Source organism: Pseudomonas sp. NPDC087615 (assembly GCF_044743445.1).
Taxonomy (GTDB): domain Bacteria; phylum Pseudomonadota; class Gammaproteobacteria; order Pseudomonadales; family Pseudomonadaceae; genus Aquipseudomonas; species Aquipseudomonas baetica_A.
Map to the genome: position 1 here is coordinate 1 of NZ_JBIUWM010000055.1, position 41,179 is coordinate 41,179.

General features: G+C 57.8%; 39 protein-coding genes and 2 pseudogenes. 16 read left to right on the forward strand and 25 right to left on the reverse strand.

The features are described 5' to 3' along the window. Positions 1 to 148: 148 nt before the first annotated feature. Entirely contained in the window at positions 149 to 466 is a 318-nt protein-coding gene (locus tag ACIOU6_RS22495) for a YqjD family protein (RefSeq protein WP_221731637.1), read from the reverse strand. A gap of 154 nt (positions 467 to 620) precedes the next feature. Here ACIOU6_RS22495 and ACIOU6_RS22500 point away from each other — a divergent pair, with 154 nt between their 5' ends. Next, complete coding sequence (locus ACIOU6_RS22500; protein WP_038363082.1) at positions 621 to 875, forward strand: hypothetical protein; 255 nt, start codon at positions 621 to 623, stop codon at positions 873 to 875. A 6-nt stretch (positions 876 to 881) separates the two neighbouring features. Here the strand turns inward: ACIOU6_RS22500 and ACIOU6_RS22505 are convergent, their stop codons facing one another. Continuing rightward, positions 882 to 1,790, reverse strand: coding sequence for a LysR family transcriptional regulator (locus ACIOU6_RS22505; RefSeq protein ID WP_401138941.1), 909 nt, complete (start codon positions 1,788 to 1,790; stop codon positions 882 to 884). Between the two features lie 84 nt (positions 1,791 to 1,874). Here ACIOU6_RS22505 and ACIOU6_RS22510 point away from each other — a divergent pair, with 84 nt between their 5' ends. Next, positions 1,875 to 2,798, forward strand: a complete 924-nt coding sequence (locus ACIOU6_RS22510; protein ID WP_401138942.1) for a carbon-nitrogen hydrolase family protein — start codon at positions 1,875 to 1,877, stop codon at positions 2,796 to 2,798. Positions 2,799 to 3,037: 239 nt separating this feature from the next. Here ACIOU6_RS22510 and ACIOU6_RS22515 read toward each other — a convergent pair whose 3' ends face one another. From ACIOU6_RS22515 to ACIOU6_RS22525, 3 genes are all read right to left on the reverse strand, one after another. Then, positions 3,038 to 3,511, reverse strand: coding sequence for an LEA type 2 family protein (locus tag ACIOU6_RS22515; RefSeq protein WP_221731641.1), 474 nt, complete (start codon positions 3,509 to 3,511; stop codon positions 3,038 to 3,040). A 67-nt stretch (positions 3,512 to 3,578) separates the two neighbouring features. Beyond that, positions 3,579 to 5,045, reverse strand: coding sequence for a nucleobase:cation symporter-2 family protein (locus ACIOU6_RS22520; RefSeq protein ID WP_221731642.1), 1,467 nt, complete (start codon positions 5,043 to 5,045; stop codon positions 3,579 to 3,581). Between the two features lie 132 nt (positions 5,046 to 5,177). Next, entirely contained in the window at positions 5,178 to 6,071 is an 894-nt protein-coding gene (locus ACIOU6_RS22525; RefSeq protein WP_221731643.1) for a LysR family transcriptional regulator, read from the reverse strand. 99 nt (positions 6,072 to 6,170) lie between these two features. On the opposite strand from ACIOU6_RS22525, the gene ACIOU6_RS22530 reads away from it, so the two are divergent. The 5 genes and pseudogenes from ACIOU6_RS22530 (at position 6,171) to ACIOU6_RS22550 (ending at position 10,194) form a co-directional block, all read left to right on the forward strand. Beyond that, positions 6,171 to 7,262, forward strand: coding sequence for a polyamine ABC transporter substrate-binding protein (locus ACIOU6_RS22530; RefSeq protein WP_401138943.1), 1,092 nt, complete (start codon positions 6,171 to 6,173; stop codon positions 7,260 to 7,262). A 29-nt stretch (positions 7,263 to 7,291) separates the two neighbouring features. Then, positions 7,292 to 8,251, forward strand: coding sequence for an agmatinase (speB, locus tag ACIOU6_RS22535; RefSeq protein WP_401138944.1), 960 nt, complete (start codon positions 7,292 to 7,294; stop codon positions 8,249 to 8,251). A gap of 87 nt (positions 8,252 to 8,338) precedes the next feature. Further along, entirely contained in the window at positions 8,339 to 9,457 is a 1,119-nt protein-coding gene (gene zapE, locus ACIOU6_RS22540) for a cell division protein ZapE (RefSeq protein ID WP_401138945.1), read from the forward strand. A gap of 43 nt (positions 9,458 to 9,500) precedes the next feature. Next, a pseudogene (locus ACIOU6_RS22545) lies at positions 9,501 to 9,590 on the forward strand (damage-inducible protein DinB); the annotation flags it as partial. Between the two features lie 112 nt (positions 9,591 to 9,702). Then, positions 9,703 to 10,194, forward strand: a complete 492-nt coding sequence (locus ACIOU6_RS22550; protein ID WP_401138946.1) for a GNAT family N-acetyltransferase — start codon at positions 9,703 to 9,705, stop codon at positions 10,192 to 10,194. A 135-nt stretch (positions 10,195 to 10,329) separates the two neighbouring features. Here the strand turns inward: ACIOU6_RS22550 and ACIOU6_RS22555 are convergent, their stop codons facing one another. The 3 genes from ACIOU6_RS22555 to ACIOU6_RS22565 form a co-directional block, all read right to left on the reverse strand. Beyond that, positions 10,330 to 12,573 (reverse strand): TonB-dependent siderophore receptor, encoded by a 2,244-nt coding sequence (locus ACIOU6_RS22555; protein ID WP_401138947.1) that lies wholly within the window; start codon positions 12,571 to 12,573, stop codon positions 10,330 to 10,332. 144 nt (positions 12,574 to 12,717) lie between these two features. After that, the gene (locus tag ACIOU6_RS22560; protein ID WP_401138948.1) at positions 12,718 to 14,466 is read right to left on the reverse strand and encodes a phosphoethanolamine transferase CptA; all 1,749 of its coding nucleotides are present in this window, start codon (positions 14,464 to 14,466) and stop codon (positions 12,718 to 12,720) included. A 203-nt stretch (positions 14,467 to 14,669) separates the two neighbouring features. Next, the gene (locus ACIOU6_RS22565) at positions 14,670 to 14,852 is read right to left on the reverse strand and encodes a DUF6026 family protein (protein WP_221731650.1); all 183 of its coding nucleotides are present in this window, start codon (positions 14,850 to 14,852) and stop codon (positions 14,670 to 14,672) included. 273 nt (positions 14,853 to 15,125) lie between these two features. Here ACIOU6_RS22565 and gnd point away from each other — a divergent pair, with 273 nt between their 5' ends. Genes gnd through ACIOU6_RS22580 form a run of 3 tightly spaced genes read left to right on the forward strand, consistent with a single transcriptional unit; the run spans position 15,126 to position 18,444 of the window. After that, positions 15,126 to 16,106: a phosphogluconate dehydrogenase (NAD(+)-dependent, decarboxylating) gene (gnd, locus tag ACIOU6_RS22570; RefSeq protein ID WP_401138949.1), complete on the forward strand. Its 981-nt coding sequence runs from the start codon at positions 15,126 to 15,128 to the stop codon at positions 16,104 to 16,106. After that, complete coding sequence (gene zwf / locus ACIOU6_RS22575) at positions 16,103 to 17,626, forward strand: glucose-6-phosphate dehydrogenase (RefSeq protein WP_401138950.1); 1,524 nt, start codon at positions 16,103 to 16,105, stop codon at positions 17,624 to 17,626. The genes gnd and zwf overlap by 4 nt, the downstream gene beginning before the upstream one ends. Beyond that, on the forward strand, positions 17,623 to 18,444 hold the full coding sequence (locus tag ACIOU6_RS22580) for an HAD family hydrolase (RefSeq protein WP_401138951.1): 822 nt from the start codon (positions 17,623 to 17,625) through the stop codon (positions 18,442 to 18,444). The genes zwf and ACIOU6_RS22580 overlap by 4 nt, the downstream gene beginning before the upstream one ends. A gap of 116 nt (positions 18,445 to 18,560) precedes the next feature. On the opposite strand, the gene nhaB is transcribed toward ACIOU6_RS22580, so the two are convergent. The 3 genes from nhaB to ACIOU6_RS22595 all read right to left on the reverse strand — a co-directional run bounded on the left by nhaB (position 18,561) and on the right by ACIOU6_RS22595 (position 21,963). Next, entirely contained in the window at positions 18,561 to 20,063 is a 1,503-nt protein-coding gene (gene nhaB / locus ACIOU6_RS22585) for a sodium/proton antiporter NhaB (protein ID WP_401138952.1), read from the reverse strand. A gap of 61 nt (positions 20,064 to 20,124) precedes the next feature. After that, positions 20,125 to 21,414, reverse strand: a complete 1,290-nt coding sequence (locus ACIOU6_RS22590) for a hypothetical protein (protein ID WP_221731655.1) — start codon at positions 21,412 to 21,414, stop codon at positions 20,125 to 20,127. Positions 21,415 to 21,696: 282 nt separating this feature from the next. Then, positions 21,697 to 21,963 (reverse strand): hypothetical protein, encoded by a 267-nt coding sequence (locus ACIOU6_RS22595; protein WP_221731656.1) that lies wholly within the window; start codon positions 21,961 to 21,963, stop codon positions 21,697 to 21,699. A gap of 345 nt (positions 21,964 to 22,308) precedes the next feature. Here ACIOU6_RS22595 and ACIOU6_RS22600 point away from each other — a divergent pair, with 345 nt between their 5' ends. Next, positions 22,309 to 23,634: a sigma-54 dependent transcriptional regulator gene (locus ACIOU6_RS22600; protein ID WP_221731657.1), complete on the forward strand. Its 1,326-nt coding sequence runs from the start codon at positions 22,309 to 22,311 to the stop codon at positions 23,632 to 23,634. Between the two features lie 65 nt (positions 23,635 to 23,699). Here the strand turns inward: ACIOU6_RS22600 and ACIOU6_RS22605 are convergent, their stop codons facing one another. The 10 genes and pseudogenes from ACIOU6_RS22605 to ACIOU6_RS22650 all read right to left on the reverse strand — a co-directional run. Further along, positions 23,700 to 24,998, reverse strand: a complete 1,299-nt coding sequence (locus ACIOU6_RS22605) for a hypothetical protein (RefSeq protein ID WP_221731658.1) — start codon at positions 24,996 to 24,998, stop codon at positions 23,700 to 23,702. A gap of 45 nt (positions 24,999 to 25,043) precedes the next feature. Beyond that, on the reverse strand, positions 25,044 to 25,790 hold the full coding sequence (locus ACIOU6_RS22610) for a hypothetical protein (RefSeq protein WP_401138953.1): 747 nt from the start codon (positions 25,788 to 25,790) through the stop codon (positions 25,044 to 25,046). A 42-nt stretch (positions 25,791 to 25,832) separates the two neighbouring features. Continuing rightward, positions 25,833 to 26,513, reverse strand: coding sequence for a C39 family peptidase (locus ACIOU6_RS22615; protein ID WP_221731660.1), 681 nt, complete (start codon positions 26,511 to 26,513; stop codon positions 25,833 to 25,835). Positions 26,514 to 26,576: 63 nt separating this feature from the next. Further along, a complete protein-coding gene (locus ACIOU6_RS22620) occupies positions 26,577 to 27,566 on the reverse strand; it encodes a heme utilization protein (protein ID WP_401138954.1) in 990 nt (329 codons plus the stop codon). Between the two features lie 71 nt (positions 27,567 to 27,637). Next, positions 27,638 to 28,213, reverse strand: a complete 576-nt coding sequence (locus ACIOU6_RS22625) for an adhesin (RefSeq protein WP_221731662.1) — start codon at positions 28,211 to 28,213, stop codon at positions 27,638 to 27,640. Between the two features lies 1 nt (position 28,214). Continuing rightward, a complete protein-coding gene (locus tag ACIOU6_RS22630) occupies positions 28,215 to 28,664 on the reverse strand; it encodes a hypothetical protein (protein ID WP_221731663.1) in 450 nt (149 codons plus the stop codon). Between the two features lie 343 nt (positions 28,665 to 29,007). Next, positions 29,008 to 29,544 carry an AAA family ATPase gene (locus ACIOU6_RS22635; protein WP_401138955.1) on the reverse strand — a complete coding sequence of 179 codons (537 nt, stop codon included), beginning with the start codon at positions 29,542 to 29,544 and terminating at the stop codon, positions 29,008 to 29,010. Further along, a complete protein-coding gene (gene pnuC / locus ACIOU6_RS22640; protein WP_221731665.1) occupies positions 29,541 to 30,104 on the reverse strand; it encodes a nicotinamide riboside transporter PnuC in 564 nt (187 codons plus the stop codon). Before pnuC ends, ACIOU6_RS22635 begins: the two co-directional genes overlap by 4 nt. A gap of 117 nt (positions 30,105 to 30,221) precedes the next feature. Then, the gene (locus tag ACIOU6_RS22645; protein ID WP_401138962.1) at positions 30,222 to 30,956 is read right to left on the reverse strand and encodes a methyl-accepting chemotaxis protein; all 735 of its coding nucleotides are present in this window, start codon (positions 30,954 to 30,956) and stop codon (positions 30,222 to 30,224) included. A 123-nt stretch (positions 30,957 to 31,079) separates the two neighbouring features. Beyond that, a pseudogene (locus ACIOU6_RS22650) lies at positions 31,080 to 31,931 on the reverse strand (cache domain-containing protein); the annotation flags it as partial. Positions 31,932 to 32,160: 229 nt separating this feature from the next. On the opposite strand from ACIOU6_RS22650, the gene ACIOU6_RS22655 reads away from it, so the two are divergent. Together ACIOU6_RS22655 and ACIOU6_RS22660 are read left to right on the forward strand one after the other, a co-directional pair. Further along, positions 32,161 to 32,991, forward strand: coding sequence for an undecaprenyl-diphosphate phosphatase (locus tag ACIOU6_RS22655; protein ID WP_221731667.1), 831 nt, complete (start codon positions 32,161 to 32,163; stop codon positions 32,989 to 32,991). Next, a complete protein-coding gene (locus tag ACIOU6_RS22660; RefSeq protein WP_401138956.1) occupies positions 32,988 to 33,416 on the forward strand; it encodes a DUF1294 domain-containing protein in 429 nt (142 codons plus the stop codon). The genes ACIOU6_RS22655 and ACIOU6_RS22660 overlap by 4 nt, the downstream gene beginning before the upstream one ends. A gap of 75 nt (positions 33,417 to 33,491) precedes the next feature. Here the strand turns inward: ACIOU6_RS22660 and ACIOU6_RS22665 are convergent, their stop codons facing one another. Both ACIOU6_RS22665 and ACIOU6_RS22670 read right to left on the reverse strand, forming a co-directional pair. Then, entirely contained in the window at positions 33,492 to 33,851 is a 360-nt protein-coding gene (locus ACIOU6_RS22665; protein ID WP_401138957.1) for an MmcQ/YjbR family DNA-binding protein, read from the reverse strand. Further along, complete coding sequence (locus ACIOU6_RS22670; RefSeq protein WP_221731670.1) at positions 33,848 to 34,756, reverse strand: LysR substrate-binding domain-containing protein; 909 nt, start codon at positions 34,754 to 34,756, stop codon at positions 33,848 to 33,850. Before ACIOU6_RS22670 ends, ACIOU6_RS22665 begins: the two co-directional genes overlap by 4 nt. A gap of 128 nt (positions 34,757 to 34,884) precedes the next feature. On the opposite strand from ACIOU6_RS22670, the gene ACIOU6_RS22675 reads away from it, so the two are divergent. Together ACIOU6_RS22675 and ACIOU6_RS22680 are read left to right on the forward strand one after the other, a co-directional pair. Beyond that, complete coding sequence (locus tag ACIOU6_RS22675; RefSeq protein WP_401138958.1) at positions 34,885 to 35,496, forward strand: FMN-dependent NADH-azoreductase; 612 nt, start codon at positions 34,885 to 34,887, stop codon at positions 35,494 to 35,496. Between the two features lie 236 nt (positions 35,497 to 35,732). Further along, positions 35,733 to 36,770, forward strand: coding sequence for a dienelactone hydrolase (locus ACIOU6_RS22680; protein WP_221731672.1), 1,038 nt, complete (start codon positions 35,733 to 35,735; stop codon positions 36,768 to 36,770). A 30-nt stretch (positions 36,771 to 36,800) separates the two neighbouring features. On the opposite strand, the gene ACIOU6_RS22685 is transcribed toward ACIOU6_RS22680, so the two are convergent. Further along, positions 36,801 to 37,994 (reverse strand): MFS transporter, encoded by a 1,194-nt coding sequence (locus tag ACIOU6_RS22685; protein ID WP_401138959.1) that lies wholly within the window; start codon positions 37,992 to 37,994, stop codon positions 36,801 to 36,803. A gap of 1,267 nt (positions 37,995 to 39,261) precedes the next feature. Between ACIOU6_RS22685 and ACIOU6_RS22690 the strand changes: the two genes are divergently transcribed. Beyond that, entirely contained in the window at positions 39,262 to 40,089 is an 828-nt protein-coding gene (locus tag ACIOU6_RS22690) for a winged helix-turn-helix transcriptional regulator (protein WP_401138960.1), read from the forward strand. A 38-nt stretch (positions 40,090 to 40,127) separates the two neighbouring features. Here ACIOU6_RS22690 and ACIOU6_RS22695 read toward each other — a convergent pair whose 3' ends face one another. Continuing rightward, positions 40,128 to 40,958 (reverse strand): ATP-binding domain-containing protein, encoded by an 831-nt coding sequence (locus ACIOU6_RS22695; protein WP_401138961.1) that lies wholly within the window; start codon positions 40,956 to 40,958, stop codon positions 40,128 to 40,130. Positions 40,959 to 41,179 lie beyond the last annotated feature (221 nt).

Below are 41,179 nucleotides of genomic sequence, written 5' to 3' on the forward strand. Positions count from 1 at the left end.
AGCGTGTAATCGCGCTGACTACGTTTTGCGCCCGTATCCATTGCACCCTCCTGATAAGAAGCCAGAAGGTGTAAACCTTATTCAGGACTAGACAGGCCACATGAAAAAGGCGAGTCATCAGACTCGCCTTTTTCATGTAGCACGGGGCTTAACGGCGACCGAGCAACAAACCGACCACCAGACCGAAACCGGCCGAGATCGCCACGGTCTGCCACGGATGGCCGCCGATGTAGTTCTCGGTGGCATCGATGGCCGGTTTGGTGCGATCGCGCACGCTTGATACGGAATCCAGCGCTTGCTGCAGTTTGAGAGTGATTTGTCCGCGCAGGTTCTCTGCTTCCTCGCCAACCAGTGAAGCACTGCTCTTGAGCAGTTTGTCGGACTCTTCGATCAGAGCCTGAAGTTCGCTGAAGGCTTGATCCTTGATTTGATCTTCGGCGGCTTGAGCGGCGGATTTGCGGGCCATTGGGTGACTCCTTGCAGTTGAATGGACAGTGATGAATGGAGTCCGGCGTCAGCTAAAAAGTTGCACTGAATTTAGCTCAGGAATAAAAACCTGCGCCGGAGATTTCCGCCGAGCGTGTAAGATGTCGCCATTTTACGCAGCAGGATAATTCCCCATGAGTTTCAATCTGGCCGACAAATCCCTCGCAGAGCGCGCCGCGCTGGAAGACGAGAAATCCCGTCTGTTCGAACTCTGGCAGAACAATCTGGGCAAAGCCAAAGGCGAAGCCGCGCGTTTGTTCGGCGAACGCGCCAAGCGCAAGGGCAAATGGGCCGAGTGGGTCCGAGCTGAACTGGACGGCATGTCGCCGCCGGAGTTTGCCAATATGGTGCGCAGTGAAGTCAACCGCTTGATGGCCGCCAACAAGTAACACGTTTTACCTGAAGCTGGCTGCAATCGCCTCGCGGACCTTGACCACCACCGGATCGATCTGCGTGCTGGTGCGCCAGCCCAGTTCAATCGGATAACGCGGCAAGGCCAGCGGGCAGGCCAGCAGCGCCAGACCACTGAGTGCGGCGATGCGCTCGGCGGCATGTGCCGGAATCGTCGCCACCGCCTGACTGCCCTTGAGCAGGTACGGCAGCGCCGCGAAATGCGTTGTCGAGGCACACACCCGGCGACTCAAGCCCAGCGCTGCGAGCCCTTCATCGGTGATCCCGATAAAACCGCCGGACGACACCAGAATGTGCTCGCGGGCGACAAACTCTTGCAGAGCGATCTGTTGCTGGCCGGGCGCAAGGCTCGCCTGATCGACCAAGCACGCATAACCCCCTTCACCCAACACCTGACGGCTGAGCAAGCGTTCGGCAAAACCGCCAGCGGTGATCGCCAGGTCGATGCTGCGCTCCATCAGGGCGCTGGCGACGATCTGGCTGTGGGTCTGACGGAAGATCAGTCGCAGTTTCGGTGCGCTTCGGGCGATCTCTTCGATCAAGCGCCGGCCGTAGGCGATCTCGAAATCATCCGACAGGCCCACTGTGACGGAACGACCGTCGTATTGATTGGCCGCTGGGTCGACCATCGCCAGGCTTTGCCGGCATTTGTTCAGCGCCTCGCTGACCACCGGTTTCAGTTGATTGGCCTTGAGCGTCGGCGCCAGGCCGCGCCCGGTGCGGACAAACAATTGATCGCCATAGACCTCGCGCAAACGGCGCAATGCTGCGCTGACCGCTGATTGCGTCACGCCCAGACGCAGCGCAGCGCGGCTGGCACTCGACTCCTCATGCAGGGCTTCAAAGACTTTCAGCAGGTTGAGGTCGACGGTGGTGATATTCATATGGCTCATATCATTCAGCAGCAAACGGGGCTTTATTCATGATCCCGCCGTGCTGGAGAATCAGCAACACCTGATCTTGATGGAGTGAGCGTCATGCCTAAATCAATCGTTGCTGCGCTGCAAATCGGCGCCTTGCCCGGTGGCAAGGGCGACACCCTGGAACAGATTCTCAATTGGGAAGCGGCTATCACTGAATCCGGCGCGGCGCTGGTGGTGATGCCCGAAGCTTTGCTCGGCGGGTATCCAAAAGGTGAGGCTTTCGGCACGCAACTGGGTTATCGCTTGCCCGAAGGTCGCGAGGCGTATGCGCGATATTTCGCCAACGCCATCGATGTGCCGGGGGTGGAAACCGAAGCGCTCGCTGGGTTATCTGCGCGCACCGGGGCCAATCTGGTGATCGGCGTGATCGAGCGCGCCGGCAGCACGCTGTATTGCACAGCGCTGTATTTCGATCCGCAGGCCGGGCTGCTCGCCAAGCACCGCAAACTGATGCCCACCGGCACGGAACGGCTGATTTGGGGCAAGGGCGACGGCTCGACGTTGCCGGTGCTCGACAGTCAGGTCGGCAAGCTTGGTGCGCTGGTGTGCTGGGAAAACATGATGCCGTTGCTGCGCACGGCGATGTACGCCAAGGGCGTGGAGGTCTGGTGTGCCCCGACCGTCGATGAGCGCGAGATGTGGCAGGTCAGCATGCGCCACATCGCCCATGAGGGCCGTTGCTTTGTGGTCAGCGCCTGTCAAGTGCAAGCCTCACCGAATGAACTGGGCGTGGAGATTGCCAACTGGCCGGCGGATCGTCCGTTGATTGCCGGTGGCAGTGTGATCGTCGGCCCGATGGGCGATGTGTTGGCGGGGCCATTACGCGGTGAGGCGGGGTTGCTCACTGCCGAAATCGACACTGACGAGTTGGTGCGCGCGCGTTATGACTACGACGTAGTTGGCCATTACGCCCGGCCGGACATCTTCGAGCTGAGCGTGGACGAACGGGCCAAACCTGGCGTGCGTTTCACCGACTGATAAAAACCTATGTGAGCGGGTTTGCTCGCGAAAGCGTGTTTACGTTCAACACTGATGCTGTCTGTTACGCCGTCTTCGCGAGCAAGCCCGCTCCCACAGGGGGGGTGTGTTGTGTTCGGGGTTATCGCGGGTGCAGCCATTCTTCGCGGGTGATTTCCCAGGTTTCCTAGGGGGGCGAATCAGACGCATCCCGGCGCGCGCCGAGAATGTGCGAGAGAACGTGCCCAGTTAACGCATTTTTACCACGTCGCGGCGCTGGTCTTGGGCAGGCTGAGTTTGCCGCTGTCGACAAAACGCATGGTGCCGAACAAGCCGCCCGCGAGCTTGCCGCGCAGCACGTAGGGCAGGTTGTCGAGGGTTTGCGTCTGGCTCAGGCCGAGGGTCTGGCGCAGAACGGAAAACGCCGAAACGCTGACCGGTACGCTGACGATGGCTTCGGAGAACCGCGGAATCGAGCCGCTCTGGTCGCTCACGCCGGAGGCCAGTGAATGGCCGTTGACCTCCAGATCCAAGGCAATGCCGTTGTAGTCGATCGCGGTTTCGTTAGGGTTTTGCACGCGCAATTTGATGGCGAAGCGTACTTCCAGATCCTGGCTGGTCAGCGGTTCGATACCGACCACATTGATGTTCACCGGGTCACGGTTGGGGAACAGCGCGCAGGCACTGAGGGAAAGCACAAGCAGGGACAGGATGACGGCGTGGAGGCGGCGCATAAACAGTCTCTCAACAAAAAAGGGCTGAACCATTGACGGCTCAGCCCTTTGTGTTTAGAGCGCAGCGTCAGCGGTTCAACTGTGCGACAGCCGCCGGTGAGGCAGGTTCACCTTTGGCCGCAACATCCGGGTTTTCCATCACTTGAAGAATAGAGGCCTCAGGATCGAAGTCGTCTTCTTCCAGTTCAATGAATTCTTCCGGCAGGAAGATGTTCAGCACGATAGCGCACAACGCACCGACGGTGATCGGCGATTCGAAGATGTTGCGCAGTGCTTGTGGCAACTCGCGCAGGACTTCCGGCACGGCAGCGATGCCTAGGCCCATGCCGAGGGAGATCGCCACGATCAGCATGTTGCGCCGATGCAGGCCAGCTTCGGCGAGGATCTTGATCCCGGCCACGGCCACGGTGCCGAACATTACCAGTTCGGCGCCGCCGAGTACCGGCTTAGGCATCAGTTGCAGCACCGCGCCGATCATCGGGAACAACCCCAACACCACCAGCAGGCCGGCAATAAAGAACGCCACATAGCGGCTCGCCACGCCGGTGAGCTGAATCACGCCGTTGTTCTGGGCGAAAGTCACCATCGGCATGCTGTTGAACACCGCGGCCATGGCCGAGTTGAGACCGTCGGCGAGCAGCCCGGACTTGATCCGGCGGATGTACAGCGGACCTTTGACCGGCTGCCGGGAAATCATCGAGTTGGCAGTCAGATCGCCGGCCGCCTCCAGCGGCGACACCAGGAAAATCACCGCCACCGGCACGAAAGCCACCCAATCGAAGTTGAAACCGTACTTGAACGGCACTGGCACGCTGACGAGCGGCACTTGGGGCAAACTGGCGAAATCGACGGTGCCCATCAGCCACGCGACGACATAGCCGAAGGTCAGGCCAATCACGATCGCGCCCAAACGCAGGAACGGCACATCGACCCGGTTCAGCACCACGATGGTGCCCAGTACCAGCGCCGCCAGAAGGATATGGCTGGCCGCGCCCAGATCCGCCGCGCCGAAGCCACCGGCAATGTCGGTCATTGCCACTTTGATCAGCGACAGGCCCATCAGCGTGATGATTGTGCCGGTCACCACCGGGGTGATCAGCATGCGCAGCTTGCCGATGAATTGGCTCAGCACCACTTCAATGAACGCGGCGAAAAAGCACACGCCGAAAATCGTTGAAAGAATCTCGTCAGTACCACCGCCCCGCGCCTTGACCATGAACCCGGCACTGAGGATCACGCTGATAAAAGAAAAACTGGTGCCTTGCAGGCATAACAGACCTGAGCCTACCGGGCCGAATCGCTTGGCTTGCACGAAAGTGCCGAGGCCGGAGACGAACAGCGCCATGCTGATCAGGTACGGGATTTCGCTTTGTAGGCCCAGGGCACCGCCCATGATCAGGGTCGGGGTGATGATGCCGACAAAGCTCGCCAGCACATGTTGCAACGCGGCAAATACAGTGGCGGTGAGGTGCGGACGGTCGTTGAGGCCGTAGATCAGATCGTTGTTGCGCGGGGCTTTTTCAGAGGCGGTCATGGTGTTTTGCGCGCCGTGAGGCGGGGCCGGGTCAGAAAATGGAGGCGCAGGATGCCGGAAGAGGGCGGCGAGGGCAACGCAATAAAACTGCCTGAAAGGTCAGCTTTTGCGGGGTGCGCCTGCTAAATCGATTCAAGCAAACGCGTGGAGCAAATCCTCTTCAAAGGCAATCTGCGCATCGCCGGGAACCTGCGCCCGATGCCGGGCCAGATGAAACGCCACGTCAAAACTCAACGTGCCTTCGCGCACTGGGCGCAACAGGCCTTTCTCCTGCCAGCCGCGCGCATAGTGATCTGGCAGATAACCCACATGCTTGCCCGACAAAATGAACGCAAGGGTGCCTTCGACCTGTTCCGAACGCGCTGAGCAGTGCTTGCCCTGAAACGGCTCGTCGTGGCGCAGGAACCGGTAAGGATGATCGACCCGGTCACAGGCTTGCAGCGCCGTATCGCTGGGGGCATCGTCGGTAAACAGCGGGTGACCTGTTGCGCAATACAAATGCTGGGTTTCGCTGAACAACTGGCGATAGTCGAAAGCACTTTGTACCTGTGAGAAATAGCCGATGGCCAGGTCCAGCCGCTGTTGCAGCAGCAAGCGCTCCATCTCGCCGGGCATCGCGCTGATCAACTCGATGCGCACAGATTCATCTCGCTCGCGAAAACGTCGGATCGCTTCGGCGACCCGTTGCAAGACCGATTGATCAACGGCCTCGGAAATGCCCAAACGCACCTCACCGATCAGGCGCCCGGCAACGCCGTTGGATTGATGACGAAACACTTCAATCGATTCAAACAACGTGCGGATGGCGATCAACAGTTGCTCGCCCTTGGGCGTGACGCTGAAACCGCCCTTGCCACGGCTGCACAGGCGATAACCCAAGCGAGTTTCCAGTTTGGCCATTTGCTGGCTGATGCTCGATTGGCTCAGGCCCAGTTCACCTTGTGCGGCACTGAACCCACCGGATTCGACGACGCGGACAAACAAGCGCAGCAACTGCAAATCGACATCGTGGAGTTGGCCCAACATCACATTACTCCGGGATAAAGTCAGGATAATTATTCGGGTATTTTTCTAATGTATCCGTCGGCGCATTCTGCCACCAATTCCTCCGGTCAGGTGTTCGTCATGGCTCCCCTATCCAAGCTGTGTTTCCCCGCGCTGTTGTTGTCCGTGGCCATCCATGCTCACGCTGAGGACAAGACCCTCAACCTCTACAGTTGGGCCGATTACGTGCCGCCGCCAACCTTGCAGCGTTTCGAGCAGGAAACCGGCATTCATGTGCGCTACGACACCTTCGATACTTGCGAAGTGCTGGAAACCAAGCTGCTCACTGGCGGCAGTGGTTACGACGTGGTCGTGCCGTCCTCCAGCGTGTTAGCCCGCGGGCTGGCGGCTGGCGCTTTGAAAGAGATCCCCCACGACGGACTCAAGGGCTACGCCAATCTTGATCCGGATCTGCTGGGAAAACTCGCGGCCGTCGATCCTGGCAACCGCTTTGGGGTGCCTTACACCTGGGGCACCCTCGGGCTGGGCATGAACGTTGATGCCGTGAAAAAACGTCTGCCGGGCGTGCCGCTGAACAGTCTCGATTTACTGTTCAACCCCGAGTACGCGAGCAAGCTCAAGGATTGCGGCGTGGCGATTCTCGATTCGCCGCAGGAAGTCATCGGTCTGGCACTGCACTACCTCGGTAAAGATCCCTACAGCACAGACAAGCAAGATCTGGCCGCCGCCGAGGCGCTGTTGCACAAACTTCAGCCGTCGGTGCTGTACGTCGCCACCGGTCGCCAGATCAATGATCTGGCCAGCGGCAACGTGTGTTTGGCATTGACCTATAACGGTGACGCCAGCATGGCGGCCGATCAGGCTCGCAAAGCCAACAAGCCCTACAAAGTCGCCTACCGGATTCCCAGGGAAGGCACGCTGATCTGGCAGGACAACCTCGCCATTCCCAACGATGCACCCCACCCCGAAGCGGCGCAGGCGTTCATTGAATTCATGCTGCGCCCCGAGTCGGTTGCCGAGTTGACCAACACGCTGTTTTTTGCCAACGCCAACCAGGCAGCGACGCCGCTGGTGGATGAAGCGGTTCGCACTGATCCCGACATATACCCGCCGACCGATGTGTGCGGACGGCTCTATGCCGACCGCAGCATGAGCCTCAAAGACATGCGTCAACGCACCCGTTTGTGGACCACTTTCCGTAGCCGCCAATAGTCCCCTTATCAAAAAGAAGGAACACATCAATGGACGTGCCAATGCAAAACGACCAGGCCATAACCCGTGACAGCCTCTATGGCACCGCCGCTGAAAGTACCTACGCCGGCATCACCAGTTTCATGCGCCGCCGCTACAGCCGTGATTTGCGCGGCGTCGACGTGGCGGTCAGCGGCGTGCCATTCGACACCGCCACCAGCAACCGGCCAGGCGCGCGTTTCGGGCCTCGCGGGATTCGCGCCGCGTCCACCGGGATTGCTTGGGAACGCCACTGGCCGTGGACGTTTGATCCGTTCGATCATCTGGCGGTGATTGATTACGGTGACTGTGATTTTGATTACGGCTCGCCGCACTCGACCCCCGAAAGCATCGAGGCCCACGCCGAACACATCCTCAATGCCGGCAGCGCGATGCTGACCTTCGGCGGCGATCACTTCATTACTTACCCGCTGCTCAAGGCCCACGCCCGCAAGCACGGCGCGCTGTCGCTGATTCATTTCGATGCGCACAGCGATACTTGGCCAGACGAGGAGGGCAAGCGCATCGATCACGGCACCATGTTCTGGCACGCGGCGCGCGAAGGTCTGGTGGATCCGGCGCGGTCGGTGCAGATCGGCTTACGCACCACCAACGACGATCACCAAGGCTTTCAGGTGCTCGACGCCCGTCAGGTGCATCGACGTGGCTGCGAGGCGATTGTTGACGCAATCCGGGCGCGGGTCGGTGATAACCCGGTGTACCTCACATTCGATATCGACTGCCTTGATCCCGCGTTTGCACCGGGCACGGGAACGCCTGTGTGTGGTGGTTTGAGCACGGTGCAGGCGCTGGAGATTCTGGGCGGCTTGCGCGGGATCAATCTGGTGGGGATGGACGTCGTTGAAGTGGCCCCGGATTACGATCAAGCGCAAGTGACTTCCTTGGCGGCAGCGACATTGGCCATGGAAATGCTCTGCCTGTACGCCGCCAAACACAAAGTCGACCGATAAAACATCAATGGCCCCTGTGGGCGCGAGCAAGCCCGCGCCCACAAAAGTCCACATGATGCAGAAGGCCGTCGTGGCATACTCCCGCGCATGACTTTCGACTCCCCTCTAAGCGCCTGGCAGCGTGCCATCGAACACAAGGGCTTCATTCAGGATGAAGCTCAGGAACATGCCGTCTGGGCGCTGCAAAAATGCCATGAGGCCCTGCATGCCGATGCGCGTTCGGTCACTGGCGTTTATCTGTGGGGGCCGGTCGGGCGCGGCAAGACCTGGCTGATGGATCAGTTTTATCAGAGCCTGCGGGTGCCGGCGCGGCGTCAACATTTCCATCACTTCATGGGCTGGGTGCACCAGCGCTCGTTTCAATTGACCGGGATCGCCGATCCGCTGCGGGCGCTGGCTAAAGAGTTAGCCGCCGAGGTGCGGGTGCTGTGTTTCGATGAGCTGTTCGTCAACGACATCGGCGATGCGATCATTCTCGGCCGGCTGTTTCAGGTGATGTTCGACGAAGGCGTGGTGATTGTCTGTACCTCCAACCTGCCGCCGGATGATTTGTACGCCGATGGCTTCAATCGCGACCGTTTTGTCCCGGCGATCGCCGCGATCAAAACGCATATGCAAGTGGTGGCGGTGAACGGTGCCGAGGATCATCGCTTGCATCCGGGTGCGATCCAGCAGCGTTATTTTGTCGCTAAACAAGGCGAGGCCAGCGCCTTGAAACAGGTCTTTGAAGCGCTGACAGAGGGGCAACCCTCTTGTACTGATCCCGTGGCGATCGGCCATCGGCTGTTGAACGTGGTGCAAAGCACTGAAACGGTGTTGTGGTGTCGTTATGCTGATCTGTGCGAGCAACCCTTCGCCGCCATGGATTTCATCACGCTGTGCGACCGTTACCGGGCTATTGTGGTGAGCCACGTGCCGAACCTCAGCGCGCAGAAACGCGAGGGCCGTATCGCTCGTGGCACCGAAGATGGCGCCGAGCGGGTAGTGGCGGGCGATCGGGAGTTGCCGCAGTTGTCGGTTCACGACGATGGCGTACGGCGCTTTATCGCCCTGGTTGACGAGTGCTACGACCGAAAGGTGCCGCTGTACGTCGAGGCGCAGGTGCCGATGGAGGCGCTGTATACCGAGGGCTATCTGGAGTTCCCGTTCCGCCGCACGCTCAGTCGCTTGCAGGAGATGCAGTTACAGCGTTTTGCCGAAGCTTGAATGAAGAGGGCGCCATCATGACCCCGCCGCTATCCATCATTCGGACGAATTCTTTTGCGTGGGCGATGCCGGGTTGCGTGCGCAGGATTTCGCCGAACCCGGTTGGACAGAAGGGGTGATCCGGGGGCTCTGAACAATAATTTTTGACGTGCCGGTTGTCGCCGCGCAGGCCCCCGCGCTAATGTCGCAGCAGCCTTTCAGTACGCACTTTGCGCGCCGGGGCTTTTGTGTGTTCGGGGATGGAAATGGATTCCGCAGAAATTCTTGTGCTTCAAGCCAGCTACACCAATCCACTGCATGCCGAGGCCATCGGCGTGGTGCTCAACCACTATGCCGAAGACCCCATGGGTGGCGGCCATTCGCTCGATCCTGAATTATTGCGACGGCTACCCGAAGAACTGGCGCGCCGCACGCACGCATTCAGCGTGTTGGCGTTTGTCGGTGGCGAGCCGGCAGGACTGGTGACCTGCTTTGAAGGGTTTTCCACGTTCGCCTGCAAACCCTTGGTCAACGTCCACGATGTGGCAGTGATCAGCACATTTCGCGGCTTGGGGTTGAGCCAGAAGATGCTGCACAAAGTCGAGGAAATTGCCCGGCAGCGCGGCTGCTGCAAGATCACCCTGGAAGTGCTGGAAGGCAACGCCGTGGCACAGAACGCCTACAGCAAGTTCGGCTTCGCCCCTGGCATGTTCGACCCGGCTCATGGGCGCATGCTGTTCTGGATCAAGGAACTGTAGTCGTAAAAAAGGCACCTCGAGAGGGCGCCCAACTGGCTATCTCCAAGCCAGAACGGGACTATCAGATCTTGGGGGGCAGTCTGTTCACAGTGGATTTTGGGTGAGGGAGCAAGCCCCTCGTCCCGCCAATCAGCATCAAAGCCTCCAGTCCAGACTCAACGTCACCGTGCGCGGATCGCCCCAGAACACACCGTTGTAGAAGCCCACATTCTCGTAGTACTTCTTGTCGAACAGGTTGTCGACGTTCAGCGAGGCCGAGAGATTTTTGTCGATTGCATAGCGCGACATCAGCTTGACCACGGTGTAAGCGCCTTGGTGAATTCGGGCATTTTCGGTGACAAAGTCACCCGCAGCATTGCGCCTGACCGGGCGATTCGAATCGCCGAAGATACGGCTTTGCCAATTCACTGCTCCGCCTACGGTCAACGCTTGCCATTCGCCCGGCAAACGATATGCCGTGGACAGCCGCAGCAGGTGCAGTGGCTGGTTTTCGTGGGTGCGCTTTTTTTCGCCGTTGGCCGAGTGGGTGTAGGTATAACCGGCGGTCACATTCCAGCCGTTGAGGATTTCGCCTGAGACTTCGGCTTCGAAGCCATTGACCTTGTTGCCCTTGCCGCCGGATTTGTAGAACTGCTCGCGGGTGACGGGGTCTGGCGGCACCGAATTGTCGACTTCGGCAACGTTGTCCTGCTTGCTCCAGAACAGCGCCGTTGCCATGTTGAGGCGTTCTTCGAGCAAACTGCCTTTGAGTCCCACTTCGTAGTTGCTGCCAACGACCGGTTCCAGATAATTGCGGCTGCTGTCACGGTTGCTCTGTGGTTTGAAAATATCGGTGTAGCTGATGTAGGCGGTGTATTGCGGCGTCAGGTCATAGAGCAGGCCGGCGTAGGGCGTCCAGATGTCGTTTTGGTGTTGGCGGGTTGTGTCAACGCTGGTCAGTTGCAGGTTTCCGTCATAGTAGTGATCGGCATTTTTGCCTTCCCAACTGCCATAACGACTGCCGAGCACGGCCTGCAGTTCGTCTGTCAGGCTCAAGCGGGTAGCAATGTAGCCAGCCTTCTGACGGGTGCTGCCCTTGGAACCGGTCAGTCCAGTGACGGTATCGGGGAACCTGGCGATATCGCCCATGTATTTCCAGTCGCTTAGGTTGCCGTAATCCGCAACGCGCGGACCATTGACGGTTTTGGGGGAGTAGGAGCGGTGCTGAGCCTCGCCGTAACCGAACATCATTTCGTGCTCGCGACCGAGTAGCGAATAAGGGCCTGAAACGTTGAAGTCATAGACGTTCATTTTCTGCGTGCCGATCATGTGCGAGCTATAGGCGACCATGCCGCTACGGTCAGCCTCGGGAAAACCTTCACCACCGTAGTAAACCTTGCCGTCTACGTCGCTTTGGCGGTGAGTGTAAGCGGCTTTCAGGTGCCATCCTCCCGCCAGTTCCTGATCAAGGGTGGCGAATGCGGTCTTGTCCTTGAGCGGCCACGAACTCCAGGATGTCGCCATATTCGTCGATCGGCCGAGCCTGGCCTTGCTACCGTCTGCGTTCCAGTAGGGCACGGTGCCCCAGGACGAGCCCTGCACCTGTTTGTCCTGATAGTCATAACCCACCGCCAGCACGGTGGATTCGCTCAGATCCGCCTCAATAATCCCGTAGCCGACTTCGCGTTGCAGCGCGTACTTGTCGCGAAACGATTGGCTGTCGCGATAAGCCAACACGGTGCGCCCACGCAAGCGACCCTCGAAGGCCAGCGGGCCGCCGACATCCACGTAGCTGTAGTAATCGTCGTAACTGCCGCCACTGACCCCCGCGAGCGTCTGCCATTGCGCCGTCGGGCGCTTGCGCACCATGTTGATGGTCGCCGAGGGATCGCCCGCGCCGGTGGTCAGGCCAGTGGCGCCGCGCACAACTTCAATGCGGTCGTAGATGATGGTGTCGGCGTCGGTCTTCATGCGATCAAAGGTGTTTAGCATCCCGTCGATCTGGAAATTGTTGATCGAGTAACCGCGTGACGAATAGCTGACACGGTCCGAGTCGTTGTGTTGCACCACAATGCCTGTGGTCTGGCTCATGGCTTCGGATAACGTGCTGAGCTTGAAATCATCCATCTGCTGGCGGGTGACCACGGACACCGATTGCGGGGTTTGCTTGATCGACAGGTTAAGCCGTGTCGCGGTGCTCATGGCTCCGGTGGTGTAGGCGTCGGTGTTTTCGGTGGTGCGACCCAGGCCTTGGGCGGTGACGTGGGTCGATGCCAGCTCCAGCGCAGGCGCTGGCGGCGGGGCTTTGTCGGGCTCGGGTTCAGCCAAAAGATCGGGGCTCAGAGCGGTTGCACAGAAGCCGAGAGTGAGGGTTATGGAACGGGTGATGGGCGCAAGCATCGCAGCCGACTCCTTGTCTTTGAGAAAAAATCCGTTTGTTCAAAGACGAAGCGAGGAACTGCTATTTAGTGATAAACGCGAATTATTATTATTTGTAGATATTTCGGGCATGAAAAAGGGGCCAGTCTCGGCCCCTTCTCGGTTTTATTGCTTAACCACTGCGCGTGTCGGACTTTCGGGCGTTTTCGGCTTCATCAGGCTGAAGTCGATCAATGCCTTCTGCTGGCGCTGGTAGGGGTTACCGATCAGCAGTGGACGAGGTTTGAAGCTGTCACTGACCAGACTCTTGCTAGGGTCGAACTCATCGAAGCTCAAACCTGCCATGTCGGCCCAAGTGTGGATCAGATGCGAGCTGCTATAAGGCCGCTGCAGGTCACCGGCGAGGTTCCAGTCATGGTTCTCCCGCCATTTCGGCGAGGCCCATGCCATGAACGGAATGGTGTACATCGGCGCGGTCGGCTTGTTTTCGTTGCGCCCGAGGGTGCTATGACCCACCGAGTCGAACACGTCTTCGCCGTGGTCCGACAGGTAAAGCAGGAAACCATTCGGATCGGATTTGGCGTAATCCTTGATCAGGCTCGAAACCACAAAGTCGTTGTACAGCACGGCGTTGTCGTAGCTGTTGTAGGTCGGTACCTGATCGTCACGCACACCGGCCGGCACTCCGTTGCGATCCTGGAACTTGTCGAAGCTCGGCGGATAGCGGTACTGGTAGCTCATGTGGGTGCCGAGCAGATGCACGACGATCAGCTTGCGCGGTGCAGCATCGGCCAATGCTTTGTTAAATGGCTCGATCACGTCGCCGTCGTACTGGGCGGCGTTCTGATTGCGGTTGTTGTTCAGGTACACCTGCTCGTCGGCCTGTTCGGAGAAGGTCGTGAGCATGGTGTTGCGCTTGGTCATGGTCTGCTGGTTGGTGATCCAGAAGGTCTTGTAACCCGCCTGTTTCATCATGCTGACGAGCGATGGCGTGGCCAGGTACAGATCCGGATGTTCTTCGTCAGCGAAAGTCAGTACCTGCTGCAGCGCCTCGATGGTGTAAGGGCGAGGGGTGACGACGTTGTCGAAGATCGCCAGTTGATCCTTGAGTTTGTCCAGTTCCGGCGTGGTATTGCGTGGGTAGCCGTACAGGCTCATGCGCTGACGGTTGGTCGACTCACCGATCACCAACACCAGTGTGGAAGGTTGATCGGCATTCGCAGCCTTGAGGTTGTGCAGCGGAGGAATCTTGCTGGCGCTGTGCAGCATGTCCTGCATGTCGGCCAATGTGTCGAGATAACGGTGATATGCCACCGCCATCTGCCATGGCACGGCAGGCTCGATGCGGGATTCGAACTTCTCGAAACCCTGGGCAAAGTTGCCCATGCGCAGGGTCTGCTTGACCAGCTGATAACCCACTACGGCAATCAGAATCGCCATTGCGGCCACGAACGCGCGGCCACGGGGCATGTGCACCGGACGCAAACGCGTCCAAAGGAAATAGGCAAATGCGGTGTGAGCGAGGAACGCCGGAACCATCCACCAGGCAAAGTACTGGGTCATGTACTCGCCGGCTTCGGACACGTTCGACTCGAACATGATGAAGATGACGCTCTGCGAGAATTCCTGCTGATAGATGAAGAAGTAGCCCAGACTCGCCATCGAGCAGGCCCACAACACCACGCCGATGATGGCGGCCAGCATTTTTGTGCGCTTGGGGAACATCAGCATTGGCGCCAGCCACAGCGCACTCATGAAGAACGCCTGGCGGAACCCGGAGAAGCCGGATGTGCCGGTCAACTGGATCAGCAGTTGGGTGATACCCGAGAAGTACCAGAAAAACACGAACAGCCAGAGAAGTCCGGCCCAATCAAAACCTGTCGCAGTCGTTTTGCTGCGTTTGAACAATGCCATTCGGCGCTCCAGCTCACTCGTTACAACCACCGCCGGAGCATCCATGTAGCCGACGAACGAAAGCCGCACGCGTACGTACGGCCAGAATGGGCGCAGTATTACGAAGGGAATGTGAAAAGTTTGTGAGTGGCCTTGCGTGGTGCGAGGCAAGTCGTTTCGGGAACAGCGTCTGCCGTTCCCGGGGGGCTGGCGGGGGCGTGGAATCAGGCCTGGGGATTACGCTGAACGACCGGCAAAGGTTGCGGCTGCGCACCTTGGGTCAGCAGGCGCAACTGCGCCAACTCCTGCTTCAATTGGTCGCGTTCGTTTTTCAATTGACGCAATTCATCGCGACGGATTGTCACGTACAGGGTTTGTGGCGGCATTGCTGTGTGTACTGTGCCCATTGCTCACCTCGCAAATGGCGTGTCTCAACTGTAAGTCGTCCCCGATTCGGGGTGCTGACTTACTATCGGCGCCAATTTTGGTTTCTTTTGCCAGTGAATGGAACTTTTTTATTTTTCATGGTCGGTGTGTCTTCGCCACGATTCAAGGCGTTATCAGTCTGGATCGGGCACAATGCCCGGAAACTTCATCGCAACGCTCTGGACTAACCTCCATCAGTCGCGTTGGGCTATAACCAATGACACACATTTATTTGCAGTAAGGAGCATCAGCACATGCAACTCGGGATTATTGGACTGGGCCGCATGGGCGGCAATATTGCGCGGCGCCTGATGCTCAACGGTCACACCACCGTTGTTTACGACCGCAATACCGCCTTTGTCGACACCCTGGCCGCCGAGGGCTCTACGGGCGTTGCCGATTTGCCGGCACTGGTCGACGGCCTGGCCAAGCCGCGTGCGGTTTGGGTCATGCTGCCGGCCGGTGCGCCGACCGAAGACACTATCGAAACCCTGAGCACCCTGCTTGAGGCCGGCGATACCATCATCGACGGCGGCAACACCAACTATAAGGATGACATTCGCCGGGCGAAGACCCTGGCCGAGAAAGGCCTGCATTACATCGACGTGGGCACCTCCGGTGGCGTCTGGGGCCTGGAGCGCGGCTACTGCATGATGATCGGCGGCGACGCCGAAACCGTGACGCGTCTTGATCCATTGTTCGCCGCCCTGGCGCCGGGCATGGGCGACATTGCGCGCACCAAGGATCGCAAGTCCGACGATCAGCGTGCCGAGCACGGCTACATTCACGCCGGTCCGGCCGGTGCCGGGCACTTCGTGAAGATGATTCACAACGGTATCGAGTACGGCATGATGGCGGCCTTTGCCGAAGGCTTCGACATCCTCAAGACCAAGTCGAGCGAGCGTCTGCCGCAAGATCAGCGTTTCGACCTCAACGTGGCCGACATCGCCGAAGTCTGGCGTCGTGGCAGTGTGGTGTCGTCCTGGCTGCTGGACTTGACCGCCGACGCCTTGGCCAGTGACCCGAAACTCGACGGGTTCTCCGGTTCCGTAGCAGACAGCGGCGAAGGTCAATGGACCATCGAAGCGGCCATGGAACAAGCGGTGCCGGTGCCGGTGCTGTCGAACTCGCTGTTCTCGCGCTACCGTTCGCGCGGTCAGGGCACCTTTGGCGACAAGATCCTTTCGGCCCAACGCTTCGGCTTCGGCGGCCATGTGGAGACTCCAAAGAAATGACCCATACGATCCGCAGAAAATCCAAGGCAGAACCCGCACCACCGACCACGCTGTTTTTGTTCGGTGCTCACGGCGACCTGGTCAAGCGCTTGCTGATGCCGGCGCTGTATAACCTCAGTCGCGACGGTTTGCTTGATGAGGGTCTGCGGATCGTCGGTGTTGACCACAACGCCATTACCGATGAAGCCTTCGCGCAAAAGCTCGAAGACTTCATCCGTACCGAAGTGGCGGCGAAAGTCGGCAAGGGCGATCAGATGCTTGATCCGGCCTTGTGGGCCAAGCTTGCCAAAGGTATCAGCTACGTTCAGGGCGATTTCCTGGACGACAGCACGTATAGCGCGCTGGCGGCAAAAATTGCCGACAGCGGCACCGGCAATGCGGTGTTCTACCTGGCCACCGCGCCACGTTTCTTCAGTGAAGTGGTGCGCCGCCTGGGGGCCGCCAAATTGCTTGAAGAGACCCCCGAAGCATTCAGAAGGGTGGTGATCGAAAAGCCGTTTGGCTCCGATCTGCAAACGGCTGAAGCGTTGAACGCCTGCTTGCTCAAGGTGATGTCCGAGAAACAGATCTTTCGGATCGATCATTACCTGGGCAAGGAAACCGTGCAGAACATTCTGGTCAGCCGGTTTTCCAACAGCCTGTTTGAGGCCTTTTGGAATAATCATTACATCGACCACGTACAAATCACCGCCGCCGAAACCGTGGGTGTCGAAACCCGTGGCAGTTTTTATGAACACACCGGCGCCTTGCGGGACATGGTGCCCAATCACCTGTTCCAGTTGCTGGCGATGGTCGCGATGGAACCCCCGGCGGCGTTCGGCGCCGATGCGGTGCGTGGCGAGAAGGCCAAAGTGGTCGGCGCGATCCGCCCATGGACCGTAGAACAAGCCCGCGCCAACTCGGTACGCGGGCAGTACAGCGCCGGTGAAGTTGGAGGGAAGCCGCTGGCCGGTTATCGCCAGGAAGCCAACGTATCACCCGACAGCAGCACTGAAACCTACGTCGCGCTGAAGGTCATGATCGACAACTGGCGCTGGGTCGGCGTGCCGTTCTACCTGCGCACCGGCAAACGCATGAGCGTGCGCGACACCGAGATCGTCATCTGCTTCAAGCCAGCGCCTTACGCGCAGTTTCGCGATACGGAGGTTGACGAGTTGCAACCGACCTACCTGCGCATCCAGATCCAGCCCAACGAAGGCATGTGGTTCGACCTGCTGGCCAAGCGCCCGGGCCCGGCCCTCAACATGGCCAACATCGAGTTGGGGTTTGCTTACAAGGACTTCTTCGAGATGCAACCGTCGACCGGCTACGAAACGCTGATCTACGACTGCCTGACCGGCGATCAGACGCTGTTCCAGCGCGCTGACAACATCGAGAACGGCTGGCGCGCGGTGCAACCGTTCCTCGACGCCTGGCAACAGGACGCCAGCGTGCAGACGTATGCCGCCGGTGAAGACGGCCCGAGCGCCGCCGAAGATCTACTGACTCGCGATGGTCGCGTCTGGCATGGTCTCGGATGAATGAGGCGCGGCAACAACCCATCCGTTTTTTGCTCAGTGACATGGACGGCACACTGTTGCTGCCAGATCACACATTGAGCCAGCGCACCATCGAGGCCGTTCGTTCATTGCGCGAGGCAGGCGTACTGTTCAGTCTCGCCACCGGGCGCCCACCCAAAGCCATGTTGCAGCAAATCGAGGCGTTGGGCGTCGATCTGCCGACGGCGGCGTTCAATGGCGGCACCATCGTCAATCCCGACGGCAGTCTGCTGGTGGCGCATTATCTTCCGGCCACCGCTGCGCTGACGGCACTGGCAACGTTCGCCGATCAGCCCGAGGTCGAAATCTGGGTGTTCAGTGGTGGCGACTGGTTACTCAAGGATCCGCACGGCCCGATGGTCCCGCGCGAACAGCATGGCCTGGGCTACCCACCGGTCGTGGTCGAGAGTTTCGAGCCGTATCTGGAGCGTATCGACAAGATCGTTGCCACCAGCAACAACACCGAACTGCTGATCGAACTGGAGGCGCGTTTGCTGCCCAGGGTTGAAGGCCAGGCACAGGTGTCGCGTTCGCAACCGGTGTATCTGGACGTCACGGCGCTGGAAGCTCACAAAGGGACTGCGCTGGCGACGATTGCCGCGCATCTTGGCATCCCGATGGAGCAGACGGCCGCGATTGGGGATGGTGGCAATGATCCGGCGATGTTCCATTGCGCAGGATTTTCGATTGCCATGGGGCAGGCGGAGGAGGCGGTGCGGCGTCAGGCTGATGTGGTCACTGCGTCGAACACCGAAGATGGCGTCGCCCAAGCGATCGAAAAATACATCCTGCCTCGCTGATTCACGCATTAAAAAAGTGGGAGCGGGCTTGCTCGCGAAGAGGCCGTGTCAGTCAACGTATCGTCGAATGACACACCGCTTTCGCGAGCAAGCCCGCTCCCACATCAGTTATGTGTTTACAGCCAGTAGCTGACGGCGTACCAGCCCAGGGAACCCATCACAACGGTGTAAGGCACTGCCATCCACACCATTCGGCCATAAGACAGACGCACCAGCGGTGCAATTGCCGAGGTCAGCAGGAACAGAAACGCTGCCTGACCATTCGGTGTCGCAACACTCGGCAAATTGGTGCCGGTGTTGATCGCAATCGCCAGCGTCTCAAAGTGCTCGCGGGTCATGTGCCCAGCCAGGAATGCCTGTTTCACTTCGGTGATGTAAATGGTTGCCACGAACACGTTGTCACTGATCGCCGAAAGCACGCCATTGGCAATGAACAACATGCCCGGTTGCTGGTCGGCCGGCAGCGCCAGCACCCACTCGATCAGCGGCGCAAACAAGTGTTGATCGTGAATCACCGCGACCACGGCAAAGAACACCACCAGCAAGGCAGTGAACGGCATAGCGTCCTTGAACGCGCTGCCCAGACGATGCTCATCGGTGATCCCGGTAAACGCGGTGATCAACACGATCACCATCAGGCCGATCAGGCCGACTTCCGCGACATGGAAAGCCAGCCCGGCAATCAGGATCAGCGCGGCGGCGCCTTGCACCAGCAGGGCGGCGCGTTGGCGATTCGTGCGCTTGGCGTTGTCCTCGGCGGCATAGTTGGCGAGTACGGCGCGCACGTTCTCCGGCAGCAGTGTGCCGTACCCGAACCAGCGCAGCTTCTCCAGCAAAACGCAGGTCACAAGACCTGCCACCAGCACTGGCACGGATACCGGGGCGACTTTCAAGAAGAACTCGGCGAAGTGCCAGCCCATTTCATGGCCGATCAGCAGGTTCTGTGGCTCGCCGACCAATGTGCAGACGCCACCCAGCGCCGTGCCCACCGCGCCGTGCATCAACAGACTGCGCAGGAACTCGCGGAACTGTTCCAGATCGTCATGTTGCAGGGGGGGCAAGTGTTGGTCGTCATTGATTTCACTCTCCTGCCGTGGATCGTTGCCCGAGGCAACCCGGTGGTAGACCGCGTAGAAACCGACACCCGCGCTGATGATCACCGCTGTGACGGTCAATGCATCGAGAAACGCTGAAAGAAACGCCGACAGGAAGCAGAACATCAGAGACAGCAGCGCTTTTGAACGTACGCCCAATAACAGCCGCGAAAAAAGAAACAGCAGCAGGTCCTTCATGAAGTAAATGCCGGCCACCATGAACATCAGTAGCAAGATCACCGGAAAGTTGTGCACCAACTCATCATAGAGTGCCTGCGGCGTGGTCATCTTCAGCAGCAGGGCTTCAATCAGCAACAAACCGCCGGGCATCAACGGATAACACTTGAGGGCCATGGCCAGAGTGAAGATGAACTCGATCACCAGCAGCCAGCCAGCCGCGACGGGGCCAGCAGTGAACAGCACGACAGCATTAAGGATCAGGAATCCAACGATGGTCGCTTTATACCAGCGTGGTGAATGCCCTAGAAAGTTATGCGCGAACGCCTGGGCCATTGAACCGGACATCGGTTGCTCCTTGTCTTGAGAAGCGCGCAAGTTGCCGGATGTGAGAACGAAGATCAAGCTCTTAGGCGTTCAGATACCGCGCGATCACGGCCCGGTAACGGCCATCCAGCGAATAACCACCGACGAGAATAGCGCCATCCGCTTGTAAGGCCAGTGAGTTTGCCGTGTCGAGACTGTGTCCCAGGCGGGTGCGCAGCCAGCCACTGCCATGGCCGAAGCTTGGGTCCAGGCAGCCATCGGCGTGGTAACGGGCCACGATGAAATCTGCTTCGACCCCGCCAATGGTTGCACCTGCGGCGATGATTCGGCCATCTGCCATGCGCTGGGCGGCGCTCCATTGGCAGCCGCTGGGACCGATGTCCAGCAGTTGCGGCTGGCCGTTATTGCGATGCAGGTCGGGGCGACCATTGGGGTGAAGGCTGAAGGCCAGGCAGCGGAGCGGGTCGAAACTGCTGCCGAAACAGTGCAGGGCGTCTTCGGATTCAAGGACCCGACTGATCTGCGCGCTTCTCCCATCAGCCTTGATTGCCATGAAGCCGTCTACTGCGAAGCGCTCGTCAAGGCGACCATCGGGCAGATAGCGCGCCAACAGACCTTCCTGGGGGAAATCGATTGAACCGCCCACCACGATCCGCCCGTCTTCCTGCAGCAGTAGGCTACTGAGCCAGGTATTGAGCAACAGATGGCGGATCATCACGAAGCCGCGACCGTTGAAGGTTTCATCCAGGCTGGCGTCGGGTTTGAGTCGAATCAGCATGCCGGCATGGTCAGCGAGTTCGAAGTGGTGGTTGGCGATCAGCAGAATATGCCCGTCGGCCTGTACCGCTAAGTCGCAGGCCTCAGCACCCGGTACGCCCGGAGGCAGCCAGGGGTCACGGGAGCCCATGGACAAATCGCCCGGCAGGCATACAACTTTGCGGCCATTATCCCCAAACGTTTGATCCGGTCTGCCTTGCGCGTCGAACAGGGCGACGGCGGGCAGAGTGCGATGGGTGTTTTCATAGTGCAGGCCGGCCAGCAGAATGCGTCCATCGGGCAACGCCTGCACTTTGCCGGCCATGGCCTCGAAACCAGGCGCAAACGTGTCGATCACGCTGCCTTGATCACCGAATGAAAGATCGGTGGAACCATCGGCGAGCAACCGAGCAAGGCCGAAACGGCTGCCTTGTGCAAGGCCGACTTTGGCTGCCACAAGAATCCGGCCCTGCGCATCCAGCGCAACATCTTGAGTCAGGCTGGACACACTGTCGGGAAAATAAACCTGGGCGACTCCGTTGGCGGCAAATGTCGTGTCGAGTTGACCGGCATTATTCAATGGCGTCGGGAGCAGGTAAGTGTTCAAAGTTGACATGCACGCATCTCCTTGCGAGTTGACCAGGACCGGGGGCCGATCGGGTAACTGCATGAGCGGAACATTCAATCCCTGAACAGAGGGAAGTACAACTGTAAGAACTAACAGGTGGAGGGTCACACTGTGCCAGAACAGTGTCTTTTTGAACCAATGGCAAGCCTGCCAAGCAGTTACGTTGCCGCGCGATGCTGAAAGTTGTACAGAAGTATGGAGAGCTTAATAGAAATAGCAACTAAGAAAAGGAAAGCGAATGACCTCAAAGTCATCCGCTTTAACCAGCTTTCAATGTGGCATCGACCACGATTGCAACGCATAACCCTCTTCGCTCAGTTCGGCGCGAGCCTGCTGCAGCAACTGTTCCAGCTGTGCCGGGTCGGAGTAGGCGGTACTCGGAATCTGTTTACGGCCGATTCGTGAGTTGGTGCGGTCGATAACAGTCAGACTCAATTCGCCATTGCCGTCTTGTGGGGCCCAGGCCACGCACTGGAAAGGTTGGAACGCGTGGTTGGCAATCAAAAGAGCTTCGTTGATACGGAGCGGGGCGGTCATGGGGTTTTCTCTCTTTAGTGCCCAATCAAGTGATAGGCCGTCGGTTGGGCTCACCGATCGGCTGGTTACTTGTACTGATGCACGCAACCGGGGAGCAGGTCACACTTGAAACAAAGAAATTTGAAATTTCTTTTATGCCGTCGGATTTTCTGGAGGTTTTGAAAGTTTGCTGAAAGAAACGAAGTCGATAGCTAACTAATAATTACGTTTCTTATAACGTGTTTGCTTGTAGACCTATAAGCAATCGATACAAGGCGCCGTCAAATTCTTGCTAATGTTACAGCCAGGTCTGCCAAATGACTGTTTTTAAAATAAATTCCTTTAATTTGGCGCCAAGGAACAGTCATGAGTGAAGCGCCCGCATTACGACGTTTATTGGTGGTCGACCCCTGCGACGACTGTCACCGCTTACTACCCGGTCTGCGGGCGGCAGGCTGGGATGTCGACAGCTGTAGCCTGGAAAACGCCGCCGACCGTAGCTGTGATGTCGGCTTGCTGCGTTTGCAGCCTTTTCACCTGGAACGTCCCGAAGCCGTCAAGGAACTGATAAGTCGCAGCGGCACTGAATGGATCGCTGTGCTCAATCAGGAAGTCCTGCGCTTGCAGAACGTCGGTGACTTCGTCTGTGAATGGTTTTTCGATTTCCATACCTTACCCTTTGACGTGTCGCGGGTGCAGGTCACCCTCGGCCGCGCGTTCGGCATGGCGCGCTTGCGCGGGCAGGGCACGATCCACATTGATCAGCCGGAGCACGAACTGCTCGGCGACAGCAAACCGATTCGCGAACTACGCAAACTCCTGAGCAAACTGGCGCCCACCGAGTCGCCCGTGTTGATTCGCGGCGAAAGCGGCACCGGTAAGGAGCTGGTTGCACGCACGCTGCATCGTCAATCCCAGCGTCACAACAAGCCGTTCGTGGCGATCAACTGCGGTGCAATTCCTGAACATTTGATCCAGTCCGAACTGTTCGGGCACGAAAAAGGTGCGTTTACCGGCGCTCATCAGCGAAAGGTCGGGCGCATCGAAGCGGCCAATGGTGGCACGTTGTTTCTCGATGAAATCGGCGATTTGCCGCTGGAACTGCAAGCCAATCTGCTGCGCTTTCTTCAGGAAAAACACATTGAGCGGGTAGGGGGCAGTCAGCCGATCCCGGTTGATGTGCGCGTTCTGGCGGCGACTCACGTCGATCTGGAAGCCGCCATCGACAAGAAGCTCTTTCGCGAAGACCTGTATTACCGCCTCAACGTTTTGCAAGTCGCCACCGCGCCGCTGCGTGAGCGCCACGGCGATCTGTCGATGCTGGCCAACCACTTTTCCCACTTCTACAGCCACGAAACCGGACGCCGACCGCGCAGTTTCAGTGAAGATGCGCTGATTGCCATGGGCAAACACGATTGGCCGGGCAACGTGCGCGAACTGGCCAACCGCGTGCGTCGAGGTCTTGTTTTGGCCGAAGGTCGGCAGATCGAAGCGCGCGACCTGGGATTGATCAGCCAGCACTCGATCGCCACACCGATGGGGACGCTGGAGGACTATAAAACCCGCGCCGAACGCCAGGCGCTGTGCGATGTGTTGAACCGGCACAGCGACAACCTCAGTGTCGCGGCCAAGGTGCTTGGCGTTTCGCGGCCGACTTTTTATCGCTTGTTGCACAAGCATCAGATCCGCTAGGGCGGGGGAAACGAACAAGGCCCGCTGCGACGTAATCGCAGCGGGCCTTGTTCGTGATCGAGCGGTCAGAAGTAGTACGGGAATTTCAGGCTGAAGGAAAAGTCCGGGGCATCATCGGTCAAGCCGATGGACAGGTTGGGAACGATGGTCAGGTTATCGGTGGCCGCAACGGTCATGCCGATGTTGAAGTAGCCGGCGTTGGCATCACTGGACACCACCGACTGCCAATCCCCGCCGTCTTGTTTGAGCTTGCTTTGACGTTGCACCAGATCAGATACCGAGAACGACATACTCATCTTTTCGTTCAAGGCGAAGGCTACACCGGCGCCGATCTGGAAGCTGTCGCCGATTCGCACTTTGCCAGGGGTCTTCTGGTTGACGGTCGAACTGATGTCGTCGAACGATTCCTCAAGGTTATGTGTGTAGGACAAGCTGCCGAACAACACCGCCGGGTCGAAGGTCTTGACCAGCGAGATGCCTGGCGTAATCGACCAGACGCCGTTGCCGGTCGGCAGGGTGTCCGGCACGAACAGGTTGGTGTTGGCGTCGGTCTGGCGCAACTTGATGCCGAAGGGGTCCTTGCCCGTTGGCGCCTTCACGCGCAAGGTGACCACTGCGTCCGGGGAGTTGACGGACTCGTCCATGAATTTATAGGCGATACCAAAGTTGACGTCGCCAATGGTTGGATCTCGCGTAACGTCCTGTTCGGTTGTTACGCCGGCAGCCCCCTGATTACCGCCACCGGACTGATAGGTCGATTCTCGGTACACCACTGGCACGTTCAGATCAAACTGCCAGCGATTGTTGAAGTTGTAGCGGCCGGTGACGTCCAGCGTCCAGGTATCGGCCTTGATACGGTCAAGGTTGATGTTGCCGAGAAAAATTGAATCCAGTGCGAGAAAACCATTCAGGATCAACTGACGGGTGTCATAACGCGAGTAGGTAACGCCGGTTTCGAGACTGAATTTACCGCCACCAAAAAAGCCACTGGCTTCGTCATACAGGTTGGATACGCTTTGCGCCGGTTGTGAATCGTCGGCCAGCGACTGCCCGTAGCCACTGCCCCCGGCAGCGCCTCCGGATGCAGTGGCAGAGCCAGTGCGGTTTGCAACGGCATTGCGTTTCATGTCCGCAGGCGATTTGACCAAGCGCTTGGGAGGAGGGGCTACGGGTTGTTCCTCTACCTGGCGGACTCGTTGTTCGAGCACCGCCAGGGCCTTTTGTTGTACTTCGTATCGTTGTTTTAGTTCCAGAAGTTCTTGCTTGAGTGTTGCGACGTCCGCGTCGGGTGCTGCTTGCAGCATGGCGGCGGGAAGAAGCGTACTCAAACAAACCGCTGTACGCAGTGATACTGATCGATACATGAATAAGCCGTCCCTTTAAACCCAATGATCGAGACTCAGCGTAGTTCAATATCCGATGTTGCGTAGGGCTCTGAGTTGACTCAGGTTACAGTCCAATGCACCGGCGCTCATGCCGTTATTGTTCAGAACTACGTTGAGTTGGGTCATGTTGTTGACCACGTTGGCACTGCCGAGCAAACGGGTGTTTTGCAGCAAACCACCCTGGGCGACCTGTTGCAGGGATGTACCCTGATTTCCGGAGGCCTGAATAGCCATTTGGATGCCACTGCCGGTGGCCGAAACGGCCACATTCCCGGCAGCATTACCGCCGGTGATGGTTTGTCCGGCCATCAACGCCTGTCCTTGAGCGGGTACCAGCGCGGGAGCTTTGGAAGCTTCCGAGACATTGATTGCGACGTTGTTGTAGGCCGTGTTGCTGTCGCCGGCGGCGCGCACGCTTTGCGTCACGCCCTGGCTGCTGTTGAGGGCGGCGCCACCGGTGATCGTACCGGTGCCCGCTGCCAGGGTGCTGCCGTTGCCGTGTTCCTTGATTGTCTGGACATAGAATTCGGGTTTTACGGTTGCCGCTTGAAGTTGCATTGAGGTCGATGCCCCGATCAGGTCACCACTGGCATTGCGCCAGGTACTGCTCATGACAATACCGAAGCTGATGATACGCCCCGGCATGACATAACGACCGCGTAGCTCGGCGAGCTCCTGGTCCTTGACTTCGATGGGTTTGAATCCTGCATTGGCGTAGCCTGACGCGCTCGCTGCCAGGCAGGCGGCGGCCAGCCAGTATGAGGTTTTCATCTGCTGCTCCCGGGACGTCCAGTCCCATTCTTTTATCGGCGATTAAAAGAAGTCGCTCTGTATGAATCCGAAGTCCATCAACTCGGCGTCTCGGACAGGGTTGAAACCATCGAGTTTGTTCTTGGCGGTCAGCGGTGTCGGAGGGCTTCGTAACGCATTGGTTTTGTCATATCCGGGACCGACGATGGCGAAGACAATGCCGTTCCAACCTTTGACAAAGTCATCGTGGACGTAGCGTTTGTGGCCTAAAACCGGGTCTGCGATGTACACCCAATCCTTGTCCGCACGCTGCAACACCACGAAATGCTTGTAGCCGCGAATCTCCATCAGTACCACTACCGGAATGGTCACCGCTTCGAGTTTCTCGGGCGGAATCCGGTAACCCCTGGCGCGCATGCCGATGGTTTCAACGTAGCGCTTCATGTCCAGCATGGAAAAACCTTGAGTGCGAACAAGGTCCGGGTCGGAATTGACCAGCATGCCTTTGATGATGTGCTCCTCATCGACGTCGAGCCAATAGGCCTGGCGTAACACCGTGGCCAGTGCGGCGGCGCCGCAACTGAAATCGGTTTTCTGTTCGACGATGTCGGAAAACTTGCGCTCACGAATGCTTTGCACGTTCTTGTAGACGAGTGTGCCGCCGGGAAGGGCAGCCACAGGCATCTGGGCAGCCTGGGTCAGGCCGGACAAGCAGAGCAGAGCGAAAAGGGCAGTCTTACGCATGATCGATACGCCTTTGCGGACTGAGGAAAAGCCCCGTTTCCGGGGCTTTCGTTTCGATCGCGATTACATGCAGGCTTTGCAACCTGCAGCGATGGACAGCGAGTTGCTTTGTTGGTTGCCCACACCCGCCGAGACGTTGGCTCCACCGTTGCCGGAGAAGTTGTTCATCGAGCCAGTCATGTTGGCAGTGTTGGTGACTGGGTTTTTCCAGCCATCTTTGGTCAGCACTTGTTGAGTGGTTACGCCAGCGAGGCCAAAAGTACCCACGGCTTCGAACTTGGCTTTTTGATCGTCATTGCCACCACCATGGCCACCTTTGTTGTCGTACCCACCGTGGTGGCCGTCATCGCCTTCGATGGTTGCAGTGCCTTTGGCTTTAAACACACCAGCGGCTGCAAAAGTGCCGGTAAGGGTGTCTTTTTTGTAGGTTTGCACACCTTTGTTTTCGACCACCAGGCCAGTGGAAGACTGGTTGGCCGCGGCGGCGGCCTGAGCGACACGACCGCCCGATACAGCGATAGCCAGGTTGTTTTTCTGTTGGTTGAAGTTGCCAGCCGTCACGTTGACGCCGATGTTGCCGGAGCCGTTGTTGCCTGCATTGTTAAGTGTGGCGTTGTTGACGGTCGACGAATTTTTTACGTAGTTGTTGTTGTTGACCTGAGTTGCACTCGAGGCAGCAACAGCAGTGCCGAAGATGAAGCTTTCGTCGGCGGTCGCCAGAGCGGCAGCGTTGTCTTGTTGGTTACCGTCGCCTGCTGCGGTGTTGGCACCCATGTTGCCGTTGGAACCGTTGAGCGAGTTGTCGGTGGTGGCGTTGTTTTTGGTGCCCTGGTTTTTCACCACGTTGCCGTCGCTGTTTTGTGTATCCAGTACAGCGGCGCCGGCACCGGCAGTGATTTGCAGGAGTTGCTCCAGGGTTGGGCCTTTTGGTGGAGGAGGCTGGTGACCATGACCGCCGTTGTTACCATGATCGTTACCGCCTGCCTGAGCTGCCATTGCCATTACTGCTGCAAGAGCGAAAACCAGTGGTTTAAGAGCCATTGTAGGTTTCATGGTGTTTCTCCGTGCTTATTAGTTGGTTAAGTGTTGGGACTTTTCTAATTGCACTGCTTTTTTTGTTTGGGTCAGTCTGCGACCCGGATGCTCAGGGTGTTAGCCATACGGTTCCCCACCCCGGCACTCTGGTTCACCTGGATGACCCCTCGGCTGCCGGTGAAGGCCTGATCACTTGTCGTGACCTGGCGACTGCCGGGTGAGGTACCAGTTGCTCCTGAGCTCGGTAACAACGCCACGTTCTGTTGGGAAAGGGCGCTATCGTCAACGCTCTGCGGGGCAGCACTGATGCTGACGCGCGTCACGTTGGCCATCTGGTTGTTGGCACCGGCGCCCTGGTTTACGCCCAGGATTCCGTTGCCATTACTGAAAGAGGTGCCGCCAATGGTGGCGCTGGCATTCATCGACCGGTCGGCCGGTGTGTCGATTCGCTGCCTGACGATGGTGCTGGCGCTGGCGTCGGTGCCAATCGCAATGGCTTTGGTATTGGCTTGCTGCATCTGATCACCGGCGGCCTGGTTGACATTGAAGTTGCCGCGGTATTGCACGCCAGAATCCTGGATGTTGGCGTTGTTTACCGAACCAGGGTCAGCCGCCATAGCGCTGGTGCAGCCGATCAAGGCAAGCAGGAGCAGGGAGCGATTCATCTCATTGGCCTCCAGCCATGCGGGTCAACGGAGCCAGTCCAGTGCTCATCGCACGGTTGACTGTGTTGGAGATCGAGCCGCCGGCACCGCCGCCATGGCCGGCACTCATGCCTGGCATACCGCTGGGGTTGGTCAGGGTGTTCATGCCGGGCAGATTCGAATTGGGTGTGGTGATGTTGCCGCGAATCGACGAGCCGCTGGCGACGCTGGCAAAGTCACCGTCGCTCAGTTCGGTATTGCTCAGAGTCTGGTTGATTCGCGCCGATGGGTTGGCGTTAACGGTGGTCGGGTAGGGGTCTTTGCCACCATTGCGCCCGATAGGAATCGGCTGGACATCGCGGTTGAGGACGATCACGCCATTGCCTTCGGCCTGAACGTTGAAACTGAGGATGGTGCTGGCGGCTGATCCGATCAGCAGAAGGCAGGTCAAGCCTTTTTTGAAATTCCCCACGGCTGCAATTCCTTCTTCAGTGGGCTGGCCCTAGTCAGCGTTGTGAAGGAGATAGCGAATGCTGTGCCGCTTTATGATTGTTCAGGAATTTCAATGGGTTACTTGAAATGGATACGGCGCAGATACAGGAACTGTTTCAGCGTTGAAACAGGCTGGTAGGCGAGTATCCGACCAAAGTCGATACAAAGCTCTGGAAGAAGGGTTTGCGGCAATGTGTTTCAGCAACTTAACAACTGGCATGACAAAGCGATGAATGCCACTGAGACGGGCGCTTTGCACTCAGGCGAGTGTTTCAGAAACGGACACTTTTGCCCGCGAGACGGGGGCAATGGGGTCGGCGCCCCTAGGAATCGGCTGATTCAGCCAGTAATCGCTCGACCGCAGCAAAGGCTTGCGCCTGGCGGTCGGTCCAATGGCCCTGAATGATCTGAAACGGTTGTCGATGCTGCTTAAGCCAGTCGTGGGTGGCCTGGTAAAACCCTAAACGCTCGCCAAGATCCGGCTGGCAGCGTTGACCGTCATCGGTCCAGTCGATCTGCTCCGGGCACAACAGCAGGTGCAAGTCGTAATGCCGGGCCAGCAACTGCGGCTCCAGCCAGGCCGGGCAATCACCGAACAAGGTCTGGCTCCACAGGATGTTGCTCAACAGGTGGGTGTCGAGAATCAGCAGTGCCGGCTGTTGCGCCCGCGCCTGATCCTCCCATTGCAGTTGGCCACGGGCGATCTCTGGGATATCGGCCAGACAAGTATCCCGTGGGTGCTGCTCGATAAAAAATCGTACGTATTCGTCGACGCGCAAGCCACCGAAATGCTGCTGAAGGCCCGCCGCCAGCCAGCTCTTGCCGGTGGACTCGGGGCCGGTCAGAACCACGACTTTCATGTGCGCAACGCCGGATCAACCCGCCATTCACGCCAGCCTTGTACAGCCAGCAGGGTGAACAGGCCGTACAACGCAGCGGTGAGGTAAAGCCCTTTGTAGATAAACAATCCGACAAAGATCACATCAAGCACGAACCACAGTGCCCAGCATTGCAGACGTTTTTGCGCCATCCACAACTGTGCCACCAGGCTGAAACCCGTGAGTGCTGCGTCCAGCCACGGTTGCGCAGCGTCGGTCCAGTGAGCCATGGCCGCACCGAGCAACACACTGCCAACCGCGCCAGCACACAGGCCAAGCCAAATCGAGCGGGTGTCGAGGCGGGTCACTTCGCGCCCGTCATGCATCGTCCCGGCACGCGTCCATTGCCACCAGCCGTAGATCTGCAGGGCGGCGTAGATCACTTGCAGCAACATGTCCGAATACAGCTTCACTTCAAAGAAGATCCAGCTATAGAGCAACACCATGACCAGCCCGATGGGCCAGCACCACGGGTTCTGTTTGACCGTCAGCCAGACGGCGATCACGCCGAGGGCGGCAGCAAACAGTTCGAGCCCGGACATGTAGGTTCCTATGGGGGAGTTGACGGGAGGCGGATTGTACCCAAAAACACGACCGAGGCATTAAGCGCCGCGCCGCCTGACCTGAGGGAGCGAACTCACTCCCTCAGGGGAATGGGGTCAGACGCGGAACTGGCGCAGCAGGCTGTTCAGTTGTTCGCTCAATTGGCCCAGCCGCGCGCTCGCCGCACTCGACTGCTCTGCCGCCATCGCCGTGCTGTGAGACAACCCGGCTGCTTGCGTGACGTTCTGGTTGATGTCCTCAACCACATGCGCCTGTTGCAGCGTCGCGCTGGCAATCGACGCGTTCAGGCCATTGAGATTGCGCAATGCCTGGCCAATGGCGTTCAGGCTGGCACCGGCCAGCCCGGCCTGTTCGATGGTCAGTTGCGAAGCCTTGCTACTGTCGCCGATCACCTTGACCGCCGCTTCGGAGTGATTTTGCAGTCGCTCGATCATCGACTGAATCTCCGCCGTCGACTTCTGGGTACGCTGCGCCAGCAAGCGCACTTCATCCGCCACCACAGCGAATCCCCGCCCCTGTTCGCCTGCGCGCGCCGCTTCGATGGCCGCGTTGAGCGCGAGCAAATTGGTTTGCTCGGCAATCGAACGAATCACTTCCAGCACGCTGCCGATCTGGGTGCTTTCGTCAGCCAAGGTACGAATCACTTCAACGGCTTGATCAATGGTGCCGGACAACTTGTCGATCTGTTGCAGGCTACCGTCGATATTGATCTGACCCTGCTGTGCCTGCGCTTCGGCGTCGCGCATTTCGGCGGCGGCATGCTCCGCGTTCTTAGCCACATCCTGCACACCGTAAGTCACCTCGTTGATCGCGGTGGCGACCAGTTCCATCTGTTGCGATTGTTGCTGGCTGCGTTCCTGGGCCTGCGAGGCATCGTTGCCCAGTTCGCTGGACGACTGGCCGAGGGCGCTGGCCGACACCTGCAAGTCGCCGATGACCCGGCGCAATTTGGCAGTGAACGCGTTGAAGTGACGAGCCAGTTCCGTGACCTCATCCTTGCCGTGGGTATCAAGGCTGCGGGTCAGGTCGCTTTCGCCGCTGGCGATGTTGGCCATGGCGCTTACGGTTTCCTGCAATGGCCGCACGATACTGCGGGCAATCAGAATCACCAGCAGGGCCATGATCAGCGAAATCGCCAGGCCGACGACCGACGCCTTGATGACTTGCCCCTGGAACTCGGCCTGCACATCGTCGACATACACGCCAGAGCCAATCACCCAGCCCCAAGGCTCAAACAACTTGATGTAGGACGTTTTGGCAACAGGTTCGGTAGCGCCGGGTTTTGGCCAACGGTAATCGACCATGCCGGCGCCCTTGGCTTTGGCGATGGCGACCATCTCGTTGAACACCGCAAAGCCGTCCGGATCGCGGATCGCCGAGAGGTTCTGGCCTTCAAGTTTTGGGTTGGTAGGGTGCATGACCATCACGGGCGTGAGGTCGTTGATCCAGAAATAGTCGCTCTGGTCGTAGCGCAGGCCACGGATGGCGGTAATTGCCTGTTTTTGCGCGGCTTCTCTCGTCAGAGTGCCGGCAGTTTCCAAGTCATGGTAATAGGTCAGCAATCCGCTGGCGGTCTGTACCACATGCTGGGTTTTCTGGGCTTTGGCGTGATACAGGTCATCGTGAATCTGCTTGAGCATCAACACGCCCAAGGTCAGCAACATGACCACGGCCACAATCAAGATGAGCCACAAGCGTCGGCTGATCGACACACTGCGCAAGCTGTTCATAACGCTGTCACTCCCGGTTCTTTTTCTTGTAATAAACGACCGCCAGCATCCAACCACGATTTCGTGAGCGGGCATACGCGACCCAAGTCGTATAACGCGGCAGCGCTAATAAGGCTTGTCTGTTAGGATTTCGGCCCCGCGCGTGAAAACCTGAATCCAAATAAATATTTCACGGAATTTTGACCCTTTCGTGTGGATCCTGAGCGCGCGGAATCGGTACAGCAATATCCGGCTACGCTGATCGCAGTGAACGTCAGAAAATACTATCGGAGCATGCCCGTGCGCATCGCTTTTTGGGGGATTGATGGATCTTTGGACTGCCTTGCAGGCACTGATACTAGGAGTTGTAGAAGGGCTGACGGAGTTTTTGCCCATTTCCAGTACCGGACACCAGATCATCGTTGCAGACCTGCTCAATTTTGGCGGCGAGCGGGCCATGGCGTTCAACATCATTATTCAGCTTGGCGCTATCCTCGCAGTGGTCTGGGAATTTCGTCGCAAGATCCTCGACGTGGTGGTCGGTTTGCCGACTCAGCCCCGCGCGCGGCGCTTCACTGCCAACCTGCTGATCGCTTTCATGCCCGCCGTTGTGCTGGGCGTGATCTTTGCCGATCTGATCCACCAGTATCTGTTCAACCCGATCACCGTGGCTACGGCGCTGGTGGTGGGGGGTGTCATCATGTTGTGGGCTGAACAGCGACAGCATGAGGTGCACGCGGAAACAGTCGATGAGATTCGCTGGACCGACGCACTGAAAATCGGTTTTGCGCAATGCCTGGCAATGATCCCCGGGACATCGCGCTCCGGCTCGACGATCATCGGCGGCCTGCTGTTCGGCCTGTCACGCAAAACCGCCACCGAGTTCTCGTTCTTCCTCGCCATGCCAACCATGGTCGGTGCTGCGGTTTACTCGGGTTTCAAGTATCGCCATCTGTTCGTGCCCGCAGACTTCCCGGTGTTCGCCATCGGTTTCATCACTGCGTTTATCTTCGCGATGATTGCGGTACGCGGTTTGCTCAAGTTCATTGCCAGCCACAGTTATGCAGCGTTTGCCTGGTATCGAATCGTTTTTGGTCTGGTGATTCTGGCAACGTGGCAGTTCGGCTGGGTGGACTGGTCGGCGGCCAAGCCGTGAGTGAATCCCGCGCACGCCGCCCCGAAGGTCGACCTTCGGGCGGCAGTATTCAGAACCTGAAACTGAAACTGGTTGTTCTGGCGATCGTCTGCGCGTTGCCGTTATTCGGCTCGCTGTCGATGGGGTGGCGCGGGATATCGCTGGTGCCGTTGGCGGCTTATGGCGTCGTCAGCGTGCTGGCGTTCTTCATGTATTGGGCTGACAAGCGCAAGGCCCGCGCCGATGCGTGGCGCACCCCGGAGAACATTCTTCATGCGGTTGAACTGGCCGGTGGCTGGCCCGGTGCGTTGATCGCCCAGCAGGTTTTCAGGCACAAGACACGCAAGGTCTCGTATCAGATTTTGTTCTGGGTGATCGTCTTGCTGCACCAGGTGTTCTGGATCGACCAGATCTTCCTCGGCTCCAACCTCTTGGCACTGCTCTAAACAACCCGTTGAAGGTGTGTGGGGCGGGCTTGCTCGCCCCCGCAGTTTCGAAGGGGTTTTTTCAGCCGGATTCGGTTACAACCGCAGGCCGACTTGAGTTTTCTTCGGCAGCTTGCTCACCACCAATTGATGCGATCGTTTCAGCAAATCCCGCAACTCCTCAGCGGCCAAAGGGTAGGGCGGGTGCATGATGATCCACTGCGCCCGTGCCAGATAGGGCGCCGGATGAATCCCCGGTCGGTCGCAATGGCCAAGAAACAGATCCTTGTCCACCTTGAACGCCAGCGAATCACCACGAAGCCCTTGCAAGGCAAACATCTTGTTGCCAGCAATCGAAAACACCCGAACGCCACCCCACTTGTAGTCTTCGCGCGCGCCCGGCAATGCCAGACAGAACGCGGCCGCGTCGGCTTCGTTCATCTTTCCTTGTTTCATAACAACCGCTCCCCACAGGCACTGAACGATTCGACCAAGTGATCGATCCACGCGCGCACGGCCGGCATCACGCCGCGCCGATGCGGATACACCGCTTGCAGCCAGCCGCCGGTCAGCGACCATTCAGGCAGCAACTGCACCAGTGTGCCGTTTTGCAACTCGTTTTCGCAGTACATCATTGGCAGCAAGGTGAAGCCTTGGCCTGCCAGGACACAGGTCTTGCGCACGATAAAGTCATCAATGCCCAGGCGCGCTTCCATGTTCAACTCGAAACTTTCGCCATCCTGATCGAACAGTCGCACATGCACCAAGCGATCAGCCTCAAGCGCGCCCAGCACCGGCAGGTTTCTCAAGTCTTGCGGGTGGTTGATTGTTTGCCCCTGGATAAACGCCGGGCTGGCCACCACCACCATTTGCGCCTGACGCAAGCGTCGGGTCACCAACAGCGGGTCTTCATCACCCGGTTCACGCACACGCAGGGCAACGTCGAAGCCCTCGGCGACCAAGTCCACACGACGGTTGAGCAGGACTATTTCCAGCTGTACCTGAGGGAATTTGCCAAGGAACTCACTGATGACCAACGGCAGCATTTCCCGCGCCAGACCGGTCGGGCAGGACACCCGCAAACGGCCACGCGGCTCGCTGGACATACTGGCCACCGCTTCGTCAGCCATTTCCGCTTCCAGCAGCATTGCCTGGCAGTGGCGCAGATATCGTTCGCCAACGGCCGTCAGATTCAGTTGGCGGGTGGTGCGTTGCAGCAAGCGCGCACCGAGACGCTCTTCCAGTTCAGCAATGCGCCGCGACAGTCGCGATTTGGGAATGCCCAGCAAGCGCCCGGCGGCCGCGAAGCCGCCAGCCTCGACGACTTTGGCGAAGTAGTAGAGATCGTTGAGGTCTTGCATGCTTGAGATCCGACTGTTCTATCAGTGGGACGAACTATCGCATTGTTGGCGGCTAATCAGCTATTGGTTTGTTGCGTAGGATTGTCTCCATTCCGTCGCCACCGGCGATTCATTCCAGGAGATTCCACATGAAACTGCTGCATATCGATTCGAGCATTCTGGGCGACAACTCGGCTTCCCGTCAGTTGAGCAGCCAAGTCGTCAAAGCCTGGCAAGCTGCAGAGCCAAGCGCCGTAGTGACCTACCGCGACTTGGCCGCTGACGCCATCAGCCACTTCTCGTCGACCACGCTGGTTGCCGCCGGTACGACCGCTGAACTGCGCGACGCCGCACAACAGCATGAAGCCGATCTGAGCGCTTCGACGCTGGCCGAGTTCATCGCCGCCGATGCTATCGTGATCGCCGCGCCGATGTACAACTTCACCGTGCCAACCCAACTTAAGGCCTGGATCGACCGCGTTGCGGTTGCCGGCCAGACCTTCCGTTACACCGAAGCCGGCCCAGAAGGCCTGTGCGGTGGCAAGAAAGTGGTCATCGTCTCCACATCTGGCGGTATCCATGCCGGGCAAGCGAGCGGCATCGCCCACGAGGAATATCTGAAGCTGGTGTTGGGTTTCCTTGGTATCACAGACATTGAGATCGTCCGTGCCGAAGGCCTGGCGTATGGCGAGGAAGTGCGCAACAACGCCATGACTGCTGCTCAAGTGAAGATCAGCGAGCAACTTTTCGCCGCCGCGTAAGGCTTGCGTAAAGAACTGCTCAAGTTCAGGCAATCCCCCAAAAACTCTGTATTCTGGTTCTGCAAGGGCCGAATACGGAGTTTTTTGTTTCTGGCTGTTACATGATCTGGCCCAGGTTATGCAGTCAAACAATCAGCGTCTGGATGCATTGTCGTCACAGTTCGTCGAGTTCCCGGCGTTCCGGCTTCACAAAGCAACGGATCTTTCGATTGAGTAACAACAGGGTGGGGCATCCCATGACGCGTCTGAGTGCAACGTTACTGATTTGCCTGCTGAGCAGCCTGAATTCAGTGCAAGCTGCGCCTGGGATTCACCCGGTCTGGAGCGTTGGCTACCACGAGATGACATTCCTCGATCCACTGGATCTGCAACCCATGCGCGCCATCGCGTTCTATCCCTCCAGCGACCGCAAGCACATGAGCCTGCTTGAGGGTTACTCGATTGAGGCCGGCGAAGACACCAAGGTGGCCATGGGCCGTTTTCCGATGCTGATGCTGTCCCACGGCAACACCGGCACACCCTTGGCGCTGCACGATCTTGCCACCTCGCTGGCCCGTAAAGGGTTTGTGGTCGTCGCGGTGATCCACCCCGGTGACAATTCCAAGGATCACAGCCGACTGGGCACCCTGAGCAATCTCTATGGGCGGCCTATCCAGATTTCCGAAGCGATCACCGCTACCCTTGGCGACCGCATGCTGGCGCCGTTCGTCAATGCGGATCAGGTCGGAGTCATTGGATATTCGGCGGGTGGTGAGACGGCGTTGATTCTCTCTGGCGCACAACCGGATCTGGATCGCCTGCGCCGCTATTGCCAGGAGCGGCCGGATGACCGGGACGCCTGCAATACCAAGGGCGAACTCATTGTTGATCGTGATGACTTGCAACCGGTGGCCGACCCGCGTGTTCACGCCTTATTGTTAATGGCGCCGTTGAGTCTGAAATTCGGCCGTCAAACGTTGGCCGATGTGCATGTGCCCGTGCTGCTGTACAGCGGCGATGGCGACAAACTCGTCGCATTCGATAAAAACGCGGCGGCGCTGGCGCGCAAACTGCCGACTGCACCGGACTTCAAGTTACTGGCCGGAGCAGGGCACTTCGTGTTCATGGCGCCGTGTAGCGAAGAGCAGATTCTCGCCATGCCGGCGCTGTGTACCGATGCTGATGGCGTGGATCGTGAAGACATCCACCGCAACCTGATTTCCGAGGCCGGACGATTCTTCGCCCATGCCTTGGGCAAACCGAGCCGAGCGGGGATGCAGACTGCGGATCAATAACGATTTTCAACTCATCGCTATCGATGCGCTTCAGGCTTGAGAATCTGCCCGCCGCTTGAGCAGCAGAGTCAGCCCCAGCCCGGTCACTGACAACAGCGCCGCACTGAAGAAAATCCACGAATACCCCAGATTTAAAGCCACCGCCCCCATCAACGGCCCGGCAATCGCCAGCGCCAGATCAAAGAACACCGCATAAGCACTCAACCCGGCACCACGGCTGGAGTTGGGCACCTGTTTGATCGCCTCGACGCCTAATGCCGGATACACCAGCGACAGGCCGAACCCAGCCATGCCGGCCCCCATCAACGCATACGCCGTGGAGGGCGCCAGCCAAAGCATTACCAAGCCAACGGTTTCAATGATCATGCAGGCAATGGCCGAATTGAAACCGCCGAAGCGACTGATGGCAGAAATGAACAGCAGGCGCGACAGGATGAAACACACGCCGAACACGGTCAGGCAATACGCGGCGCCGCTCCAGCCACGATTAAGGTAATAAAGGGTGATAAAGGTGGTCAGCGTGCCGTATCCAATCGACGCCAGACTCAGGCTGGCGCCAAACGGTGCAATGCGCCCGAACACCGCCCAGAAAGGCAGCCGTTCGCCGCGCACCACCGGCACTGAGGGTTTATTGCGGATCAATAGCAGTGCACCGATGGCAAGCACCGACAGTGCGATGCCGAGACTGGCAAAACCGTAATCGGCGACCATCACCACACCCAGCGGCGCGCCGATGGCAATCGCGCCGTAAGAGGCGATGCCGTTCCAGCCGATTGATCGGGCTGTATGTTCGGCCCCTACCTGGCCCATGCACCAACTGATGGTGCCCACCCCGATCAAACCTTGGGCGACGCCCAGCAACAAACGCCCGGCAATCAGAATCAGCAGGCTCGGCAGCGCAAAGCTTTGCAGCAGCGTCGACGCCAGCGTCAGCACACCACTGAACACAATCCCCAGCAGCCCATAAACAATCGCCCGTTTGGTGCCGATGGTGTCCGACACGCGTCCGGCCATCGGCCGACTGAGCAGCGTGGCCAGGTACTGCGAGCCGATCACCAGCCCTGCAATGATGGCGCTGAAACCCAATTGCTCGTGAACATAACCGGGCAACACCGCAATCGGCAGACCGATACAGAGAAAGGCAATAAAGGTATAGAAAACGATGGAAACGATCTGCCGGGTGATCGCGATAGCGCTTTGCGGAGGCTGTTGCTGCGCAGACATGAGGACTCGTTCGGGGGCGGCGGTGGGAGAACTCGCATCATGGCGTGGGCGCGGGACAAAAGGAAGCAGGCTAACTATTTTTCCTGAGGGCTGATGTCGCTGCAGCGCGCTACAGGTTGAATGCGCTCCCACTCTGTGGGCTTTCAAAAAAATGATTCTTCATGGTCAGTAAAATCAATAAGTTGTGCATCTTTTTTGACATAGCTGCTTCAGGGGTTTTTCTTTTTTGGTGATAAAAACCTTTGAAATCTTCGAAATAAATGAACCAGCTTCGGCTGTTTTTTTATCAGGAATAATTCACCACCTATTTGCAGGGGCGGTGGTGCTCCCATGATGCTGAACCTGCGTAGTTACCTTTAAATAAAGTTCGGGTGATCGATCAAAGCGCTGGAGAACGCGGGGTTCGAATGCGGGCGGCGCAGATGAATCAGGTCCATAACCGAACTCAATTGTCGTGTTCAGTGAGGCGAGAGGAAACGAAAGCTGTAGGCCCTGAGAAACGTCAGCAGGCGATTACAGGGATCGCGGAGGAGAGTCAGACCATAGCGAGGGGACCCAACATCAAGTTAAGAGGATACGAGTCGTATTTTGCATGCTGTTCATCGGCGTTAAGATCAGGCGCTTTGCGGGCAGCTTTGCCGACTGATGAGATTGATTATTCGACTCGATCTTTGAAGATGGTCGGAGGGAAGAATGAACCTGATTGCCTGTTCGAGACTAAAAACACCGTTTATATGTTGATGAGACCCGGCCGAAGGGCGCGGACCGACCTAAACGACACGCTGAGCCTGTACTGAATATTCACTGGTGCGTAATGTGGCAGTCATCGACGTTTCAACGTTTTAGATTTCGTTCGCCTCGGTCATCCTTGTATTTTTCCGGTGCACACCTAGACATGGCGCTGGCAACGTATCAGCGATCGTTTCCTCAAAGGGGAAACTGGAATAAATTGAGGTCCTGCATGCTGTTTTTGATCAAAAAACGTACAATAAAACGCATTTAAGACTCGTACAGCATTAACTAATCACATCCATGATTAAGACTTAAATATCAATTACATAGCTATCTAATCGGCGGCGCCTATATCTAGATGGCTAGGCCCCTGGATATTAAAGTTTGCCCTGTAACCATTTTTCCAGAGGTTCTCAGGCATGAATCCTGTCTTGATTGTGATTGATAAGGCTCTCTCCGCTGATCCGTTGACACTGTCGTTGTGTTGTATCTTGCTGCTGAGTGCAGGCTTGCTGGTTTTTGCATTGAGGTCGAAATGAGCGAATCTGAGAAGGCGCGTCCTGTCCTGTCGGAATGGGCGAAGTTACCTGCTGACTGGATCCGCAAAGGCGGATTGACGAAATTTGTAGATGAGTCTTATTCGGTGCATTCCTTCTGGTTGAAGGAAGACAAATCAGCAAGAAACGAATGCATCTCCGCGCTTAGGCTGTACCTGGCGCTTTGCTGTCGGACAGACTTCACGACTGGCAAAGCGACCGTTACATACGTGGAGCTAATTAGGATTACTGGCCTGTCTCGACCAACGATTGCCAAGTCGTTAACGCGACTTGAAACAGAGGGGTTGATTCAGCGGCAAGCACAGGCCCTCAGGAAGGGGTCATCTATTCTGATCTGTGGATGGGTCGAAGCTAAAAGCTGGGCGAAGTTACCAAAGCGCTGGCTTTATGACGGCTCGCTGGGCACGAAAATTTTGATGTTGGCTGAGTTCAATTTCAGTAGAGCATCGTTCTCGGCGCTGAAGGTGTACATCGCCTTGCTCGCATATCGAGATTCGAATCGAGGTGGCATTGCTACATTATCTTATGATCGACTTTCACTGATCACAGGCGTCAAAAGGCACCACATCGCTGATGCAATCACTCGGCTGTACGATCTAAGAATGATCTCGTTCAGGCAGGGGGATTTTTCGGAGGCATCTGACTTTTCTAGGACAAACCGTTATTTGGTCCGTGGATTGGGTATCCACTGGACGAATTTTGATGAAGGCGAGATACCGCCAAATACACGTCATAAAAAACGCCCGAATGTGGCTGATGTTGCAGCGGCAAATAGTTTTATAGCTATGCAAAAGTCGCCCAGCTGATAGCGGCGCTCCGGGATCGACCTTGTATAAAATTGATTTCATGGACGACAGGCAAAGGGTGGAAGAGTCATCGCTTTTTTTGTTTGTACTAGGACCAGGCACTGTTTTTTTGCACGCGTGACCGCGTTGTAAAGCAGTCGCCGTTGCTGTTCGTCGTCCCCACGAATTGCCGCTGGCCAAAGCACTATCACCAAGTCGAACTCTCGATTTTTTGCGCCATGAACCGTAAGCGCTCGAATCCCCGGTCCGTCGCGTGAACTTAGGCGCCGTTGATTAGAAAATAACTGCCTGATGGTGTCTTCCATCTCTTCGCGCAGAAATAAAACCTTCCCCTTCGTCCTACGCTGCTTTTCAAGCCAGCGAACGAAATCCTGAGCAATAGATGGAGGTTTTCCGATCATTAGGGCCAAGGCTTCGGTAAGCGTGGCTTGTTCTGGCAAAGCCAGCCCCTCCATAAAAGCTTTGGCAAGACTAGTCTCTGATTCCTCCAGAATTATGGTGTATGGACCGTTTCCTTTACCTGTCGTTTTACTGGTGACCCAAGTGAGGACGTCATGGGCGAACTTCCCCATTGTTGGCGTAATAATCGCTACCCGATTGCCCCATTTATTCCAGGCAATGCCATTTGAAACGTAAGAAGCTGCGAGAGCTGCATTGGGGGTCAGGGCAGTTTTGAAAAGCCCGATGGATTCTGGAGCCTGCGCTTGCCGTATGGCACCAGCGGCGGCAAGAAGATTTCGATCTGACGTACGCCACGGATGCTGTAGCAGTGCGTCGTTTCCAACAGCCGTTAGCCATTCGCACGCTTGGTTGGGACGTAGTTCCTCAATGAGACATTGAAACTCATCTGAGGCAATTAGCAGGTCCATGTGGAGCGTCATTGACTGCACAATTCTCAGCCGATTTGGAGTGAGATCCTGCGCCTCGTCTACGACTATTACGGGATACGTGGCGGCGACCCAGCGAACAACGACCTCTTGAGAGAGAAGCTCCGCTGTGGACTTGCCCCTACCAAACCGGACACCAACTCCCCGTTAAATTGATGCTGCCGCTAAGCGCCTGAACTCCCTCGGAGAGCGATAGTTCAAGG

What these genes read in the sequence shown, in the direction of transcription:
- ACIOU6_RS22495 (WP_221731637.1), bottom strand. Translation starts at nt 466, where the DNA reads ATGGCCCGCAAATCCGCCGCTCAAGCCGCCGAAGATCAAATCAAGGAT.
- ACIOU6_RS22500 (WP_038363082.1), top strand. Translation starts at nt 621, where the DNA reads ATGAGTTTCAATCTGGCCGACAAATCCCTCGCAGAGCGCGCCGCGCTG.
- ACIOU6_RS22505 (WP_401138941.1), bottom strand. Translation starts at nt 1,790, where the DNA reads ATGAGCCATATGAATATCACCACCGTCGACCTCAACCTGCTGAAAGTC.
- ACIOU6_RS22510 (WP_401138942.1), top strand. Translation starts at nt 1,875, where the DNA reads ATGCCTAAATCAATCGTTGCTGCGCTGCAAATCGGCGCCTTGCCCGGT.
- ACIOU6_RS22515 (WP_221731641.1), bottom strand. Translation starts at nt 3,511, where the DNA reads ATGCGCCGCCTCCACGCCGTCATCCTGTCCCTGCTTGTGCTTTCCCTC.
- ACIOU6_RS22520 (WP_221731642.1), bottom strand. Translation starts at nt 5,045, where the DNA reads ATGACCGCCTCTGAAAAAGCCCCGCGCAACAACGATCTGATCTACGGC.
- ACIOU6_RS22525 (WP_221731643.1), bottom strand. Translation starts at nt 6,071, where the DNA reads ATGTTGGGCCAACTCCACGATGTCGATTTGCAGTTGCTGCGCTTGTTT.
- ACIOU6_RS22530 (WP_401138943.1), top strand. Translation starts at nt 6,171, where the DNA reads ATGGCTCCCCTATCCAAGCTGTGTTTCCCCGCGCTGTTGTTGTCCGTG.
- speB (WP_401138944.1), top strand. Translation starts at nt 7,292, where the DNA reads ATGGACGTGCCAATGCAAAACGACCAGGCCATAACCCGTGACAGCCTC.
- zapE (WP_401138945.1), top strand. Translation starts at nt 8,339, where the DNA reads ATGACTTTCGACTCCCCTCTAAGCGCCTGGCAGCGTGCCATCGAACAC.
- ACIOU6_RS22550 (WP_401138946.1), top strand. Translation starts at nt 9,703, where the DNA reads ATGGATTCCGCAGAAATTCTTGTGCTTCAAGCCAGCTACACCAATCCA.
- ACIOU6_RS22555 (WP_401138947.1), bottom strand. Translation starts at nt 12,573, where the DNA reads ATGCTTGCGCCCATCACCCGTTCCATAACCCTCACTCTCGGCTTCTGT.
- ACIOU6_RS22560 (WP_401138948.1), bottom strand. Translation starts at nt 14,466, where the DNA reads ATGGCATTGTTCAAACGCAGCAAAACGACTGCGACAGGTTTTGATTGG.
- ACIOU6_RS22565 (WP_221731650.1), bottom strand. Translation starts at nt 14,852, where the DNA reads ATGGGCACAGTACACACAGCAATGCCGCCACAAACCCTGTACGTGACA.
- gnd (WP_401138949.1), top strand. Translation starts at nt 15,126, where the DNA reads ATGCAACTCGGGATTATTGGACTGGGCCGCATGGGCGGCAATATTGCG.
- zwf (WP_401138950.1), top strand. Translation starts at nt 16,103, where the DNA reads ATGACCCATACGATCCGCAGAAAATCCAAGGCAGAACCCGCACCACCG.
- ACIOU6_RS22580 (WP_401138951.1), top strand. Translation starts at nt 17,623, where the DNA reads ATGAATGAGGCGCGGCAACAACCCATCCGTTTTTTGCTCAGTGACATG.
- nhaB (WP_401138952.1), bottom strand. Translation starts at nt 20,063, where the DNA reads ATGTCCGGTTCAATGGCCCAGGCGTTCGCGCATAACTTTCTAGGGCAT.
- ACIOU6_RS22590 (WP_221731655.1), bottom strand. Translation starts at nt 21,414, where the DNA reads ATGTCAACTTTGAACACTTACCTGCTCCCGACGCCATTGAATAATGCC.
- ACIOU6_RS22595 (WP_221731656.1), bottom strand. Translation starts at nt 21,963, where the DNA reads ATGACCGCCCCGCTCCGTATCAACGAAGCTCTTTTGATTGCCAACCAC.
- ACIOU6_RS22600 (WP_221731657.1), top strand. Translation starts at nt 22,309, where the DNA reads ATGAGTGAAGCGCCCGCATTACGACGTTTATTGGTGGTCGACCCCTGC.
- ACIOU6_RS22605 (WP_221731658.1), bottom strand. Translation starts at nt 24,998, where the DNA reads ATGTATCGATCAGTATCACTGCGTACAGCGGTTTGTTTGAGTACGCTT.
- ACIOU6_RS22610 (WP_401138953.1), bottom strand. Translation starts at nt 25,790, where the DNA reads ATGAAAACCTCATACTGGCTGGCCGCCGCCTGCCTGGCAGCGAGCGCG.
- ACIOU6_RS22615 (WP_221731660.1), bottom strand. Translation starts at nt 26,513, where the DNA reads ATGCGTAAGACTGCCCTTTTCGCTCTGCTCTGCTTGTCCGGCCTGACC.
- ACIOU6_RS22620 (WP_401138954.1), bottom strand. Translation starts at nt 27,566, where the DNA reads ATGAAACCTACAATGGCTCTTAAACCACTGGTTTTCGCTCTTGCAGCA.
- ACIOU6_RS22625 (WP_221731662.1), bottom strand. Translation starts at nt 28,213, where the DNA reads ATGAATCGCTCCCTGCTCCTGCTTGCCTTGATCGGCTGCACCAGCGCT.
- ACIOU6_RS22635 (WP_401138955.1), bottom strand. Translation starts at nt 29,544, where the DNA reads ATGAAAGTCGTGGTTCTGACCGGCCCCGAGTCCACCGGCAAGAGCTGG.
- pnuC (WP_221731665.1), bottom strand. Translation starts at nt 30,104, where the DNA reads ATGTCCGGGCTCGAACTGTTTGCTGCCGCCCTCGGCGTGATCGCCGTC.
- ACIOU6_RS22645 (WP_401138962.1), bottom strand. Translation starts at nt 30,956, where the DNA reads ATGGAACTGGTCGCCACCGCGATCAACGAGGTGACTTACGGTGTGCAG.
- ACIOU6_RS22655 (WP_221731667.1), top strand. Translation starts at nt 32,161, where the DNA reads ATGGATCTTTGGACTGCCTTGCAGGCACTGATACTAGGAGTTGTAGAA.
- ACIOU6_RS22665 (WP_401138957.1), bottom strand. Translation starts at nt 33,851, where the DNA reads ATGAAACAAGGAAAGATGAACGAAGCCGACGCGGCCGCGTTCTGTCTG.
- ACIOU6_RS22670 (WP_221731670.1), bottom strand. Translation starts at nt 34,756, where the DNA reads ATGCAAGACCTCAACGATCTCTACTACTTCGCCAAAGTCGTCGAGGCT.
- ACIOU6_RS22675 (WP_401138958.1), top strand. Translation starts at nt 34,885, where the DNA reads ATGAAACTGCTGCATATCGATTCGAGCATTCTGGGCGACAACTCGGCT.
- ACIOU6_RS22680 (WP_221731672.1), top strand. Translation starts at nt 35,733, where the DNA reads ATGACGCGTCTGAGTGCAACGTTACTGATTTGCCTGCTGAGCAGCCTG.
- ACIOU6_RS22685 (WP_401138959.1), bottom strand. Translation starts at nt 37,994, where the DNA reads ATGTCTGCGCAGCAACAGCCTCCGCAAAGCGCTATCGCGATCACCCGG.
- ACIOU6_RS22690 (WP_401138960.1), top strand. Translation starts at nt 39,262, where the DNA reads ATGAGCGAATCTGAGAAGGCGCGTCCTGTCCTGTCGGAATGGGCGAAG.
- ACIOU6_RS22695 (WP_401138961.1), bottom strand. Translation starts at nt 40,958, where the DNA reads ATGGACCTGCTAATTGCCTCAGATGAGTTTCAATGTCTCATTGAGGAA.